This is a genomic window from Klebsiella sp. HMSC16A12, assembly GCF_001808265.1.
Classification (GTDB): Bacteria; Pseudomonadota; Gammaproteobacteria; order Enterobacterales; family Enterobacteriaceae; genus Klebsiella; species Klebsiella pneumoniae.
On sequence record NZ_KV792545.1, the window covers coordinates 49,669 to 106,311 of the forward strand.

The window sequence follows — 56,643 nt, forward strand, 5'->3', positions numbered from 1 at the left end:
CAGCCTTCAACGAAGAAGGGCACCCCGAGTCATTGTTACAATAAACTTCTGTAATTCTGCCAGCTTAAGGCAAGTGGCTTGTTAGCACAAGCCTCCCGCAGGGTCATTGCTTCTACCTCGTCTGGCGGGATACGCATTATCACAGTTTTATCTCACTTTTATCACAGCATATGTGACACCTAACGCAATTAATTTACAATTCGTAACTCATTGATTTTGATCTCACATTTTCTACAGCTCAGTTGTATGTGATAAAAGGGCTTGAAGATAGATATAAAAAATGATCTTATATACGCAGAAGTCCTAAATTGGTTTCATAGGGCTTTTAAAGACGGTTAAATAATCTGCATGACAGGGATTGCATAGTCGGAAGGCTCACCCAGCTAATTAGATGTCCAGAGAAATGCTAAATATGCTAGACGCGTGATGTGTTTTTCTGTGTAACATGGTTATCATGGGGGTTAGTATGACGCGCTATTACAGAATGCATGCCCCTAGAAAGCCGGAATGTGCCAACGTTCCCGCCATAATTACAATGCTCGATTAGATAACGCAGCCTGATATTTTTATCAGGAGCACAATATGCGGGACTGGATTCCCCGATTGACCTTCGAGACAGGTCTTGTTTACGTGAAAGGTATAGCAACGATTCTAGCTAGTTCCTGTATATCTGTAGCGTACTCAAAACATCCCCCAAAACGCTCTCAGAAAGCCTATGGGCGATTTTAGGATAATAAGGAATACCTTTTCTTATTTTTATCATTGAATTGATTACAGATCCTCCTGTTAACTCCCCTCCTATAGACGCAGCATAGCTGCACACATAATACATATTACGCAGAAAAGATGGATGCTTTTGCTCAAGATAGACGAATGGCCCTAGCCATGAGGATAGATTGTTGCGTATGGGGGTGCAGGGGCTTGCCCCTGCGTTGCCCTTGGCCTTCTCCATTCACCCTCCTAACTGCATACCTCCTATAGACGCAGCATAGCTGCACTCCCCTTTTAAGTGAAAATAAATTTCCTTATAAAACATACAGATGAAAAATAAATTAAAAATGGTTTTGCACAAACTCATGTTTAAGAGTGGTTATATAGTATGGGGGTGTGAAAAAAGTAAGAAACATGTAAGACTCAATTATACGCTCTATCGAGCACATTAATCTTCTATCTCTTGGAAGCTTATGAAGCAACCCTAGTTGCTGAATAGCTTCCCGCGTCTGCGCCGCAGGCATTCTGTTATCTCTTTATTATTTAATAATGATTTAATTAATATAATAGGAGGACATATTGTCCTTAGTCACTGTAAACAGGCATGGCCTAATATAATTATAATAACAAAAGGTACATCATTAATGATTGTTAAGTGTGAAGATGTTTTTGTAAACTCTCTTACAGGCGAGATTATTAACCCTTTAGATTACTGTCTACCAGAAGGTTACGATGTGTCACCAGCTGTGACAGAGGCTTTAACTGGCCTCCCTTTGAAAGGGACTTATACTACTACTGGCGAAATTAAAAAGGGTAAAGGGCGTAAGCCTAAAGTACTTGTCAACAAGTATTGCTCCCTCTTCCAAAACCTTGAGCGTAAAGATGTTAGAACTACTACTGGCGAAATTAAATCAGTAGCCATTCTACCGTCAGTCATTGATGATGTAGTGACAGGGGCGTTACGCTTGAATGAGGGAGGAGACAACACAACGGTTCCACGTAATCAGCTCCTTTTTGTTCTTGCCCACTTAGAAACTCTGTCAGTAGAAAGCATCCAAAGTCTGTTCACTGCTAAGCGTGAGCTTAAAGGTGATGCTGCTCCGGGTATCAGCTATTGCCGCTACATCTTGCGTAAATGTGAAAGCGTCATTAACAGCCTGTCATATCATATTGAACGCGGTAACTTCTCTCAGCGTACATCATTTGATTTCGCTCAGGATGCTAAGGATTATGAAAAGTATGGATGCGTGCCCTCTTGTGTAATTTCTCCAGCTCCATTTACTAAAGGGGATAAAGAGATAATTCGTAAACTTGCTATTGAAGGGAAGCTCATAGAAGCGGATAAGTATGTTAAAGCAGTATCTGATGCACAGGATAAACTGATGAAGAAGTTCTCCGCTCCAACATTAAAACAGATTGAAGCTGAGATGAATGCTGAGTTTCCGTATGACCCATACATTAGGCAATATTAATTAATACTATCATCAATAATAAGGAAAAAGAAAAGATGAAGATCATCCCCCTTATGAAAGTGCTGCGTGCTCCTTCCGGGAGCGTCCCAATGTCTGAGCTTATGGCTCACTTGGATATCTCCCGAGAACATTTGATTGCTGATATTAAATGGGCTTTCATCAATCGCCTGTTTGATATGTATATCAATCACAATGATGAACTGGTATACACCCTCCGCCCTGAAGGAACTTTCTTCCATAACGCGTAAGGAATCAACATGCATTTAAAACTTCCACAGTCGCTCTTTACCGCAATGGTTAAAGAAGCGCAAGAAAGTAGCACCAGCGTGCAAGCCCTGATTGTCCGCTTCCTGATGCAGCATTACAAACTGACCAAATAACATTTCTTCCTAATACAAATAACAATAAAAGGAAATCAATATGTCTTACATCCCTCGTTCAATCTCTGTAGGCGACATTATCCCAACCAACAACTGTGGTGACATTCGTATTGTTGAATACAAGAATGCTAAACACATCACTGTTGAATTTCTTAATACTGGCTCTCTCAAGGTAGTTAAAGCTTCATCCATTAAAGCGGGTAAAGTAGAGGATAAGATGAAGCCCACCTTTATGGGAGTTGGTTGTATCGGAGAAGGGAATCATCCTACACGCATTAACGGAAAGGTTACTCGTGAATACTCTGCATGGTCTAATATGATTCGGCGGGTATATGGGAATCACCCTAAGTATGCCTCCTACAAAGATTGCACAGTTCATCCTCTGTGGCTCAACTTCTCTACCTTCTGCGATACGCTTCCTCAATTGATTGGGTATGCTGAATGGAAGGCTAATGAGAAAGAGATGAGCCTCGACAAAGATGTTTTGTTTATCGGGAACAGAGTGTATGGCCCATTCACTTGTATGTTTGTTGATGCGTCCCTCAATTCATTAGAGAGTAACATCCGCCGCTGGCGTAAAGAGCACGCTGATAAAGTGGAAGGGGAGGCTAAATAATGGAGCCGCTCATCTTCTTGATTGCAACAACATGTTTCATCATAGGCACCCTGTGGCCTTAACAGAATAACAGCAGCCTAGCCGCAGATAGCTCTGCCCGGTGATGGGTGTGCAAGGGTTTGGTCGCCTGAGCACATCCGGCTGTTTCTACACGGGGGAGAGGAAATATAGATTACTACCGTACTGCCATTCGGAGTAGTCGCCCTTCTGACTTCCTCTTCCCCACCTTCTCCAATACACCTTTGATTCCTTTAATATGAAGATAAAAAATAAATATGTTCAATTCATTTACGACTTAATCACCTTAGCCTGGCTTGACTGGAAGATCATCGCATACATCCTTTCTGTCAGCGCTATAGGGAAATTTCTTATAGGATTTATACTATGACCTTCACTTACACCCGCCCCACTTCCGAACACTTAACTAAATCGCGTCAAGCTTCCTCTGAGAAATATCAGCAGGCTGTACGCCCTGTTGTGGAAGAACTACTCACCTTTGGCTATGGCTATCAGGCCCTGTCAAATGTTCTTAACGCCCGTGGTATTTTCACTCCACAAGGCAAGCCCTTTAATAAGCAGAGCGTTCGCTATTTGCTTTCTGTTCTGGAGCTAACCACTGGCAATCAATAATACAGGAGGGGGGAATGAATACTGATGCATCACTGAAGCGCTTACAAATAAGAGTGCCCCCGGCAATGCGTGAGCCTCTGAAAGAACATTGCAAGCAGATAGATAAAAGCCCAAATGAAATCATCCTCAGCCTTCTCAAAAGATATTTAGAACACACAGGAGCCTTTGATAATGAATGAACTGGTAAAACTCACTGCTGATGTAGAACACCTCCTCGCTTCCAGAGTTGATTACTCAGGCGTCAATGCTAAGCGCTCTCCTAACAATCCAGATGATGCTCGCTCAAGAGCAGCAAGGCAATGTCCCAATAGACAGAGCCTGCCTGAGCACAAGAAAAGCTATCATACCCAATACGCATATAATGAATTCATGCCATTTGAATATGCAGACTAACCTCCCCCTCAGAATACCCCCTAGAAGCTCCTGTATCGCATTCTGAGAGGACTTCCCCCTTAAGACGATAAATCGGATAACATACTTAATAAAAGGCTCCAGATGAATTATACAGAACATAGCATTAAACTACTAAATGAAGAAGAAGCAGCTAAACATTCCCCATTTGGCATTGCTCACTCCCTCTCAATTAAATATCCCCTGATGGACAGCAAGCATTGCCAGACAATTAGTGAGACATTATTCCTCACTGGCATTGATATTACGCTCTATGAGCGCCGCTATTGCTCTCCATTGAACGCTGTAGCTGATGACATACATTTTACAGCAGCAGAATTAGACACGCTCTCAGAGCTGCTGGAAGCGTTTAAAGACATATCAAAAAGAAAAGGAAAATAATTATGGCATATCCCGTAGCAGAAATGATGCAGAAGCTGTTAGAAGCTGGTTACTCCTCGACTGAAGCCGCTAACATGGTTGCTGCTGATGCACAGAGACAAGCTGAAGAACGACAGGCTGTCTCCACCACCATAACACTACGCAATACATATGGTGGCTTTGATTTAAATAAAGCTAAAGAGTTTTTCTCTCATGCTCGTAAGCAAGAGGAAGCGAAACGATTCTTCGACCCGCTGGAAGGTATGCAATCCACTGACAATCTGTCTAAACGTGAACAGATGGATATGATTCGAGGGAAGCACGTTGGTAAAACAGAGAACGCTTCTCCTTTACAGAGCGTTAACACTGGTATTGATTTCTTTAAATCATTGCGGGAAGGTAAATAATAATGGCCCTTCTTATCTATTTCCCTGAGCTTTGGTCAGCCAGTAAGGCTCAGGTGATGGCGCTGTATTACATGCTGAACGGTTTAAAATAATAATAACAAAAGAGAAATTATACATGTCTGATTTATTTGAAGGCTGCAAGCCTCAGTTTCGTATCTGGAGCATTCTGGGCATTCCTGCATTTGAATATGAGGGAAACACCATCCCCTTCCCTCCGCAACATCGTATTGTATTTGCGTATATGGCCTCACTGGCTAATCGCTATGGTGATGTGAGAGTTTCCTATTATTCAGTGTGCAAACGCACAGGGCTGGATGAAATAGAAGAAGCCGCAGCAATCTTTAAATGGCTGGAAGCCTTTGGCCTCATTAAGCGTAGAGTGTCCCTGTTTGAAGATGACAAGGGCAAGAAAGAAGCCACCCGCTATCTGGTCAATTATCCTGAAAACAAATTTCCCTACCCCACCCTTCCCCCAACAATGGAGCGATAATTAACATGGCAGACAATAATTTAAATATCGATTCATTCAGCGATGATGAAGGGTATCAGGTTGAAGATTTTCAGGATAGCGATAGTGTTGGAATGGCTCCGCCTCCTGCCACTAACATTCCCTCAAATCGTAATCAGGCCGCTACTGTAGCCCTCCTCAATTCAAATGACCCTGTACAGCAGATGGCAACCTATCAGGCTGTTAACGCTGAACTGGTGAATCATGGCAACAGCCCCACCATGCAGGATATTACGGAAGCCGTCACCTCCAATGAGCAAGCCGCTATGCAGCGCACTACAGCTCAATATCTGGCTAACCCTGCTATCTCTGATGAATGGAAGGCAAACGCCATTCAGGCTGTGAATGACCGCAGCAATGCCATGTATAATCCTCGCACTATGCTGGCAACTAAAGAAGCTACACAGCCAGTTCCTAACTCCACAGCTGAATCTGCTGATTTACGTGAGCTGTACGCTCAGGGTGTTGGTGAGGCTATGGCCTACCAGCGTGAGAAGCAGAAAGTATACAACGCAACTAAGGCTAAAGAGAGCGGCCTTGCCAATGCGGTAGATGTTGGTGAAAGCTTCCTCCCTCTGGTGGCTGGTGCTAAACAGGCGGGGGTAGAGCGGGCTGTTAATGGCGGTGGGTGGAATGCCCTTAAAGCCTTTATTCTCCCTGGCAGCTCTCGGGCTGATATGGCTGAGAAGTTTAACTCCTTGCCTATTGACCAGCGTCAGGCTGCATTGCAGGGACTGGCAGATAAGATTAACGGGGAAGGTAAGACAGCCCTCCTGCCTGATTCCATTGACCAGACAAACTACGAAGGGCTTCAGCAGGTAATCGAGAATGGTTCCTACACCGTCTCTGATAAATATGTTGATAACGTCATGGGTCTGCTGGACATTGTTGGCATTGGCTCCTTGATTAAGGGCACCTTCAAGGCTGCCGCTGAGGGGGCTACGGCTCTTAAGGGGCTGGATACAGCGGAAGGGCTGGCAGAGGCTACAGCACGTAGCTGGGAGCGCCGCACCATTGCTTCAGACATTCAGCCCGTGTCACCATCTCAGACCATTAAGGATGCCAACCCCGCTAAAGCTCGTGAGCTTCACGCTCTAACAGAAGCTGATGAAACAGGAGATGTTGCTGAGGCTCTGTATGGTACAAGCCGTACCGATGCTATTGCTGGGGATTTAGCCCCACAGCCGGGGAGTGTCACTGGTGGGGTGCAGAGTAAAGTGCATCGCCCTGAGATTGCCTCAGACAATGCCAACATTGCAGACCCTGATATTGTTAACATGGTGACTAACACTGCCTCCCCTCACATATCTCAACGTGAGAAACAGGCTTTAGCTGCTAACGTGTCCAATGATTTCTTCAATGCTACAGGCATGGCCTCCCGTAAAGAAATGAGTTCTATTGCGGAAAGTGTTGATGGAGGTCTGAGCATTAAGGCTGTGTATGGGCCTACAGATAGTGGCTGGTCTAGTGTAGGTGATGCTGTCAATCAGGCTCAATACGCTTTACGCAAGTATGGTGTAGATGAAAATGAAATCTCCATTCTGATGCGTCAGGGTGAAGAGTATGTGCCAATCAGTAAAGAAGCTCAGGCTTCCCTGCTGGCTGGTAACAACGCCCAGATTAAAGGTGATTACCTCCTCCAGATTAATCATCGTTATGAATACACCTCCGCTGACATTCAGGCTTCACAGTTTGAAAAGTTTGGAGTTAGCTCCGTATTCAACTTCATGAACCGCTTTGAGTTTGCCAATGGTAAAACAGGAAATGGTTCCCTCACCTCACAGATTGTTGACCCGGCCTCCATGTTCTCCCCTGAGTTTCTCAAGGGGGCTGTAATTGGTGATGTGGCTGGAGATGCTGTATCCGCTAAGCTAATGAAAACAGCTAAGCCTTTTGTTGACACCATGAAGAAAGTTCCGGCTGACCGTCACTTTGCTATGGAGCGCCGCATTAAAGAGGCCAACCTGAAAGGACAAGCTCTGTCTGAAACTACGCTGAAGGCTGAGGGCTGGAGTGCTCAGGAGATTGCTGGCTTCCTGAGCTTCCGTAAAACTCAGGATACGCTGTGGGAAGTTACCAACGCTGATTTAGTTAAAAGCTACAAGAATCGTGGATATGGCAAACTAACTTATAAGGAAACGGGTTTTGATGTTGTTGCCCGCCCTGTATCTCGCAATCAAGTGTCAGACGGCATCCGTGCTTATGACCCTGTGAAGGATGAAGTGCGCACCTTGTCCAGAGCAGAGCTTGATGAGATGTATGCAGGAAACAAAAGCATCGCTGAGACGGCTGATGTGATGGATGTAGACGGCCTCAAGGTACAGTATGTAATCAACCATAACAGCGCTGAAGCTGGTTACATTCGCTCCCTGAGTGCTGGTGAACCTATTATGGCATACCGTCATGGATATTACGCTGTACGCTATAAAGACCCTCACTTCATTGAGCGTAAGCTAGTTGACGAGATGGGAACCCCACTCCGAGACAGCCACGGGAATGAAGTGTGGAAAGCTGTAGCAACAGCCCCTGATATCCCCTCCGCTGAAAAGGCCTTGGCCCGATATAACTCAACCTCACCGGGGGAATATCGTCGCCGTAACGACCTCAAAGGGGAGGAATATGAGGCAGCGAATACACAGCTACACACCGCAGGTGGCTTGTCAGCTCAACGTATTCGCGGGAAGCGCTTAGAGGATGCTACAGGCAGTAACATGGAACTTGATGCTGTACACATTGAGTCTCCGGGGGAATCGATGATGAATAGTATCAACGCTATTAGTTCTCGTGTCTCCTATCGTGACTGGCTGGAAACTTCGAAGCAGCGCCTCATGGCTACCTACAAAGATGTAATGCCTGTCCGCCAAGGACGCCCTGACTATCCCACCCGTGTTGATGAGATCAAGGGCACCAGCAAAGAGGCGGCAGATGCAAGGGCAATGTTTGAATACATCCGCGCTATGGAGAATGGCTATACCAATCTGATAGATGATGGATATAAAGCAATTGCAAACAGCGTAGCCGATATGGCTGGTACTCGTGGCTTTGGTAAGATGGAGCGGTTCGCCCGTGAATTCTCAGAAGCCTCAGTGACCAACAAAATCAAAATGGTTCCGTTTACTCTGATGATTGCTCTATCCCCGTTGCGTCAGCTTGTATTGCAGACTTCACAGATAGCGATGTTAGCCGGACGTTTCCCAGCGTACATCCCACATCTCATAGGAGATAACCTCCTGCTTATCACTCATAACCTTATGGGGGGCAATGTCCCAGAAGCTGTGCTGAAGACGTTCGGCAGAGATAAGTATTATTGGGACAAGATGATGAAAAGCATGGATGAGAGCGGCATTACAAAAGGTGTAGGTAAGCACGACTTAGCACGGGGAATCATTGATTCCACTGCTGACAGTTCCATCCGCTCTATGAATGCAGCACGTAGCAGCCTATTGGGTAAAGTAGCAAAAGCCCCTGTCACCGCAGGGAGAGCAATTGTTAACACGTCACGTAAGATTGGCTTTGATGCTGGTGAATACATGGTTCAGGCTTCCTCCTTCATGGCGCATTATCATGATGCGGCTAAAGCTGGAAAAGTTCTTACCAAAGGACAGCTAGACGATGTAATTCACATGGCCCGTAACTTCACTGGTAACTTTGGGAAATCAGGCTCACTCGCCATGAACCAGAACAGTGCCTCTGTATTTACGCAATACTTGCAAGTACCTGTCAAAATAGCGCAGCTTGTACTGACTAATAAAGCAATCCCTCTGAAGAACCGTTTAGCGATGGCATCCACCACAGCTATTATGTTCGGCATTGGGACAGAAGATATTTACAACATGTTCTCTGATGAGCTTCCGAAAGACAAGTTTGCTAGGGACGTTGTGGTAGATGGACTTCTCAGCGCCTCAGTTAACGGCATTATTAGTGCCTTCACTGACAAGCCTACTAACATTGATGTAAGCGGATTAAACCCCGTCAACGCGTATGGCGTGGTTGAGTTCTTACAGAAGGTGGGCTCAGGTGGATTTACTAAGCTGGTAACTGAAAGCCCTGCTGGCTCTATTGTCTTTGGCAATAACCCCCGTATCACTAACCTAGTTAAGACTATGGGTAATATGGTGGGCTATGGCGATGTTGCTGATGAGTTACGCCCGCAGCTTTGGGGGCGCCTCTGGAAAGACGTAATTAACCTTTCCTCTGGTACGTCCAATGGCTACAAGGCGATGCTGGCCCTCAAGTATCGGAAAGAGTATGCGGCTAATGGTCGTGTGCTCCGTGATGATGTATCCACTCCAGAGGCACTAGCTATGCTGATGGGCTTTGGTGGGCAGGAGGGCAAAGCTAACTGGAAAGTAATTGAGGATATGGCGGGTAAATATAAGGCCCGTAAAGAGGATGTCCTAGAGATCTTCAATCAAAACTCCAGAATGCTCATTGGCACCACTGAAGGGGACGAACTGGCCTATCAAGTTAAGATGGGACAGCTAGCCATGTCACTATTCAAAGACGACCCACAAGGCGCTGAATGGTATATGGACGCTCTCCGGGAGCAAGTGTCAAATAGTGATGACCGCCTTCTGAAACAAATCATGGAAGCTTCTCGCTGGGCCACGATGGAAGATGTGCATCATTGGCTGGACACCGTTCCAAACATCACTGATGAGCAGCGAGCCAATTACAGGGCTTGGGCTGATATGGCGTATAAAGCGCCGTCTGAGGCTAAAGACAAGTAATAATAACAAGGGCAAGGACGCCCTAATATTAAAAAGGTAGAACATGTTATTTGCACCTCCGGCATTGAAGAAGCAGCGTGTACCAAACAGAAAGAAGCCTTCAGAGAAGCGCAGCCGATATATGGAAACTACCCCTGAATATTCTACACGTAATGGCTATGCCATTTACGCATATAAGGGGGTGGTGATTGAGAAACGCATGAATGTTTATTACATCGCTAAGCGCATTCAGATTAAAGGCTTCCCTGAAGAAGTAATCAAGAAGATGGAAGGCACTTTTACAGCAGCCTACATCCTGAAAGATCTGATTGATTTTGGATTAGAAAGTGTTGATGCAAAGCGTCACGCTGAAGTGAGAGAAAGGCTTAAAAACTGGAAATGCCCCCATTGCGCCACCATAACCCTGCTGGACGCTAAGCACAAACATGTTGTCTGGAAGTATGTAAAGAACGAATGGGGGGAGGAAGACCGCATTGACACAGGCCGTAGACGCCTCAAGTGTCATTATTGCATGGAAGAAACATTGATGGAAGAAGTGGAATATGTCTCAGATGAGACTGTGTTTTAACTACAATAATAAAGAGAACATACATTTATGAGCTACAATTTGATTCCTTTCCCTCTCGATATTACGCCTGAAGCGGCTTTAAAGATTGTGGAATCTAATTTCATTATCTTGTCTGGTGCGTCCATGAAGGCCATTGTGCAGCGGGACGCTGAGGCACTGGAAGATATCCGCAGCTTGAGTGAACAGCTCACCTATATTGAGCATTCACTGAAAGCCGCTATCGATGGCACCCTTATTGATTCTGATTACAACTTACATTAATTATTGAGAGGAATATTATTATGACAGGTTTATTTGACACTTCAGATACTGGCGGCAATGTTAGTGGTGGCGTCTCCCCACAACAGGCCGTAGCTCCAGCTCCCAGCGCTATTACCTCTGCTGTAGGCAGCGGAGCCCTAAATTCTGTAGGGAATCTCTTTACAGCTGTGGCTCAAGGATACGCAGAAGGGGCTAAGAAAGCTCAGGCCGCTAAAGATGCTGGAGTGATTAGCAACTACGGTCAGAAGCTCACAGCTTTAGACGCTGCTGTAGCTCAAGGTTCTATGTCACATGCGGAGGCTCAACGCCGCCAACGTGCTCTATATAACTCAGCTATTGCTAACAACCCCCATCTCACTGAGAAACTTACAGGCTTCACTAAAGACGTAACAACCACTGAGGGCTTAGGTGATACGCTGGCTAAAGGTACAGCAGTAGACCAGCAGATTGTTACAGATACTAAATCAGCTACCGCTGAAGGCTTTATTACTGAGGGGATGACACCAGAGCAGCAGGAGAATGGGCTTAATCTCTATCGCCAACGTCAACAGCAAATTGGGGAAATGAAATTTTATAGCCAGCAACTGGACATTCAGAAGCAGAAAATGAGTATTCAGGCTCAGGCAGAGAGCATTGCAGCTTCCCGTGTACAGCGTGCTAATGCTGCTGCTGAGTTGCAGATTAGGAAGAACCAGATGTATGCACGTCAGGCTACAGCAGACTTTAGCGCTAACGTAATGCAGCATACTCAGACGCAGCTTGATAAGATTCAGGCAGACCTGAGCGCTGGTAAGATTACGAATGAGCAGGCTATGGTGCAGGCTAACAGCCTTAAAGATGCCATCATGGCGCAGACACAGAAGATTCGTGGTGCAGCAGGTGGCAGCTATGTTGATGACATTTCCTCCCCCATCTTCAAATCGATTGATAACCGCATGGAGTTTCTGTCAGGCAAAATCACTGAGGATACGCTGAAGAGCCGCAATAACTCATTACAGGCACAGGCTGAACTGCCTTACCTGTCAGACCCTAAGATGGCCTCCGTCATTGCTTCCTCTAAGTATCTGGGCGGCATCACTAATCCTCAGATTCTGGGAGAGGCCGGGGGCTATATGGCTGAGTTCTTACGCAAGAATATGAACCCTAACGCCACTCCAGCCAACCCTGTATCCACTGATCCGGATGAGAAGGCTGGAACGAAGGCATACACTGGCGGGTTGGTTGATAACATCAATAACCTGAAGAATAAAAACCCTGCCATTGCCGACCCTAAAGGCACCTTTGAGGAATTACAGGTGCATGTTAATCAGCTTATGAAAGGTGGGGCTGCATTCTCTGGGACTACTGACGACCCTAAAGGTTATAACAATCTGGTTAACTTCCTTGCCAACCCTGCTTTCCTTGATTATCAGAAGATGGGCGGGCATATAGACGCAGATAACCTGAGAAATATGCGTAACGCTATCGCCTCCAACTATTCGGATAAGCTGGTTCCTGCTATTCAGAATGCATGGGAACAGGGGAAAAGTGTTGTGGGGGTGCCTCAGACTGGTACGCAGATTGGTGCAGCATTCGTCCCGACTCCTAACACTAAACCTGCTGGAGACACTATCCGTTATGTATGGACTGGCAAAACTATTGAGTTTAAGCCAGCTAAAGGATTTGAGAACAACGCAGGTGTACGGGCTAAGGCCGGGGAATTGCAGCGTCAGCTAGCCCCTCTCATTAACAAGAATGTCATGATGCGTGCTCACCTTGATGGCTCTTCTGATTATTCTAAATATTTCAAAATGAGTGAGCCGGAGATGTTTGGCACGAAAGCTCAGGACACCTCCTCTGTTAATGGGCGCTAAATGAGACTATCCATTGAAACCGTTAGTGCCATTGTCACTCTTGGCCTCATCCCTGTTATTAAATTCTTTATGAAATGGAATCAGGCAAACAAGGAGAAGGCGCACAAGCAAGCTATTGCTGAAGCTGTAGCGGACGCATTGAAGGAGAAACAAGATGATGACAAGCCTTGAAGCTGTACGCGTTCTCAATGAGGCTGCGGCAAAGGCTGGGGTGGCTAAGGATGGCAACCTGCTTAAAGCCTATCTGAAGCTACTTAAACTTGAATATGTAGACTATTCCAATCAACGCTCTAAGGCTCTATGGGGCCTTCATTCCTCTGGCTGGTCTAATGTCATAGACAAGCTGGAGCGTTGCTCTCTGTGTGTTACAGAGCGTGATGAGAGCGGGAACATCCTCACCATATCATTGACGTAACAACCGGCCCTGTACATGGCATACGCTGTGTATGGGGTCTTTTTGTTTCAGGGTAGTGGTAATACTCAAGTAGGCTTGGTTTTCTGCCTACGTCAGAATAAAACAAGTAGCTTGTATTTCCAGCTACGCTGTAATTTTTATTAGAAATCTGGAAGGTGTGTTATGCATAGAAGTCACCCCCGGTACACCCCCTTGTAAGCCTTCCACAGCTCCCCTCCTAAATTATTCCAAACCCCCTTCAACCAACCCATAATTATCACCCACTCAACCAGGCTTGTCAACATATTTAATTGGGTATCACATATTGCACGTTTGTTGATACCATGCCATGCTGTCTTCACTGCCTAATGAGGAATGAACATGAACATCTTCGCCTATTGCCGTGTATCACGCAGTGACCTATCTACAGCTAACCAGAAGCTTGCTATTGAACGTTCAGGCTATAAGCCCACCCATGTGTATGAAGAGCAGGTGAGCGGCTCTGTGTGTGCTGTAGAGCGTCCTGTGTTTGCTGAGATGATTAGTCACATGGGGCCGGGGGACACGCTTGTAGTGCTGAAGATTGACAGGCTAGGCAGAGATAATATGGATGTACAGGCTACCATTAAATTACTGATGGAGCGTGGCATCACTGTAGTTAGTCTGGACTTACCAGCAAAAGACCTCGCCAGTGCTGAAGGCAGAATGATGATGCAGATGTTTGCTGTCTTTGCTGAGTTTGAGAGAAGCCGTATAGCTGAACGTACTAAGGATGGTATAGCCAGAGCTAGGGCTGAGGGGAAGAAGCTGGGGAGACCTGAAGCGGTTGATACTACTGCGATGGTACAGAAAGCTAAGGCTGATGGTATGACGCAGCAAGCTGCAAGTGATATGTTGGGGCTGGGGATAGCTACCGTAAAAAGACACTGGAACAAATCTATTTCGCCAGTAGTAGTATAAATCCTCCTGAGATGGCTGGACAAGCCAGCGTAGATGGACAGAGGACAACAAGTGTCCTTGTCTTGTCGGGAAGGGCATGAGCAAGCTCCTGCTTGTGAATGAGCTTTCCATGCGTATCCTTTGACTTTATGCAGCTCTGCTGCGTGTGAGCGTAGCGAATGCCCTTTGATGATAGCATTTCTATGTTAGTCAGCACTTAAAAAGTGCAACACCCCTACTCCCTCACTCCACTCATACATCACACCTCATTCACACCCTTCCTTCCTGTTCCATCTCATTAATTTATATACTATTGCATGGCATTCTATATACGCACTGGCGTGCACGATTGTATGTACATCTCCGTGACGTATTGTCACCTGTTTATGGAGATGGTAGACAGTGACAGTGTGTGCACCTTCAGGTGCGGCAATAGACAGCCATTCTTCATTAATACAATAGATGGTTAACAAGCACAGCCGTAGGCTGAGCATGTCGTTGTTCAACAGAACGCAAGGCAGCATAGCTGCTCTTGCAACAGCGGGTATGTCTCCTGTCCCGGAAGGGACGAGTCTTTTGGAGACAGTGGTATAACTACATGGGCTATTTTCTGTAGAAAAATTATCCCTGCTGGTAATGAAGGGACTCCGTCCCAAATATCACTGCTGCCGCATTAAAAATGCGAGGTATAATAGCACCCCGCAATATTATTTAATCAGCCATTTTAGACACAAGATAATTACTAAAGGCGCTACATATCACCAGCATATAACGAGCTTCTTCTAATGTGGGCTCCTCACTATCATCTGTTAACGCGTGACGTATTCCCCCCTGGTCACTTGTATACCCATATAGCTGTTGGAATGCTCGTTTCATTGCTGGATGAATATGTCCTTTATCCTCAATAGTTTTAAGGCAATCCCCAAGAGTCCCTTTCTCATTACCAGAGATCTTCTTGCACAATGATTCTATGGCAGAGATAGATTCTTTGATTGAGTTTCTATAATCAGGCTGCTCTCTATCTGCCATTAACTCTAGCGCTCTTGTGAAATGATTTCTAGCGGATTCCGTGTTATTAGCCAACGCTCCCTCAATACTTTCAATTTCCACTTCATCTGATATAGGCGTAATTAATCCATCGATTACCCTGTAGGCAACGCCATATTTTCCAAAGGTATCATTAAGGGGGTCAGCTAAATCACAATTACGGTGCTCTGAAACATACAAGAAAATAGACTCAATCAAATCAAATACTTTATACCACTGTTCTCCGTATATATAACGTTTTATAATGGTTAGCTGAGAATCTTGTCTCATCGTATCGGTGCTATAATTAGGAACGTGATCTGCAGGGTTGTTAAAATAATGAATCCATATTTTCTTTGAGCATATTGGCGCGATCAAACTCAAAAGACTGTTTCCGAAAACTTCCAAATATAAGCAATTCCAAATCGCCTTTCTAGTTTGGTCATTTAAGCCATACAACTGAAAAACATCCTCTACTTCAACATGCCCATATCTTTGAGAGAACGGCTTAACCATAAATAGCCTGCCTTTTTGCTGTGTTAGTTATGTAACGTTTACCGCCAGTTAAGTCCATCAATGATATGACATACAACGGACAGTGGGAAGGTGTGGATATACCTGCGCGTTATGCCTGTCCCCGTCTTCTCATGCCCTACTACTTGCTGCAAGTGAGTGATGTCATTCATCCATCCAGTGGCCGCTGTAACAACGCTATGTCTAAAGCTATGCACTATCCTCCGCTGGTTGTGGATGTCTCTGTATGGGATGTTAAGCTCTTCCCTGATATCTGACATCACCTTACCAATCTTAGCCATATTGGTTCCCGCTACTTCACTGAAAAGCTCCGTCTTCTTGCTTGCAGCAAAATCCAGAAAACCTAAATCAATAAGATGGTTATGGAGAGGAACCTCCCTCGCTGCGTTCTCAGTTTTTCCGTCCGTAATGAGTAGATAGTGACGATTACTATCATCGTCATATCTCACTTGTGATTTAGTGAGGGTGGCAATCTCCCCCCTTCTTGCTCCTGTATACGCAAGAAGCAGGATAATCCATTTGAGCCATTCAGGCTTGGCCTCTTCGATTGCATAACTGACAAAGCTCTTCATCTCACTATTTGTATAAGCCCCATAGCGAGCGCTAGACGGCGGAGCTATGACACCATCTGTAGGGGATGCTGTAAGTACGTCCTTTTCTTCCACCAAAAATGTTTTAAACAAAGATTTATAAATTTTTAAATGCTTGTGAATCGCCTCCGTCCCTATCAGGTGTTCCTCCGGCACATCACACGCAATGAGCTGTTTTATATTCATAGACCTGTAAGGCTGTATGACTCGCTTAGGGAGGCCTTCTACCACCTCCATCACCTGCTTTATGTCCCTCTTTGTGATGGTAGCTACATCCCTATCATCTCCAAGTATGGTTAATAACACTTCCATATAGCGCTCATTTGCAGAGTGGATAGCAGCAGTCCAACCCTTCCCCCGCTCATGTTTGTATTGCGCCCAAGCTTCTCCTAAATGCAGCCCCTTCTTATGCTCTATCTGCTTCTCTGGAGGAAGGGAGAGCGGCATAGAGAGCGGGAAAGCTCTAGCTGCCCTTTCAAGCATTCGATTAGTGTTAAGCGCGTTAAGCTGGAGACAGAGAGCTTCTGGAGTTAACTGGCGATTCTTAACCTGAAGGATAAAAGGCATTAAAGCTATCATCAAAACGCTGGCCTCACGATGGCTATCAGTGTTCAGAGAGCGCCTAAACATTTTCCCATCTGGAAGGCAAAACTGAATGTAGTAGATAGAGTCCCGAAGGAAGGTATAGCGGATACGTTTGGTAAGCAAAATCAACACTGCCTCTGTTACAGTTCATACAGGAAAATGAACAGAAGCTTATGTAACGCAATGAATTATATAAAAAATTAACCCCCTACGCTGGCATTATCCAGATCAGGTGGTACGGGTATTTCTCAGCCTTCAACGAAGAAGGGCACCCCGAGTCAAAATAGTGAAATTGTTAAGCGTTGTGGAATTTACCGCAACTCACCGGTTCATACAACAAGCCTTTAGCCCTGGATACGACACCTTCGCGGCCATCATGCTCTTCAGGCGACCGGGCGGGATTGCATTCCGCTGCTGGCGGGCGGAAAATAATGACATCATGCGCTATTTAGCCTACCGAGGATATACGCCATGGCCGTTTATCACCATGCGCTGGTACTGATTAACAGCAGTCAGGACGGCGTCCCGCTGCTCCAGCATGCCGCCAGAATGGCAGAAGAGAACGGCATGCGCATCACCATCGCCCACATCAGCACCGATTACCGGGCGCTGAACTATGTTTCCGACAGCCTGCGCGACGATCGGGTCTCGCAGGAGGTGATCCAGGCCAAAGCCCTGCTCAACGAGCTGGCCTGCACCGTCTCCCTGCCGGTGGATACCCTCTCGCTGGTGACCACCCGCCGGTTTGAAGACGTGGAAACCTGCGTTCGGCAGCGGCAGATCGATTTAATTATTGCCGGGCACCATAACCGGTTGCTGGGCGTCCTCTCCTCACACTCGCTGGAGTACATCAACCACTTAACCGTAGACGTGCTGATCAAGCACCTGCCCTAGCGCAAGGCGGCCTGCAGCAGAGAAAAACAGTCTTCAATAAGCGGGGGCAGCGCCTGCGGGCCGCGCATCAGGGCCACTGTGCGGGCGAGCACCGGCTGCTGCAGCTGGGCGACCCTGAGCGCCGGGTCCTGCAGATGGGTGGTGTACAGCGCCGGCAGAATCGCCACCGCTAAGCGCGAGCGCACCAGACCATACAGGGTTTCGATATAGTCCACCTGGTAGCGGGTGGTCAGCGTCAGGCGATGGCTCTCCACTAATGCCGCCACCAGCCGCTGGATATTGCCCTTCGAGAACACAGCAATATCCCGCCCCACCAGCTGTTTCCACGGCAGATGTGCCTGCGCGGCCAGCGGATCGTCGCGGTGCAGCACCGCCACGAAGGGATCTTCGCGCAGCGGATAGACCAGCAGTTCTGCGGGCAGTGAGCTGTCGATCGCCCCGATGCCGAAATCAATCTCGCCGCGCTGCAGCGCCTGGATAAGCGCATCGTTGGTCTGATCGTGAAATTCAATGCGCAGACGCGGAAAGGCCTCAGCCAGGGTCTGCGGCAGCAGCGGAAACAGCAGCGAACTGACCGACGGCACCAGACCGATACGCACCGTCCCGTCGCCACCCGCCTCGACAATCTGCTGCATATCGGAAAAGGCCGCCTGCGCCACGCTGAGGATCCGCTGGGCGTGGGGTAAAATCGCCGCCCCCAGTTCAGTCAGAGTGACCGTCGCAGCGGTACGGTTGACCAGCTTACCGCCGAGTACCGTTTCAATCTGCCGCAGGGCGCTGCTCAGCGCCGGCTGGCTAATCGCCAGCCGACTGGCGGTATCGGTAAAATGGCGCAGCTGGGCCAGGGTGACAAAATACTGAAGCTGTTTAAGAGAGAGCGCGGGCAGCCGCTGCCAGGGTTCGTTCATCATCGGGTTCGCTACGGTGGTCCTGCACAATAACCCGAGCTTATCGGGTGATAAATTTATTCATCTGGGCAAACGTTTGCTGTGCCCCTAGAGTATCCGCATTATCCTTGTGCCGGAGTGGTTATGTCCAGCAATGCTCAAGTCCGCCGTCGCGCCGTGCAGGCCGCGCGCGGTGAATCCCCGTTTGATCTGCTGCTGATCGATGCGCAGATCGTCGATATGGCCACGGGCGAAATTCGCCCCGCTGACGTCGGTATCGTCGGCGAGATGATCGCCAGCGTCCACCCGCGCGGCAGTCGCGAAGACGCCCATGAAGTGCGTTCCCTGGCCGGTGGCTACCTGTCCCCCGGCCTGATGGACACCCACGTGCACCTCGAAAGCTCGCACCTGCCACCGGAGCGCTATGCGGAAATCGTCCTCACCCAGGGCACCACCGCGGTGTTCTGGGATCCGCATGAGCTGGCCAACGTCCTCGGCGTCGCTGGCGTGCGCTATGCGGTGGACGCCAGCCGCCATCTGCCGCTGCAGGTGATGGTCGCCGCCCCGTCCAGCGTCCCCTCCACGCCGGGTCTCGAAATGTCCGGCGCCGATTTTGCCGGCGCGGAGATGGAGACCATGCTCGGCTGGCCGGAAGTGCGCGGCGTGGCGGAGGTGATGGATATGCACGGCGTGCTGCACGGTAGCGAGCGGATGCAGGAGATTGTCCAGGCCGGTCTCAACAGCGGCAAACTGATTGAAGGCCACGCCCGCGGCCTGAGCGGCGCTGACCTGCAGGCCTACCTCGCCGCCGGCGTCACCTCCGATCACGAACTGACCTCGGCGGACGACGCGCTGGAAAAACTGCGCGCCGGGCTGACGATCGAGATCCGCGGCTCGCACCCCTATCTGCTGCCGGATATCGTCGCGGCGTTAAAAACGCTGCCGCACCTCTCCTCGCAGATCACCGTCTGCACCGATGACGTGCCGCCGGATATACTACTGGAGAAAGGCGGCATCATCGCCCTGCTTAATCTGCTGATCGAGCACGGTTTACCGGCGGTCGATGCGCTGCGATTCGCCACCCTCAACGCCGCTATTCGCCTGCAGCGCCACGATCTCGGGCTGATTGCCGCCGGGCGGCGCGCCGATCTGCTGGTGTTTGATTCCCTGGAGAAACTGGTGGCCCGCGAAGTCTACGTAGGCGGTAAGCTGCTGGCCCGCGCGGGCAACCTGCTGACACCGATCGCGCCCGCCGCGGGCGTCACGCCGCCGCGCGATACTTTGCAGATCGCCCCCCTCCGCGCCGATGACTTTATTCTGCGCGTCCAGGGCATTCGTCACGGCATCGCCCGCCTGCGCCATATCCGCGGCGCGCGCTTCACTCAGTGGGGCGAAGTGGAAGTGCAGGTTCGTGACGGGAAAGTCCAGCTGCCCGCCGGCTTCAGTCTGATCTGGGTCAAGCACCGCCACGGCCGCCATCAGGCGACGCCGCAAATCGCCCTGCTTGAAGGCTGGGGTGAGCTGCGCGGCGCCATCGCCACCAGCTACTCCCACGACTCGCATAATCTGGTGGTGCTCGGGCGCGACGCTAATGATATGGCGCTGGCGGCCAACCAGCTTATCGCCTCCGGCGGCGGGATGGCGCTGGCGCAACAGGGCGAGATCCTTGCCCATGTGGCGATGCCGATTGCCGGCATGCTGTCGGATCTCCCGGCCGCGGAACTGGCGCGTCAGTTCCGCGAGCTGCGCGATCTGAGCAGCCAAGTCGCCGACTGGGAGCCGCCGTACCGGGTCTTCAAAGCCATTGAAGGCACCTGCCTTGCCTGTAACGCCGGGCCGCATTTAACCGATTTGGGTCTGACCGACGGCGGCAGCCGCCAGATAGTCGACCCGTTGATAGCCTGCCGGGAGATCCCGGAGCCAACCGATCACAACAATAATCCTCAGGGAGCCTGAGCATGGCCGATAACACACTTCACTCTTCCGCCCGCGCTAACTGGCTGGAGCGCCGCTTTGCGCTGCGCTCGCGCGGCGGCACGCTACGCACCGAATGCCTGGCCGGGATCACCGGCTTTCTCGCCGCCGCCTATTTACTGGTGGTTATCCCGGGGCTGCTGGCGATCGGTGGGATGGATAAAGGCGCCGCCACCACCGGCACCATTCTGGTCTTCGTCGTCGGCTCGCTGCTGATGGCGTTTTATGCCAACCTGCCGTTTATCGTCGGCCCGGGCATTGGCGGCTCGGTGCTGGTGGGGGTGACGCTGGCCGGTAGCGAAGGGATTGGCTGGCAGACTGGCCTCGGAATTGCCTGCTGGTCGGGGATCCTCTTCTTCCTGCTGACCCGCTTTGGCCTGCGCGAAGTGGTCACCCGCTCGGTGCCGCAGTCGATCAAGCTGGGATTGACGGCCTCCATCGGCCTGTTTGTCGCCGTCCTCGGTTTTCGCAATGCCGGGCTGGTGCTGGCCAATGCGAAAACCAACGCCCTGATGCTCGGCGACTTTCTCGCCCCCGGCGCGCTGGTGGCGCTGTGCGGCCTGTTCCTGGCGATAGCCCTGCAGGCGCGTAAGGTACCGGGCGCCATTTTGTGGGCTATTTTGTGCGCCACGCTGGTGGGTATCCCGTTCGGCGTGACTAAACTGCCGACGCATTTTATCGATGCCCCCCACTCGCTGGCGCCGGTGCTGGGACAGGTTGACCTGCTGGGGGCGTTAAACATCGCCTTCCTGCCGTTCCTGTTCGTCTTTTTCGCATCTGAGTTTTTCTCCACCATGGGGACAACGCTGGCGGTGGGCGGCGAGGCGGGTCTGCTGGATGAAGAAGGCAACATGCCGCAGATTAATCGCCCGTTCATGGTCGATTCGATTGCCGCCGCGCTCGGCCCGTGGGTGGGCATTCCGGCGGCTACGGCGCTGATTGAATCTTCGGCGGCAGCGGAAGCGGGCGGCAAAACCGGCCTCACCGCGCTGTCAGCGGCGGTAATGTTCCTGCTGATGCTGCTGTTCACGCCGGTGGCGTTGATGATCCCGAAAGAAGCCACCGCCCCGGCGCTGATCCTGATTGGCCTGAACATGTTCAGCGGCCTGCGCAAAGTGGATCTTGCCAACTTCACCGACGGGCTGCCGGTGCTGATGATGGTGATGATCACCCTTATCGCCAACAGCTTTGGCACCGGGATTGCCGGCGGGCTGCTGTTTTACATTGTGATCAAGGCTATCGCCGGTAAGTGGCGGGAGATCCCGATTGGCCTGTGGGTATTGGCCGTCCCGCTGGTGTATTACTTCGCGACCTTAGTCAGGCATTAAGCCCTTCACAATGTGATTTCACCTCTTCATATAACAAACGCACCGCGGCAGAGAGCTGTTTGCGGTGCGGACAAATCAGATTCAACGGCACTACATCCCCCTGATAACGCGGCAGCAGGCGCCGCAGGCGCCCCGCCCGCAGATCGTCGCTGACGTCGAGCATCGATTTATAGGCAATGCCCTCCCCGGCGATCGCCAGCCGACGGATCACCTCGGCGTCGTCGCTCATCACCGTGCCGGAAACCTTCTGCTGCTGAACCACGCCGTCGAGGCTCAGCGACCAGCGGTCGAACGGACGGCCGCGCAAAATGTAGATCAACGCATTGTGCTGGCTGAGTTCCTCGAGGGTCTGCGGTTCGCCATGGCGGGCGATCCACTCAGGCGAGGCCACCAGCACCCGACGATTTTCCGGCGCCACCGGCAGCGAGATAAACGAGGCATCGTCGTTATTGCCATAGCGAAACGCAACGTCCACCGGATCTTTAAACACGTCGGTCAGCTGATCGGAAAAGAGCAGCCGCAGGCGCAGCGCCGGGTGGCGTTGGCGGAAATCGCGGAACAGGGTCAGGAGCAGGTTACGCCCGAGGTCCGACGGCACGGCAATCTGCAACATGCCGCGAACTTCATCATCCGGGGTCTGGATCTTCTGCAGACCGGCCTCGAGGGTATCGAGCATCTGGGTGGCGTAGGGCAGCCAGGTCTCCCCCTCCGGCGTCAGGCGCAGGCTGCGGGTCGAACGGGCAAACAGGCGAATATTGAGGATCGTCTCCAGACGCTTAATTGCCGCGCTGACCTGCGCCGGCTGCTGCCCGGCCTCGCGCGCCGCGTCGCTAAAACTGCCCAGCGCCGCGGCGCGGACAAATAAGGTCAGATCTTCCAGCCTGAACATGCTGATTCTCCCCTGCTTCAGATTGCTCCCAAAATACGCATCACCGTCGCTGCAACGCAAGCGGCACAAGACTTGCGCCGCGTTTTGCTTACACTTTTTAAAAATCCAGTGCTTGCCATTTCAGCAACGCATCAGGAATGATACGAGGCTGCTATTTTGAGTCCAGGTAATATTGAGGAAACTATGCGTAAAACAAAAATGATGCTTCTGGGCGTACTTCTTGCCACCGCTGGCGCCAGCTGGACGGCTACTGCCGCGGGGATCGATCAGTATGCGCTGAAAGAGTTCACCGCCGATTTCACCCAGTTTCACATCGGCGACACCGTTCCGGCGATGTACCTCACCCCGGAATACAACATCAAACAGTGGCAGCAGCGTAACCTGCCTGCGCCGGACGCCGGCAGCCACTGGACCTATATGGGCGGTAACTACGTGCTGATCACCGATACCGAAGGCAAAATCCTCAAAGTGTACGATGGCGAGATCTTCTATCACCGCTGATCCGCGCAATCTCCACGTCCGCCCCAGCGAGCCAGCGGACTCTCCGGCGCTGCGCCAGATCTTCCTGCGGGCGCGCAGTTTATCGTGGACCTGGCTTCCCGCCGCGGCGTGGCGGCTGGAGGATTTCGATGCCGCCACCGCGGATGAACAGCTGTGGGTCGCGGAATGCGACGGCCAGCCGGTGGGCTTTGCCGCCGTATGGACCGCCGATAATTTCCTTCACCATCTGTTTGTCGACCCCGACTGGCAAGGCAAACATATCGGCAGCGCGCTGCTGGCGCAGGTCGAACGGACCTTTACCGCCAGCGGAACGCTGAAGTGCCTGATGGAAAATAAAAACGCCCTGCGCTTCTACCAGCGTCATGGCTGGACCATCGAAGCACAGGGCGCGTCGCCCGAGGGCAGATACTGGCTAATGCGCTCGCCGCGGCCTTAAACGGCGCGGAAGGCAATCTCACCCGGGATCACTTCTCCCTGCCAGTACATCTGGGCCGCCACCCGGCCCGCCAGCTGGCGGTAGATGTCGGTAAATTCGCTGTCCGAACGCGCCACCACCGTCGGCGTGCCGTTATCCAGATCTTCCCGCAGCGTAATATGCAGCGGCAGTTGGCCCAGCAGCTGGGTGTGGTATTTCTCGGCCAGTTTTTGCGCGCCGCCGGTGCCGAAGATAGGCTCGTGGTGCCCGCAGTTGCTGCAGATATGCATGCTCATGTTTTCCACGATCCCCAGCACCGGCACTTCCACTTTCTCGAACATCACGATGCCTTTTTTGGCGTCGATCAGCGCGATGTCCTGCGGCGTGGTGACCCCCACCGCGCCGGTCACCGGGATGTTCTGCGCCAGGGTCAGCTGGATGTCGCCGGTGCCCGGCGGCATATCCAGCACCAGGTAGTCGAGGTCCGGCCACAGGGTCTCCTGCAGCATCTGCATCAGCGCCTTGCTGGCCATCGGCCCACGCCAGACCATGGCGTTGTCGTCGGTCACCAGGTAGCCGATGGAGTTGGTTGCCAGACCATATTTCATGATCGGCGCCATATGAGTGCCGTCCGGCGAGGTCGGGCGGCTGTCTTCCGCACCCAGCATGGTCGGAATCGACGGACCATAGATATCGGCATCCAGAATGCCCACCTTCGCTCCTTCCGCCGCCAGGGCCAGCGCCAGATTTACGGCAGTAGAAGATTTACCGACGCCGCCTTTGCCGGAGCTGATGGCGATAATGTTTTTCACGCCGTTGACCCCGGGCTGGTTTTTCACCCGCTTGAGGGTTGCGATGCTGTGGGTCAGCTTCCAGTCGATAGCCTTCGCGCCGGTGATGCGCAGCAGTTCGGCGCTGCACTGCTCTTTCAGCGCTTCGAAGGCGCTGCTCCAGACGAACGGCATTTGCAGTTCAATATGGACGGTATCGTCCAGCCAGGCGACATGGTGCAGCGCCTTAAGGGCGGTGAGATTATGCTTCAGGGTTGGGTGCTGGAAATTGGCCAGCGTCCCGGCGACCATCGCACGTAGGCGCTCAGGGGATTTGGCCTGGGATTGCGAATTCATCCCGACTCCTTTGTTGTTTTGAGATGCTTTCAGTAATCACAGAGTTTATCACAGGTAACGATTATCCATATATGGGCAGCCATTTATGGCGCACCCACAGCCCTTTTGGTAATATCGGAAGCCCTTTTTACAACAGAAGATGTAATGCTCACTATGACTCAAGTCGCGAAGAAAATTCTGGTAACGTGCGCCCTGCCGTACGCCAACGGCTCCATCCACCTCGGCCACATGCTGGAGCACATCCAGGCTGATGTCTGGGTCCGTTACCAGCGAATGCGCGGCCACGAGGTCAACTTCATCTGCGCCGACGACGCCCATGGCACGCCGATTATGCTCAAAGCGCAGCAGCTCGGTATCACTCCGGAGCAGATGATTGGCGAAATGAGTCAGGAGCATCAGACCGATTTCGCCGGCTTCGACATCAGCTATGATAACTATCACTCGACGCACAGCGACGAGAACCGCGAGCTGTCGGAGCTTATCTACACCCGCCTGAAAGAGAACGGTTTTATTAAAAACCGCACCATCTCTCAGCTCTACGATCCGGAAAAAGGCATGTTCCTGCCGGACCGTTTTGTGAAAGGCACCTGTCCGAAGTGCAAATCTCCGGACCAGTATGGCGATAACTGCGAAGTGTGCGGCGCGACCTACAGCCCCACCGAACTTATCGACCCGAAATCGGTGGTTTCCGGCGCCACGCCGGTGATGCGTGACTCCGAGCACTTTTTCTTCGACCTGCCGTCGTTCAGCGAAATGCTGCAGGCGTGGACCCGCAGCGGCGCCCTGCAGGAGCAGGTCGCGAACAAGATGCAGGAGTGGTTCGAATCCGGCCTGCAGCAGTGGGACATCTCCCGCGATGCGCCGTACTTCGGCTTCGAAATTCCCAACGCGCCGGGCAAATATTTCTACGTCTGGCTGGACGCGCCGATCGGCTACATGGGCTCCTTCAAGAACCTGTGCGACAAGCGCGGCGACACCACCAGCTTCGACGAATACTGGAAGAAAGATTCCACGGCCGAGCTGTATCACTTTATCGGCAAGGACATTGTCTACTTCCACAGCCTGTTCTGGCCGGCGATGCTGGAAGGCAGCAACTTCCGTAAGCCGACTAATCTGTTCGTGCACGGCTACGTGACGGTCAACGGCGCCAAGATGTCCAAGTCGCGCGGCACCTTTATCAAGGCCAGCACCTGGTTAAATCATTTCGATGCCGACAGCCTGCGCTACTACTACACCGCCAAGCTCTCTTCACGCATCGATGACATCGACCTGAACCTGGAAGATTTCGTGCAGCGCGTGAACGCCGACATCGTCAACAAGGTGGTTAACCTCGCCTCGCGCAACGCCGGCTTTATCAGCAAGCGTTTCGACGGCGTGCTGGCCGCGGAGCTGGCCGACCCGGCGCTGTACAAAACCTTCACCGACGCTGCGGAAAGCATCGGCGAAGCATGGGACAGCCGCGAGTTCGGTAAGGCCATCCGCGAAATCATGGCCCTCGCCGACGTGGCTAACCGCTACGTCGACGAGCAGGCGCCGTGGGTGGTGGCGAAACAGGAAGGCCGCGACGCCGACCTGCAGGCCATCTGCACCATGGGCCTGAATATGTTCCGCGTGCTGATGACCTGGCTGAAGCCGGTCCTGCCGCAGCTGGCCGCGCGTGCGGAAGCGTTCCTCAACAGCGAACTGAGCTGGGACGCCATTCAGCAGCCGCTGCTGGCGCATAAGGTCAATCCGTTCAAGGCGCTGTACAACCGTATCGAGATGAAGCAGGTGGAAGCCCTGGTAGAAGCCTCTAAAGAAGAGGTGAAAGCCACCGCGGCGCCGGTCACCGGTCCGCTGGCGGACGATCCGATTCAGGAGACCATCACCTTTGACGATTTCGCCAAAGTCGATCTGCGCGTGGCGCTGATTGAAAACGCGGAATTCGTCGAGGGCTCCGACAAGCTACTGCGCCTGACGCTGGATCTCGGCGGCGAAAAACGTAACGTCTTCTCCGGCATCCGCTCCGCCTATCCGGATCCGCAGCCGCTGATTGGTCGCCTGACGGTGATGGTCGCCAACCTGGCGCCGCGCAAAATGCGCTTCGGCATCTCCGAGGGCATGGTGATGGCCGCCGGCCCTGGCGGGAAGGATATCTTCCTGTTAAGCCCTGACGACGGCGCCAAGCCGGGTCAGCAGGTGAAATAACAAAAAAGCCGGAGAGTATCTCCGGCTTTTTTTTGCCCGGCGGCGCTATGCTAGCACGCGCCCGGGGGGTCAGTCGTTGTAGGCCGGGTCAGGCGAAGCCGCCACCCGGCAAAAAATCATGCCTTCGGGTTATGCACCCGCTGGGTCAGTCCGCGCAGGAAATTGCGCAGAAACTGGTCGCCGCACTCGCGGTAGTTTTTGTGGTCAGGCGAGCGCATCATGGCGGTGATCTCCGGCACCGACACCCGGTATTTCTGCTCGCTCATAATCGCCTGGATATCGTCCGTTTTCAGCGAGAAGGCGATCCGCAGCTTTTTCAGCACCGTGTTGTTATTCACCCGACGCTCCAGCGCCAGCTCCGGGGCCGAATCATCTTTGCCGCGCTTGTCATAGATAAGGCCGTTAAGGAAACCCGACAGGATAATGTCCGGGCAGCGAACAAAGCCCTCTTCATCCTCTTTCGTCGTCCAGGTGTCGAAGCTGGCGGCGGTGGATTCCATAGCGGAGAGCGCGAGAATGCGCACCATATCGTTATTATTGACTTTCAGGGTGTAGCGCAGGCTACGAAGAATATCATTACTGAGCATGAGGGCCTTTTACTGTCGATGATGCAATGGGGCGCAGTGTACCAGCTTTACAGGCCAATCGCCTCTTTCAGGCTTTTTAAATAGCGCCGGCTCACCGGCACCGTTTGCCCGGCGCGCATCAGCAGCTCCGCCTGGCCATTCTCCTCCAGGCGAATCTCCTTCAGGTGCGCCATATTCACCAGGTACTGGCGATGGCAGCGCAGCAACGGCGTGCGGCTCTCAAGGGTGCGCAGGGTCAGTTCGGTAAAGCCCTCTTTTCCCTCGCGGTCGGTCACGTAGATGCCGCTCATCCGGCTGCTGACGAAGGCCACATCCTCCATCTGCAGCAGCCAGATACGACTGTGGCCGGTACAGGGAATGTATTTCAGCGTCTGCTGAGCATCATCCAGCAGCGACACATCCTGCAGATTACGCTCCTGGCGCAGGCGGGCGAGGGTTTTCTCCAGCCGGGCAGCTTCAATCGGCTTCAGCAGATAGTCAAAGGCATGCTCCTCAAAGGCTTTCACCGCGTATTCATCAAAGGCGGTGAGAAACACGATATAGGGGCGGTGCTCCGGGTCGAGCATCCCGACCATCTCCAGACCGCTGATGCGCGGCATCTGGATGTCGAGAAACAGCACGTCGGGACGCAGCTTATGCACCGCGCCAATGGCCTCCACCGCGTTGCCGCACTCGCCGACGATCTCGATATCGCGCTGTGTCTCCAGCAAAATGCGCAGGTTTTCCCGCGCCAGCGGCTCATCATCGATGATCAATACTCTCAGCATGCATTCTCCTCCAGGGGCAGACGTAGGGTGACTCGGGTAAAGCGCTCCGGCTCGCAGGTGACGCTGATGCCGCAGTCGGCGCCAAAACGCGCCCGCAGCCGCCTGTCCACCAGATTCATCCCCAGCCCGCTGGCCTGGGGGTTGGCCCGGTACAGCCCGGCGTTATCTTCGATATCCAGCTGCAGCCAGCGATCGTCCTGGCTGGCGCGGATGGTAATTTCGCCGACGCCAAGATGTTGCGATGTACCATGCTTAATGGCGTTCTCCACGATCGGCTGCAGGGTAAAGGCCGGCAGCTGGTGATGCGCCAGCCCTTCCGGCACCGCCATCTGGATCTGCAGGTTAGCCTGAAAGCGAGCCTTCTCAATCTGCAGATAGGCGTTAACATGCTCGATCTCATCGGCAAGAGTGACAATTTCCGTCGGCCGTTTCAGGTTCTTGCGAAAGAAGGTCGATAGATACTGCACCAGCTGGCCGGCCTGATCGCTGTCGCGGCGGATCACCGCCTTCAGCGTGTTAAGCGCGTTAAACAGGAAGTGCGGGTTGACCTGGGCGTGCAGGAGCTTGATTTCGGATTGCGTCAGCAGCGCCTTCTGCCGCTCGTACTGTCCGGCGAGGATCTGCGCCGACAGCAGCTGGGCAATCCCCTCCCCGAGGGTGCGGTTGATCGAACTGAACAGGCGATTTTTCGCCTCATACAGTTTAATGGTGCCTATCACCCGTTGGTTCTCGCCGCGCAGGGGGATCACCAGCGTCGACCCCAGCTTACAGTGCGGATGAATCGAGCAGCGGTAAGGCACCTCGTTGCCGTCGGCGTAGACCACCTCCCCGGTCTCAATCGCCCGTTGCGTATACGAGGAGGAAATAGGCTTGCCCGGCAGATGGTGGTCGTCGCCGATGCCGGTAAACGCCAGCAGCTTGTCGCGATCGGTGATCGCCACCGCGCCGATGTCCAGCTCCTGGATCAGCACCTGGGCCACCTTCATGCTATTCTCTTCGTTGAATCCCTGACGCAGGATCCCCTCGGTGGACGCCGCCACCTTCAGCGCCGTGGCGGAAAAGGCGGAGGTGTACTTCTCAAACATCGCCCGTTTATCCAGCAGAATGCGCATAAACAGCGCCGCTCCGACGGTATTGGTGACCATCATCGGCGCGGCAATGCTCTGCACCAGATGCAGGGCGTCCTGGAACGGGCGGGCAATCAGCAGAATGATCATCATCTGCACCAGCTCGGCCACGAAGGTGATCGCCCCGGCGGTCAGCGGGCTAAAGACTTTGTCCGGCCGGCCGCGTTTGACCAGCACGCTGTGCACCAGACCGCCCAGCAGCCCCTCAACGATGGTGGAAACCATGCAGCTTAAGGCGGTCATTCCCCCCAGCGAGTAGCGGTGCAGGCCGCCGGTGAGCCCTACCAGCCCGCCGACCACCGGCCCGCCGAGCAGGCCGCCCATCACGGCGCCGATGGCGCGGGTGTTGGCGATGGAGTCTTCGATATGCAGACCGAAATAGGTCCCCATAATGCAGAAAATGGAGAAGGTGACGTAGCACAGCAGCTTGTGCGGCAGGCGAACGGTGACTTGCATCAGGGGGATAAACAGTCGGGTTTTGCTCATCAACCACGCGATGACCAAAAATACGCACATCTGCTGAAGCAGCAGCAACACCAGATCAAACTCGTACATACCCGCAAACCACACATGCCTGAAAGCGCGTACCATACCCTGCCTGGCGAAAACTTTCTTTGAAGCCCTGCATAAAAATGAAAAACGACGGCCAGGATCACACTTTTTTGCGGCGCGTTGCGCAGCAAACGCGGCAAAAAGCCCGGCGCGGCGCGCTAAACCGCAATTAATGTTTCATTAACACCTGCGCTTCACCGTATAATCCCCCTGTTAACATCAGGAGCCTATTATGAAGCCAGCGAAAATCGCGGTCGTCACTCTCTTCTTACTTATGGCCATCGGCGGGATCAGCGGCGTAATGCTGGCCGGCTATTCCTTTATTGTGCGTGGCGGTGTCGGCTGATCCAGCGAGTCAGACGCTCAAACGCGCGGTCGACGATAATCGCCGCCAGGGCCACCAGCAGCGCCCCCTGAACAATATACGCGGTATTAAAGCCGCTCAGGCCGATGATGATCGGCGTCCCGAGCGTACTGGCCCCCACCGTCGAGGCAATGGTCGCGGTACCAATATTGACGATGACCGAGGTGCGGATCCCCGCCAGGATCACCGGGGCCGCCAGCGGAAGCTCCACCTTATACAGACGCTGCCAGCCGGTCATTCCCATCCCTTCAGCCACACCTGACACCCCAGGCGGTATCGAACCCAGCCCGGCCAGCGTCCCCTGCAGCACCGGCAGTATGCCATACAGCGCGAGGGCGATGAGCGCGGGCAGCCAGCCAAAGCCCAGCACCGGCACCGCCATCGCCAGCACCGCCACCGGCGGAAAGGTCTGCCCGATAGCGGCGATGGTCTCCACCAGCGGACGAAACGCGCTGCCGGCGGGCCGGGTGACCGCCACCCCAGCCCCCAGCCCGATTGCCGTTGCCGCGAGGCTGGACGCCACCACCAGCCAGCCGTGATCGAGAGTGAGCGCCCAGAAGCTCTCCTGCTGGTAGACCGGCCGCGGCAGCTCCGGGAACAGCCGACTGAACAGCGGCGCGCTGTAGGGCAGCCCTGCCAGCAGGCCGATAAACAGCGCGATAAGCCACCACAGCGGCTCACGAAGCGCCTTCATGGCTCATCTCCTGACGCAGCAGATCGGCAAAATGCAGCGTACCGCAGGGCCTGCCTTCGGCATCGACCACCGGCAGCGTCTCGCAGCGCCGGGCGACAAACTGCGACAGCGCTTCCCGCAGGGTCATGGTGACGGTCAGCCCCTCGCCCGCCAGCCGTTCGTCGGGACGCAAATAGTCCCCTACCTCGCGCAGCGACAGCAGGCGCACGCCCAGCTCGCTGCGGCCAAAAAAGGTCTGTACAAAGCTATTTTTCGGTCGCAGGAGCATCTCCAGCGGCGCCCCCTGCTGGACCACCTCGCCCCCGTCCATCAGCACCAGGTGGTCCGCCAGACGCAGCGCTTCGTCAATATCATGGGTCACCAGCACAATCGTCCGTCCCAGCAGACGGTGGATGCGCAGCATCTCCTGCTGCAGCGCCTCGCGGGTCACCGGGTCGAGGGCGCCGAAGGGCTCATCCATCAACAGCACCTCCGGATCTGCCGCCAGCGCCCGCGCCACCCCCACCCGCTGCTGCTGGCCGCCGGAGAGCTGATGCGGGTAACGGTCGCGCAGCGTCGCCTCCAGCCCCAGCAGCGCCATCAGCTCGTCGATCCGGTCGGCGATCCTTGCCCGCGGCCATCTTTGCAACTGCGGCACGGTGGCGATATTCTGCGCCACCGTCCAGTGGGGAAACAGGCCGATGGACTGGATGGCATAGCCCATCCGCCGCCGCAGGGTCAGGACCGGCTGCTGGCGAATGTCCTCGCCGGCAAAGCGAATGGTGCCCCGGTCCGGCTCCAGCAGACGGTTGATCATCTTCAGCGTCGTCGACTTGCCCGAGCCGGAAGTCCCCACCAGCACCGAGAAAGCGCCTTCGCGCAGCTCCAGGGTCAGGTCCTTCACCGCCGGGTGGCCGGCAAACACTTTGCTGACCCCTTGAAATTCAATCATTGGCCTCTCCTTTTAGCCAGGCGCCCCACAGGGCGAACAGGGCATCCAGCACCACCGCCAGGGCAATGGTCGGCACCACGCCCAGCAGCACCAGATCCAGCGCACTGCTCAGCAGCCCCTGAAAAACCAGCGCGCCAAAGCCGCCGGCGCCGATCAGCGCGGCCACTACCGCCATGCCGACGGTTTGCACGCTGACCACCCGCAGGCTGCGCAGCAGTACCGGCATCGCCAGCGGAAGCTGCACCTGACGAAAGCGCTGCCCGGCGCTCATGCCCATTGCCGTCGCGCTTTCCAGGGCATCCTGCGGCACCTGCTGCAGGCCGGTCACCACCCCGCGCACCAGCGGCAGCAGCGCATAGAGAGTGAGAGCGATCAGGGCTGGCGCCACGCCGGTCCCGGAGACGCCCAGCTCGCCCAGCGTCGGGAAATAACGCGCCAGACCGGCAAGCGGCGCAATCAGCAGGCCAAAAAGCGCTACCGACGGAATAGTCTGGATCACATTGAGCGCGGTGAAAGCCGGCGCCTGCCAGCGCGGACGCCGCCACAGCCATACCCCCAGCGGCAGGCCAATCAGCAGGCCCGGCAGAAGGGTGCCGAACAGCAGAAGCAGATGCTGGCGCAGGGCGTCATCAAATACCTCCTGACGGTTGGCATACTCCTTCAGCAAGGAGAGCTGATCGAGCGCCCCGATAGCGAGCAGGATGATCGGCAACAGCCAGACTTGCGCATTGAGCAGCCAGCGCCAGAGCGGCCGGACGGTAAGATGACGGATGGCCTCGCTGGCCAGCAGCAGACAAAGCGCCAGCGACAGCCACAGGCCGCTGCCGGGCGAGGTGCGCGCCAGCGGCGAGCCGTGGCGGGAGAGCTCAAGCGCCGCCTGGCCGCTGCCCCAGATAAGCAGCGGGAAGAGCAGTTCGGCCAGCAGCAGGTGAAGAAGCGGCGCGGCCCTGCCTGGCAGCCAGCAAAGCAGCATCCCGGCAAGGGCCGCCGCCAGCTGAACGCCGGCGAGCCAGGGCATTACCTGCCACAGCCCGCGCCCTTCGCCGGAGAGTAAGCGATTCGGCGCGTAAGTAATAAACGGCAGCGCCAGCGTAACCAGCAGCAGACCTGTCAGCAGCAGGCCGACGCGATGAGTACAGCGAATGGTCACCGGTGGCTTACTTCAGCAGGCCTTTCTGCTGCAGATAATCTGCCGCCACGCGCTTCGCATCCTGGCCCTCCACCGCAATGCGGGCGTTCAGCTGCTGCAGCGTTTTTTCATCGAGGCTGGCGAAGACCGGCTGCAGCCAGTCGGCGATCTGCGGGTAGGCCTTGAGCACCGCCTCGCGCACCACCGGCGTCGGGGCATATATCGGCTGCACGCCCTGCGGGTCGCTCAGCGTCTGTAACCCCAGGGCCGCCACCGGGCCATCGGTGCCGTAGGCCATCGCCGCGTTAACGCCGGAGGTCTGTTGCGCCGCCGCTTTGATGGTCACCGCCGTATCGCCCCCGGCCAGCGACAGCAGCTGGTTCTGGTTGAGGTTGAAGCCATACGCTTTTTCAAACGCCGGCAGCGCGTCCGGGCGCTCAATAAATTCCGCCGAAGCCGCCAGCTTAAATTCGCCGCCCTGCTTCAGGTAGCGACTGAGGTCGGCCAGCGAGGTCAGCTTATTTTTCTCCGCCAGCTCCTGGCGCACGGCGATAGTCCAGGTGTTGTTGGCCGGCGCCGGGGTGAGCCATACCAGCTGATGTTTCTCCTGATCGAGGCGCTTCACCTTCTCATAGCCCTGTTGGGCATTCTTCCACGCCGGGTCGTTTTCATCTTTGAAGAAGAAGGCGCCATTGCCGGTATATTCCGGGTAGATATCCAGCTCGCCGGCGACAATCGCCCCGCGCACCACCGGCGTGGTGCCGAGCTGGATTTTATTAATCGTTTTTACGCCGTGGCTTTCCAGCACCTGCTGGATCATATTGCCCAGCAGCGCGCCTTCGGTATCAATTTTCGAGCCGACCTTCACCGGCTCCGCCGCCTGCAGCGGTAAACTTATCAGGGCGGCCAGCGCCAGCGCGCCGGACCATGTCGTTGCCATCTTCATCCCGCATCCCTCAGTTCTTTTGCGCTTCGCTTACAGAAGCTTAAGAGAAAAGCGTAGCCCATTTGCCAGCGATGCGAAAAAGAAAAGGCCGATTAATCGGCCTTTAAAGCGTGACGTTGGGCTTAAGAGCGATACCTTACAGCAGCTCAAACTCGCTCTGCTTCACGCGGGCGGAGTCCACGCCGATAAAGACATTGAATTTGCCCGGCTCAGCAACGTATTTCATTTGCTGATTCCAGAACTTCAGCGCGTCGACGTCGATTGGGAAGCTAACGGTTTGCGTTTCGCCCGGTTTGAGGGTGACCTTTTTAAAGCCGCGCAGCATTTTCACCGGCCGGCTCATGGAGGCGGTGACGTCCTGCAGGTAGAGCTGGATCACCGTCGCCCCTTCGCGATTGCCGGTGTTGGTCACCTGCACGCTGGCGGTCACGCTGCCATCGCGCGGCATGGTGGCCGACGACATGTTGACATCGGAGACGCTAAAGGTGGTGTAGCTCAGGCCGTAACCAAACGGATACAGCGGGCCATTGGCTTCATCGAAGTAACGCGAGGTGTACTTGTTCGGCTTCTCCGGATTATACGGCCGGCCGGTATTCAGGTGGCTGTAGTAGGTTGGGATCTGCCCCACCGAGCGCGGGAAAGACATCGGCAGCTTGCCCGACGGGTTGTAGTCGCCAAACAGCACGTCGGCGATGGCGTGGCCGCCTTCGGTGCCGGCAAACCAGGTCTCCAGCAGCGCATCGGCTTGCTGATCCTCTTTCACCAGCGCCAGCGGACGCCCGTTCATCAGCACCAGCACCAGCGGTTTGCCGGTGGCTTTAAGAGCGGCAATCAGATTGCGCTGGCTCTGCGGCAGGGTGATATCGGTCCGGCTGGAGGCCTCATGCGCCATGCCCTGCGCCTCGCCCACCACGGCGACCACCACATCGGATTGCTTCGCCGCCGCGACCGCTTCGTCGATCATTTCCTGCGGCGAGCGTGGGTCAACCTGCACCGCGTTCTCATACAAATTGAGGAAATCGACAATGCCTTTGTCATCGGTAACGTTCGCCCCTTTGGCGTAAATCACTTTGCCGTTATCGCCCAGCGCTTCTTTGATGCCGGTCAGGACGGTCACCGACTGGTCGGCCACCCCGGCCGCGGACCAGCTGCCCATCATGTCGCGCTTGCTGTCCGCCAGCGCGCCCACCACCGCGATAGTGCCGGATTTTTTCAGCGGCAGCGTATCAAGACGGTTCTTCAGCAGCACCAGGCTCTCGCGAGCCACTTCGCGCGCCTCTTTACGATGCAGACGACTTTCCGCATTGGTGTCCTGCGGGTCAGAATCTTTCGGTCCCAGGTGGCTGTAGGGATCGTTGAACAGTCCCATATCATATTTGACGTTGAGCACGTGTCGGGTGGCATCATCCAGCTCGGCCATGGTCACCTTGCCGGACTTCACCAGCCCCGGCAGGTACTTGCTGTAATACTCGTCGCTCATGCTCATGTTGATGCCGGACTTCAGCGCTACGCGCACCGCGTCTTCCGGGTCGGAGGCCACGCCGTGCTTAATCAACTCTTTGATGGCGCCGTGGTCGGAAACGGTGATGCCTTTAAAGCCCCACTGGTCGCGCAGGACGTCTTTCAGCAGCCAGGAATCAGAGGTCGCCGGGGTGCCGTTCAGCGAGTTCAGGGCTACCATCACCGCGCCGCTGCCGGCATCAAGCCCGGCTTTATACGGCGGCATATAGTCGTTGAACAGGCGCTGCGGGCTCATGTCGACCGTATTGTACTCTTTCCCGCCCTCCACCGCGCCGTAGGCGGCGAAATGCTTGACGCTGGTCATCACCGAATAGCGGTCCGCCGGGCTCTTGCCCTGCATCGACTCCACCATCGCCTGGCCCATCATCGTGGTCAGATAGGTGTCTTCCCCGAACCCTTCGGAAGCGCGTCCCCAGCGCGGGTCGCGGGAGACGTCGACCATCGGCGCCCAGGTCATGTTCAAGCCGTCATCGGCGGCTTCATAAGCTGACACGCGGCCCACGGTCTTCACCGTATCAAGGTTAAACGACGAGGCCAAGCCGAGGCTTATCGGAAACACGGTGCGCTGACCGTGCAGCACATCGTAGGCAAAGAACAGCGGGATCTTCAGGCGGCTAAGCTGCATCACCTGATCCTGCATTACACGGATATCCGGGCGGGTAACGGTGTTAAAAATCGCCCCCACCTGACCGTTCTTGATCATTTCACGGATCGCCTCTTTCGGGTTATCCGGGCCAACGCTTATCAGACGCAGCTGGCCGATTTTCTCGTCCACCGTCATTTTTTTCAGCAGGTCGGTGACAAAGGCATCCCGCGCCTGCGGGGTCAGGGGGTGGTTACCAAACAGTTCATCCGCCAGCGCGGGTTGCAGCGCCAGACTCACGGCGACGCCTACAGTGCAGAGCCATTTCATTGTTATCTCGCTTTATCTCAGACGGGGACTCGGTAAAACATAATAAAAACCGCAGTTTGCCATATATATAAACAACGCGCCCGCAGAATGCTAAGGTTCTTCTCTGATTTTTGCGAAACATTCATGCATCAAATTGTCATACAAAGCGCTATGCTTATCCTCGATATTTCGCGCACCACCACAAGGAGTGGAACATGTCATCTGCACCCACTGACACCCATAAAACGTTTCTGGCTGACCTGGCGCGCCTGGTTGGCCCTTCGCATCTGCTGACCGACCCGGCAAAAACCCAGCGCTACCGCAAAGGCTTCCGCTCCGGTCAGGGCGAGGCCCTGGCGGTTGTCTTTCCCGGCACCCTGCTGGAACTCTGGCGCGTGCTCAACGCCTGCGTAGACGCCGATAAAATTATTCTGATGCAGGCGGCCAACACCGGCCTGACCGAAGGTTCGACCCCCAACGGCAATGATTACGATCGCGAGATCGTGATTATCAGCACCCTGCGCCTGGACAAACTGCATCTGCTGGACAAAGGCGAGCAGGTGCTGGCCTGGCCCGGCACCACCCTCTATTCGCTGGAAAAAGCGCTCAAACCGCTGGGACGCGAACCGCACTCGGTGATCGGTTCGTCATGCATCGGCGCGTCGGTCATCGGCGGGATCTGCAACAACTCCGGCGGCTCGCTGGTGCAGCGCGGGCCGGCCTACACTGAGATGTCGCTGTTCGCGCAGATTGACGCCGACGGCAAGCTGAAGCTGGTCAATCATCTGGGCATCGATCTCGGCAGCACGCCGGAGCAGATCCTCAGCCGCCTCGATGACGAACGGATTAGCGATAGCGATGTCCTGCACGACGGCCGCCACGCCCACGATCACGACTATGTCACCCGCGTGCGCGATGTCGATGCCGACACCCCGGCGCGCTATAACGCCGACCCGGACCGCCTGTTCGAATCCTCCGGCTGCGCCGGCAAGCTAGCGGTTTTCGCCGTGCGTCTCGATACTTTCCCGGCGGAAAAGCGCCAGCAGGTGTTTTACATTGGCACCAACCAGCCACAGGTATTGACCGAGATCCGCCGTCATATCCTCGCTGAGTTCCAGCATCTGCCGGTGGCGGGGGAATATATGCACCGCGATATTTACGATATCGCCGAGAAGTATGGCAAAGACACCTTCCTGATGATCGACAAGCTCGGCACCGACAAAATGCCGTTCTTCTTCACCATGAAGGGGCGCACCGACGCGATGCTGGAGAAAGTCTCGCTGTTTAAGCCGCACTTTACCGACCGCTTTATGCAGAAGCTCGGCCACGTCTTCCCGGCGCATTTACCGGAGCGGATGAAAACCTGGCGCGATAAATATGAACATCATCTGCTGCTGAAGATGGCTGGCGACGGCATCGAAGAAGCGCAGCGTTGGTTGACAGAGTACTTCCAGCAGGCCGAGGGGGATTTCTTCGCCTGTACGCCGGAGGAAGGCAGCAAGGCGTTCCTCCATCGCTTTGCCGCCGCCGGCGCGGCGATCCGCTATCAGGCGGTGCATGCCGACGAAGTCGAAGATATTCTGGCGCTGGATATCGCCCTGCGCCGTAACGATACCGAGTGGTTCGAACATCTGCCGCCCGAAATCGACAGCCAGCTGGTGCATAAGCTCTACTATGGCCACTTTATGTGCCATGTGTTCCATCAGGATTACATCGTCAGGAAAGGGGTCGACGCCCACGCGCTGAAGGAAAAAATGCTGGAGTTACTGAAAGCGCGCGGCGCCCAGTACCCGGCGGAGCATAACGTGGGTCATCTGTATGAGGCCCCGGAGAGCCTGCAGCAGTTCTATCGCCAGAACGATCCGACCAACAGCATGAACCCGGGGATTGGTAAAACCAGCAAGCAGAAATACTGGGGTGAAGCGGCCCCGACGCCAGCCTCTCCGGCGGATCCGCAATAATCGACGGCAGGACTATTCAGCCTGGCGCTTCTGTATTACGCTGCACGCCGGAGAATGTTTCTCCGGCAGATTCAGGAGCGCCGCCATGCCCGCAGAGGCCCCGTTACTCGACAGTGATTTAGAAATTCGCGAAGCGCTGCCCGACGATGCGCACGCCATCGCCGCGCTGTATGTCTGGCACGTGCTTAATGGCCGCGCCTCCTTCGAAGAGATCCCCCCCACCGTTGACGAAATGCGTAAACGGATCCAGACCGTGCGCGACAACGGGCTGCCGTGGCTGGTAGCGCTGTGGCGCGGGGCTATCGTCGGCTACTGCTATGCCACCTTCTATCGCCCGCGTCCGGCCTATCGCTACACCCTCGAGGAATCGATATACGTGGAATCCGGAATGGGCGGACGCGGCATCGGCAGCGCGCTGCTGTCCAGGCTAATCGCTGAGTGCGAGAAAGGCCCGTGGCGGCAGATGCTGGCGATCATCGGCGATGGCCATAACAATGCCGGCTCGCTGGCGATCCATAAAAAGTTCGGCTTTACCGTGGCGGGTCAGCTGCGCAGCGTCGGCTACAAGATGGGCGACTGGCGGGATACGTTGATTATGCAGCGCGCGCTGGGTGACGGCGACTGGACGCTGCCGGAGTGATATCCGGCGCCAAATCCCCGGCTCGCGGCGTAAACGCCTTAGCCGGGCTACCGTTCAGCGCGGTTCCGTAGAGGCGTCAGCCGCCATCCTGCACAAACACCGGCACTCAGCCTGATTGCCCGGCGGCGCTGCGCTTGCCGGGCCTACGAAGGGGATGAACCCGCCGCCAAATCACGTAGGCCGGATAAGGCGCGAGCCGCCATCCGGCACATACGCGGCACGGTGTCGGGTATATTGTCCGGCGGCGCTGCGCTTGCCGGGCCTGCGAAGGGGGCAAACCCGGTGCCAAATCACGTAGCCCGGATAAGGCGCAATGCGCCGCCATCCGTGAGACATGCAGATTAATCGTTCTGCGCGGTCTGCGCGCCGCCTTTCAGCATCGCCTCCGCCATCTGCGCTTCGCGCTGCTTTTTATAGCTCAGCGCCGAGGCGGGTACCGGCATTACCTTCCCGGTTTCAATCCAGGTCCGCAAGCGGCTGGCGTCAGCGAAGTGGGTATATTTGCCGAAGGCATCCATCACCACCAGCGCCACCGGACGTTGGTTAATCACCGTGCGCATAATCAGGCAGTGGCCGGCAGCGTTGGTGAAGCCGGTTTTGGTCAGCTGAATGTTCCAGTTATCGCGATACACCAGATGGTTGGTGTTGCGGAACGGCAGGCTGTAGGCCGGATGGGCGAAGGTGGCGGTCTCTTCTTTGGTGGTGCTCAGCTGGCCGATCAGCGGATACTGCTCGCTGGCGATCAGCAGTTTGGTCAGATCGCGGGCGGTGGAGACGTTATGCACCGACAGGCCGGTGGGCTCCACGTAGCGGGTATGGGTCATGCCCAGCGCCTGGGCTTTGGCGTTCATCGCGCGAATAAAAGCGTCGTAGCCGCCCGGATAGTGATGCGCCAGGCTGGCGGCCGCGCGGTTCTCGGAAGACATCAGCGCCAGCAGCAGCATATCGCGGCGACTAATCTGGCTGTTGAGGCGCACGCGGGAGTAGATCCCCTTCATTTCCGGCGTATGGCTGATATCCACCGTCAGCATCTCATCCAGCGGCAGATGGGCATCGAGCACCACCATGGCGGTCATCACTTTGGTGATCGACGCCATCGGGCGCACCAGATCAGGCTGGCTGGCATAAATGATTTTTTTCGTGGCCAGATCGACGATCATGGCGCTGCCGGAGGCAATTTCCGGCTGCGAGGCGGTCACCGCCGTCGGGGTTTTTGCTAACGCCTGGGGCGCAAAAGGCACAGCCAGCAGCAAGGTCAGGCTGAGCAAAGAGACTCGAAATTTCGGCATCATGGGCATTCTGAAAAGTATTTTTGCACGTTATGGAACGTACGCCGCGAGGTTAAGTGGGCAACTTCGCTGGCAAACGCCATCATACCGCGCCGTAAGGCCCTGTGCCTAATAAGAATCGTGAAGAAATGCTGCATTGCCGACATAAAATACATATTTGCCGGCAATGCATATTTACCCGTGCCGCCCGATCAGAAGAGTCGGTAGCCATACCCCCAGAGCACCACGGTGATGGCCAGCAGCACTTCCAGCACCAGTACCCCAATAGCTAGCGTCGAGCTGGCAAAGCTTAACCCCTCTTCCCGATTAATGCTCAGGAAGGTCGGAATGCCGAGATACAGCAGATACCCGGTATAGAACAGCGCAATAGTACCGACCAGCGCGCACAGCCAGACCAGCGGATAGAGCGCCACAATCCCGCTCAGAAACAGCGGGGTGGCGACGTAGCCGGCAAACACCATGCAGCGTTTCAGGGAAGGCTGCTGCGGATACTGCCTCGCCATCCACCAGATGACCCGCCCCATGATCGCCACCCCGGCGAGCATCACGGCGTAAAACAGCACCGCCAGCGCCAGTCCGGTCAGCATCGACAGTTTAATCACGGTGCCATCGCCGAAGTTCCAGCCCAGCTGCGTGGTGCCGATAAAGGCGCAGATTACCGGAACCGCCGCCATCAGCAGCACATGATGCGTATAGTGATGAGAAATGGTTTCATTCTCGCTCTTAATCACGCTCATTTCCCGGTTGGGATGAGCGAAGAGCCCCCAGACATGGTTCATAGCGTCCCCCTTGTCACGGCTTCGTACTGCACTGATCCAAGTATAATTCACCCTGTAGATTATTTTATGTACAGCACAGAAAATTCTGCGTCGCCGCGTTTTGGTCAGCAGGGTGTATGATTAAGAGGTGATGAGGTAAGGAGAAAAGCTTTTTATGGATATCAATCACCTGATTTCCCAGTATGGCTACGCGGCGCTGATCGTCGGCAGCATGGCGGAAGGTGAGACCATTACCCTGCTGGGCGGCGTCGCGGCGCATCAGGGGCTACTGAAATTTCCCCTGGTGGTGATCGCCGTCGCCCTCGGCGGGATGATTGGCGATCAGCTGCTCTATCTGGTCGGTCGCCGCTTCGGGGGACGCATCCTGCGCCGTTTCGCCAGTCAGAAAGCGCGGATCCGTAAAGCGCAGCGTATGATCCAGCACCGGCCGTGGCTGTTTGTCATCGGCACCCGCTTTATGTATGGCTTCCGGGTAATCGGCCCCCTGCTGATCGGCGCCAGCCGCCTGCCGCCGCGCATTTTCCTGCCGCTGAATATTGTCGGAGCGCTGGTGTGGGCCCTGCTGTTTACCACCATTGGCTATCTCGGCGGCGAGGTGGTTGGCCCGTGGCTGCATCATCTGGACGCCCATCTGAAGCACTGGATCTGGCTGATCCTCGCGGTGGTGGTGGTGGTGGCCGCCCACTGGTGGCTCAGGCGGCGCGAGAGTAAGAAGAAAGACTAAGCGGCGCGCCCGCGGGCGCACCGTGGTTGGCGGTTACTTCACCGTCTGGTGGTAGCCGCCGCCGAGGGCCGAGGTCAGCTGAATGCTAGCGTCAATCCACTGGCCGTGCAGGCGCAATGCGGTGATCCGTTCCTGCAGCGCCGGGAGCTTCGCCATACTGACTCTGGAGCCAGGTAAGATCCCCGCCGCCATTCGGGCCTGCGCCAGATCTACTACCCGCTGAGCGTCTTTTTCAACCTGCTGCTGCTGCTGGCTTTTGGCCATTAATGTTTCGACCTGGCTGGCGGTTTTCGCCACCTGGTTAACGGCATCCACCACCGCTTTGTTGTACTGGGCGATCGACAGGCTATTCTGCGCGCTGGCGATATCCAGGTTGGCGTTAAGGCGGCCGCTGTCAAAGATCGGCAGCGTCAACCCGGCAGTAACGCCCATCTGCTGCGCCGAATGGCGGAAAAGATCGCTTAAGTGCAGGGCATCCTGCTGCAGGAACGCCATCAGATTGATGTCCGGATAAAATGCCGCTTTCGCCGCGTCCACTTCGCTCAGGGACGCCTCAATATACCAGTGGGCGACCTGCAGATCCGGGCGGCGCGCCAGCAGCTCATAGCCGAGGGTATCTGGCAGCTGCGCGCTGACCGTTGGCAGGCTGGCGGGTTTGAGGTTTAGCGACTGGCTCTGGCTGTTGGTCAGGGCCATCAGCCGCGCTTCAATCTCTTTCATCGTGCCCGTCACGTCCGCCAGCTGCTGGTCGGTTTTGCTGACGTTAATATCGTTCTCCGCCCCTTCGGCGGAGTTAGTGATCCCGCGCTGATACAGGGCCTTGTCGACCGTCACGATATTATTTTGCTCGTTTTTCACCTGCTGCAGCACCGCTTTGATCGCCGCTTCCGTCTGCCACTGCCAGTACAGACGCGCCACGCTGCCGGAGAGCAGCTCACGGGTCTGGGCCTGTTCAGCAACCTGGGCTTTCAGCTCGCCGATACGCGCTTTCACCAGCGCACGGTTTTTTCCCCACAGATCGAGATCCCAACCGGCGGTCAGGCCAAAGGTACCGTTGGTGTACCACGGGCCGGTATTGCCGTCGGTGTCGGTAGCAAACGGTCCCATCAGGCCTTCGGCCGACATGCGCTGGCGTTCAATATCGGCGGAGAAATCCATCTCCGGGCCAAGATTCGCCTGCGACATTCGCGCCTGCGCTTCGGCAAGCCTGATGCGCTGTTCGGCAATCTGCATATCCGGCGCGTTGGCCAACGCTCGCTGAATCAGATTATTAAGCTGTGGGTCATGGTAATCTTTCCACCAGTCAGTCTGCGGCCAGCAATTTTTCACGGCGGCAGGGAGATCCATGGAAACATGGGAGGCCGGAATTTGCTGCTGCGGCGGATTAGCAACCTCATGAGATGGCGCGCAGCCAGCCAGCGCGATGGCCAGGGGCAATGCCGCCAGCACGCTTTTATTTAATATCAATTTCATTGGACAGGTCAGATAACTTAATCAGGTTGGTTATCATAAGTTAATTGAATTAAACGCGTTTAGTAAAGCGTGTGACTAAATTATTAGTTTGCTAAAAATAAACAACCTTATCAATTCAAGGGGTGAATATGAGCAGGCATCTTTTAACGAGCCGCACCTCTTTACCACCCTGCCCGCTCTGGATGAAGAGAAAGAACGTCCGATGATCTTTTTACTGCGCGCGCGTAAACCGGCTAATCTCCCGCCCGGCGATGGCCGGGCGGGCATTCTTTAGGCTTTCAGGCTGGCGCCGCGGCTGGCAATCACCTCTTTATACCAGCCAAAGCTCTTCTTCTTACTGCGCGCCAGGGTGCCGGTACCGTCATCATGGCGGTCGACATAGATAAAGCCGTAGCGCTTCGACAGCTCCGCCTTTGAGGCGCTCACCAGGTCAATCGGTCCCCAGCTGGTAAAGCCCATCAGCTCAACGCCATCGTCAATGGCTTCCCGCGCCTGCACCAGGTGGTCGTTCAGGTAACTGATGCGGTAGTCATCGTTAATGCTGCCGTCGGCTTCCACCTTATCTTTGGCGCCCAGACCGTTTTCCACGATAAACAGCGGCTTCTGGTAGCGATCCCACAGCACGTTCAGCAGTGTGCGCAGGCCCAGCGGATCTATCTGCCAGCCCCACTCCGAGCTCGCCAGGTGCGGGTTCGGCACCATGCTGAGAATATTGCCGCGCGCCTGCTGGTTCAGCGCCTCGTCGGCGGTGACGCAGCCGGTCATGTAGTAGCTGAAGGAGATAAAGTCGACGGTGGTTTTTAGCGCTTCACGATCGGCGTCGGTGATGGTGAGCGTGATGCCGTTGTCACGGAAATAGCGCTGCATATAGCCCGGGTACGCGCCGCGCGCCTGTACGTCGCCGAAGAACTGCCAGCTGCGGTTCTCCTGCAGCGTCTCGAACACATCCTCCGGTTTGCAGCTCAGGGGATACATCAGCCCGCCGAGCAGCATATTGCCGATTTTGCCCTCAGGCACCAGCTCATGACAGGCTTTGACCGCCAGCGCGCTGGCCACCAGCTGGTGGTGAATCGCCTGATACACCTCGCCTTTGCTGCTGCCGGCCGGCAGGCCGACCCCGGTCATCGGGGCATGTAGCGACATATTGATTTCGTTAAAGGTCAGCCACAGTTTGACCTTATTTTTATAGCGGCTGAACACCGTCCGGGCGTAGCGCTCAAAGAAGCCAATCACCTCCCGGCTGCCCCAGCCGCCGTAGTTTTTTACCAGCGCCCATGGCATTTCATAATGCGACAGCGTCACCAGCGGGGTGATGTTGTGCTTCGCCATCTCGTCGAACAGCTTGTCGTAGAACGCGAGGCCGGCTTCGTTCGGCTCGGCGTCGTCGCCGTTGGGGTAGATGCGGGTCCAGGCGATGGAGACTCGCAGGCAGTTAAAACCCATCTCGGCAAACAGGGCGATATCTTCCGGATAGCGATGGTAAAAATCGATCGCCACATCTTTTATGCCGCTGTCGCCGGGTACGCGCTCGACCACTTCGCCGAACACGCCATGCGGCTGCACATCGGAGGTGGATAAGCCTTTGCCATCTTCCAGATAAGCACCTTCCACCTGATTGGCCGCGGTCGCGCCGCCCCACAAAAAATCCGCCGGGAATGTTTTCATCTCTTTCTCCTGTGATTAATGGCTGACTGACAACAGCGGCTGACCGGCTTCGACGGCGCTGGACGCCACCGTGTCAATCTCCCGGTAGTCGTCGCTGTTGCTGATAATGATCGGGGTCGCCAGGTCGTAGCCGGCGTCCAGAATCGCCTGGCGATCAAACTCAATCAGCAGATCGCCGGCCTGTACCCTGTCGCCCTCTTTCACATGCGCGGTAAAGGGCACGCCGTCGAGTTTGACCGTGTCGATGCCGACGTGGATCAGCAGCTCAATGCCGCTGTCGCTTTGCAGGCCGATGGCGTGTTTAGTCTGAAACAGGGAGGCCACTTCGCCCGGGAACGGGGCAATCACTTGGCCCACCGCCGGGATAATGGCGACACCTTTACCCAGCAGGCCGCTGGCGAAGGTGCTGTCCGGCACCTGCTCGAGGGCGATAACGCTGCCGCTCATCGGCGCCAGAATATCGTTTGCCGAGGCCGGGGCTACCGTCACGGCGCCTGGTGCAGCGCTGGCGCGCGGCAGGCCGGCGAAGAAGGTCAGCACGCAGGCGAGCACGAAAGCCACGCCGGTGCCGATAAGCCCGCCCCAGACGCTGGCGTCAATCCCGCCGGGCGGGATCATTTGCGCCGGGAAAAAGATGTTTGGCAGGCCAAACGAGTAGGCATAACTGTTGCTAAAGGCAGTGATCGCCCCGCCAATCGCTCCGGCGATACAGCCGAAGATAAACGGACGGCGCAGCGGCAGAGTCACGCCATAAATAGCCGGCTCGGTGATGCCGAACAGCCCGGCGGAGAAGGCGGAACCGGCCAGCACCCGCTGACGCGCATCGCGGGTGGCGAGGAAAATCCCGAGCACGGCGCCCACCTGGGCAATCACCGCCGGGAGGATAATAGGCAGCATGGAGTCGTGACCAAGCACCGTCATGTTATTGATCATCAATGGCACCAGCCCCCAGTGCAGGCCGAAAATAACGCACACCTGCCACATGGCGCCCAGTACCGCGCCCGCCAGCCATGGCGCAAACGCATAAATGAACTGGTAGCCGTTGGCCAGCAGATGGCTCAGCCAGGTGGCGACCGGACCAATCACCAGGAAGGTAAGCGGGACCACCACCGCCAGGCAGATGGCCGGGCTGAAGAAGTTTTTCATCGATGACGGCAACAGCGCGTTGCTCTTGCGCTCCAGCCAGCAGCAGACCCATGAGGCGAGAATAATCGGGATCACTGACGAGCTGTAGTTGATAAAGGTCACCGGAATGCCGAGAAAGTGCTCCACCGCCGCGCCCGGCGCCTGGCTGGCCTCAAAGGCCTGAATCATCAGCGGGTGGGTTAACGCCCCGCCAATCACCATCGAGATAAACGGGTTGCCGCCAAACTTCTTCCCGGCGGTATAGCCAAGAAACAGCGGGAAGAAAAAGAACAGCGCGTCGCTGGCAGCAAACCAGATTTTATAAGTCCCCTGCTCCGGCGTAAGCCAGCCGCAGGTCACCGCCAGCGCCAGCAGGCCTTTCAGCAGACCGGTTGCCGCCATCACGCCGATAAACGGTGTAAAAATGCCGGAGATGATGTCGATAAGCTGGCTTAACACCGATCCTTTGGCCGCTTTTTCCTCGGCAACCGGTTCGCTGTCATCGCTTAACCCCGCCTCCTGGCGCACCGCCAGCCAGACGTCGTGAACGTGGTTGCCAATCACCACCTGAAACTGGCCGCCGCTCTCCACCACCATAATCACGCCCGGATTGGCCTTCAGCCCTTCGGCATCGGCTTTGCCGTTATCCTTCAGTTTAAAACGCAGACGTGTCGCACAGTGAACCAGACTCACAATGTTCTCTTTGCCGCCGACGCGGTTGAGAATATCCTGCGCGAGTGCTTTATATTCCATGCTCTTTTCCTTACTGCCGCTGCCCGCAGACAACCGGCGACTGAGTAGTAAAAAATAAAAAAACCTGAGAACCACGCCGGTGGGCGTCGCGCTCAGGTTTTGCCTGCATCATGCAGTAACAATCCAGTTTTGTTGGGGAGAATTAACGCCCCTCTTTTCTTACCCGTTCGATATGAATGGCAAGAAACATAATTTCTTCGGTGGTCAGCGACCGCTGATACTGCTTTTGCAGATGCGTCGCCACCGTTTCCGCACACTTCCACGCTTTGGCGTAGTTATCTTTCACCGCGCTGTGCAGCGAGACGTCGTCATCTTCCACCACCGTGCGCGTCAGCATCCGCTGGGCGAAAAACTTCAGGTGGGTGACGAAACGCTGATAACTCAGCGACTCTTCATCGTAGTTAAGCTGCAGCTGATACTTCACCAGCTGCAGGATCTCCTGCATCACCCGGGTCACGTGCATGACCTCCGGCATTTCGCTGTTGAGCTGCGCCGTCACCAGATGCAGGGCGATAAATCCGGCTTCGTCCTCCGCCAACTCCACGCCGAGCCTTTTGGCAATGATGGCCCTTGCCTCCTGGCCCAGCGCGAACTCCTTCGGATACAGCCGCTTAATCTCCCACAGCAGCACGTTACGCAGTGCGATGCCCTTTTTCTGCCGCTCGATAGCAAAATGACAGTGATCCGTTAACGTGATGTACAAACTTTCCTGTAACTTGCCCAGCCGTCCGCGTGCCAGGTCGATAATGCGATCGCAGGTGGTCATCACTTCTAACGGTATCTGACTGAGAAGCTCGCCTAAGCGGCCGACCAGCTCATCGCTTTGTAAGGCGAAAACTTTTTCAATTTTACTGTCGTCCAGCACGTCGCCCGGGCGTTTCTGAAAGGCCAGCCCTCGCCCCATCACCACCTGTTCGCGCCGGTGCTCGTCGAGAACCACCACCACATTGTTATTGAGTACTTTGGCGATTTGCATATAGACCCCAGAAACAAAAAAACCTGACCCCCGACGAAACGCCAGGTGATCAGGTTTTGCCTGCCGCAGCAGTTGCAATCCAACACCCGCACTTTAACAACTTCTGCTGCGCGCTCAACCTGACAAGTGAAAAAACGTGATTAAGATCGCGACTATCAGAAGGTCACGACGGTTTTCCACTCCACTACCCACGCATCCTGGGTCTGCGCGACGCCGCCTGGACGGTGCCAGTACTGCAGGCCCGGCTGCAGCTCCAGCCAGGAGACCGGGCGGAAGCGATAATAGAGCTCACCGTTCAGCGAATGACCGGCCACCGGCTGGTAAGCCGGATCGTTATAGTCGGTGGCGCCGCTTATCTGATTCATATAGCGCTGATTACGTGCGTAGTGGCTGCTCATGTCGATCCACGTCAGGCCGAAGCCAATCCAGTCCTCCGGGCGGGCGTCAAACAGACCGCGGTAGCGCATGGAGGCGGCGACGGCGGAGTGGATATAGTTGCTGCGCTGGTCGCTGAGGCTGCCGCTCAGTGAGACGCTCATCCCCCGCAGCGGGTCGTCGGCGTGGCGGGTGATCTGCTGGTTCAGGCCGGCGTACATAAACCAGGTGCTATCGTGCTCGGCGTAACCTTGCGGATCGGTCGCCCCGGCGCCGCCGGATTTACCGCTGTAGAGGTCGCTCTGCGGCGCGTTAGTCCAGACCACGCCAAGGTTATAGGCTCCCGGCAGGCCATTAATCAGCGGACGGGTTTCGATCTCCATCGGCAGTAAGATGCCTTTGCTACCCTTCGTCGACCAGCTCCACGCGTGGCTGCGCGCGGTAGCCTGCGGGTTTTGCTCCATCACCCCGCCTTTCAGGGTGACCGTCGGCGTCAGCTTGTACTCCAGGGTGGTGCCCCAGGTGTGAATGTTCCAGTTATTCCAGGTCAGCGAGTTGGCCGATTTCCCACCGCACTGGGTCAGCAGCTGAAAATCGCAGGGAATGATCTGGTCGAAGGTTTGCACCTTGTTCATCATGCCGATGCGCCAGGTCAGGCGGCGGTCGTCAAAGCTGCGGGCAAAGGTGAGCCAGCCAAGGCGGGTAATCGACCCGCCGCCCCAGCTCTCCTGCGATAGATCGTTGAAACTCACCCGCGGATCCTGCAGCCGTTTCGTGGTGAGGTTATCATCATGGTTGCGGTTGACGATATTGCCCTCAAGCCGCGCGTCCGGTATGCCGGTCCAGCGCTCCAGATCCTGGGTAAAGGTCAATGACACCTGGTCAATATAGGCCAGACGTTTATCATGGTTATAGCCGCCGCCGGCGTTGTAGGCCATCTCGTTAAGATAGCCGAGATTATAATGAAAGCCGTTTTCTTCAAGGATCGGACGAATGCCTAGCATATCGCCCAGCAGCCCTTGCTGCCCGGCTTCAAACCCCAGCGCGCTGCCGTTCCACGCCGGGATGTCCGCGGCGCTCACGGCAGGCGCCATGGCCGCCAGCATAGCGCCGATCAAAAGCTGATTTATTTTTTTGTTATGCATTGTGATATCCACCGTGACTGAATAAAAACAAAGGGGATCCCCAGGCTATTTATTTACCCGTTTTCTTTTTTTAAAAATGAATGGCAAAAAGCGTCCGTCGGTAATAAAACCGCGACAATGCCAGAGAAATCGTTATTCACATCTCATTGTTTTACATCATCATTTTATCCACCCTGAATTTTTACCAAAAAAAAACCTAAGCACTTTGCGCCACGAATGACGAAAGTGCTTAGGTTTTGCCTGAGTTCAGTAGCAATCCTGAATTGATTGACCGCACATTATCACTTTATTCAACCCATGCCTATCATCAATAGGCATGCAAGTAATAATATGTGAAGCGAATAACAGTATGGCGGTTAATAGCGGCCGATCGCCGCCGCTATTTCAGCAGACGTTTGCAGGGCGCGGATTTCATTAAACAGGGTCAGCGCCTCGGTATATTCCTTGCGTAAATAGCCTAACCACTGCTTAATTCTTGCCACATGATACAGGCCGGTATCACCCTGCTTTTCCAGGCGGGTATATTTTTGCAACAGCTGGACCACCTGCGGCCACGGCATGCGCGGTTCGTTGTATTTGATCACCCGGCTGAGGTTCGGCACATTGAGCGCCCCGCGGCCAATCATCACCGAATCGCAGCCGGTGACAGCCATACAATCCTGGGCGCTTTGCCAGTCCCAGATTTCACCGTTGGCGACCACCGGGATAGTCAGGCGCTGGCGGATCTCGCCGATCGCCTGCCAGTTGATGCGTTCGGCTTTGTAGCCATCTTCTTTGGTACGGCCGTGAACCACCAGTTCGCTGGCCCCCGCCTGCTGCACCGCGTCGGCGATTTCAAAGCGCCGTTCACCGCTGTCCCAGCCAAGACGAACTTTCACCGTCACCGGCAGATGCTCGGGAACCGCCTCTCGCATGGCTTTCGCGCCGCGATAGATCAACTCTGGATCTTTCAGCAGCGTTGCCCCGCCGCCGCTGCCGTTTACCAGCTTCGACGGACAGCCGCAGTTTAAATCCACCCCCCATGAACCCAGCGCCACCGCGCGGGCGGCATTTTCCGCCAGCCACTCGGGATATTGTCCCAGCAGCTGGACCCGTACGCGGGTGCCGGACGGCGTGCGGCTCTGGTGATGCAGTTCCGGGCATAGCCTGTAGAACGATTTTACCGGCAGCAGTTGATCCACCACGCGCAGAAATTCGGTGATGCAGAGATCGTAATCGTTAACCTCGGTCAGCAGCTCGCGCACCAGCGAATCGAGCACGCCTTCCATCGGCGCCAGTAGAACACGCATATCGTTACCCGAAAAAAAAGAGGCGCTATGGTAGCGCCTCCGGGCGCTGGTTGAAAGCGCTCAATGCGTCGGACCAGACGCACGCCGTTCCCCGCACGCTCGATGCGGCAAAGCGGCGAGATAATCTCTATGCTTTACAGAGGTCTGTGGCGTCCCATTCGCCTTTATTTGCCGCGCCTCATCCAGCAAGGTAGCGTGGGGAGCGATCCCGCCTGAGCCGCAAGGTGTCGGGCCCTGACGGGTGAGACTAGGTTCCCGTAAGCTATCAGCGCTATGCATAGAATTCATGATGTGATCGGTAGCACATTTTAGGGATTAATTGTATGATGAATGCACTTCATCAAGGGTTATTACCATGAGTAAATCGCTGACTATTATCTGGCAGTACCTGCGGGCTTTCGTCCTGATTTACGCCTGCCTGTACGCCGGAATTTTTATCGCCGGGCTGCTGCCTATCACTATCCCCGGCAGCATCATCGGCATGCTGATCCTCTTCGTGCTGCTGGCGCTGCAAATTATGCCGCCGCAATGGGTCAACCCCGGCTGCAATATCCTGATCCGCTATATGGCGCTGCTGTTCGTGCCGATCGGCGTTGGGGTGATGCAGTACTGGGATCTGCTGCGCGCCCAGCTGGGGCCTGTCGTTATCTCCTGCGCCATCAGTACGCTGGTGGTGTTTGTAGTGGTGAGCTGGAGCTCCCATTTGGTGCATGGCGAACGTAAAGTGATTGGCCAAAAAGGAAAAGAAGAATGATGCATGAAATCTGGTGGTCGCTACCGCTAACCCTGATCGTCTTTTTTCTCGCCCGCAAACTGGCGGCCCGCTTTAAGTTCCCGCTGCTCAACCCGCTGCTGGTGGCGATGGTGGTGATTATTCCATTTCTTCTGCTGACCGGGATCTCCTATGAGCGTTATTTTGCCGGCAGCAAAGTCCTGAACGATCTGCTGCAGCCGGCGGTAGTGGCCCTTGCGTTCCCGCTGTATGAACAGCTGCACCAGATCCGCGCCCGCTGGAAATCTATCATTACCATCTGCTTTATCGGCAGCTGCGTGGCGATGATCACCGGCACCACCGTCGCTCTGCTGATGGGCGCCACGCCGCAAATCGCCGCCTCTATTCTGCCTAAGTCAGTCACTACGCCAATTGCCATGGCGGTCAGCGGCAGCATCGGCGGTATTCCGGCCATCAGCGCCGTGTGCGTGATTTTTGTCGGCATCCTCGGCGCGGTATTCGGCCATACGCTGCTTAACCTGATGCGCATTCGCACCTAAGCGTCGCGCGGCCTGTCAATGGGCACCGCCTCGCACGCCCTCGGCACCGCCCGCTGTGCAGAACTGGACTACCAGGAAGGGGCGTTTAGCTCGCTGGCGCTGGTGCTGTGCGGGATCATCACCTCGTTGATGGCGCCGTTCTTATTTCCGCTGATCCTCGCGGTGGTGGGATAAATTGTGATTTAAATCACATTTTTTAATGCAACAAATCAAAGTTGCATAAACAATGAGATATTCATCACATATGGAACCGCTGGCCGCCCGTACACTGGCTTCCCATTACACTGTTATGAGGCAACGCTATGCACTCACGTTTTCAAGCTGCTTTGACGACTCTGGCAGCAGATCTGCAGGCGGCCATCGCCCCGATGCTCGCCGACCCGCATTTCCCGGCGCTGCTCGAAGCCGATCAGGTGGCGACGCTGCAGCATGCGACAGGTCTGGACGAAGACGCGCTGGCTTTTGCGCTACTGCCGCTTGCCGCTGCCTGCGCGCGCCCCGACCTTTCTCATTTTAACGTCGGGGCTATCGCCCGCGGCGTCAGCGGCCGCTGGTACTTTGGCGGCAATATGGAGTTTCTCGGCGCTACCATGCAGCAGACCGTTCACGCGGAACAGAGCGCCATCAGCCACGCCTGGCTGCGCGGCGAGACCTCCCTGCGCGCTATCACGGTGAACTACACGCCGTGCGGTCATTGCCGTCAGTTTATGAACGAACTGAACAGCGGGCTGGCGCTGCGCATTCATCTGCCGGGTCGCGAAGCGCATGCCCTGGAGCACTATCTGCCGGACGCCTTTGGCCCGAAAGACCTGGAGATCAAAACCCTGCTGATGGATGAACAGGACCATGGCTTCCCGGTCAGCGGCGATGCCCTAACCCAGGCAGCTATTCAGGCCGCCAACCGCTGCCATGCGCCCTACAGCCACTCGCCTTCCGGCGTGGCGCTGGAGCTGAAAGACGGTACCATTTTCAGCGGTAGCTATGCGGAAAACGCAGCGTTCAACCCGACGCTGCCGCCGCTGCAGGGGGCGCTGAATCTCCTGAGCCTCAACGGCTATGATTATCCCGCTATCCAGCGGGCAATCCTGGCGGAGAAAGCCGACGCGGCGCTGATCCAGTGGGATGCCACCGTCGCCACCCTGAAGGCGCTGGGCTGCCACAATATTGAGCGCGTCCTGTTAGGTTGATCAGCCTGAGCAGATTGCCGGACGGCGTCTTCGGCTTATCCGGCCGACTTTTTATACCGTTAGGTGTCGGGTGGCGCTACGCTTACCCGACCTACGGTTCGCGCCATGGCGACCTGAAGATCACTATGCCGGGTGTCGGCTCACGCCTTACCCGGCCTGCATTCGGCGATCTGTCTATATTGCTGAAAATCCCCGCAATCAAACGCGGGTTTCTTGCGCTTACCCGGCGGGTAAAGTAGCCTGAAGACTCCGTTGTCTATTATTGAGCCAAGTTCATGTTAAAGCGTGCGTTCTACAGCCTGTTAGTCCTGCTCGGCCTGCTGCTGTTGACCGTGCTGGGCCTTGACCGCTGGATGAGCTGGAAAACCGCGCCCTATATCTATGATGAACTGCAGGACCTGCCCTACCGTCAGGTCGGTGTGGTGCTGGGCACCGCCAAATATTACCGCACCGGCGTCATCAATCAGTATTACCGTTACCGCATCCAGGGTGCGCTGAACGCCTACAACAGCGGCAAGGTCAACTATCTCCTGCTGAGCGGCGATAATGCTCTGCAAAGCTACAATGAACCGATGACCATGCGTCGGGACCTGATTAAAGGCGGCGTCGATCCCGCGGATATCGTACTGGACTATGCCGGCTTCCGTACCCTCGACTCGATCGTCCGTACCCGGAAAGTGTTCGACACCAACGACTTCATTATCATCACCCAGCGCTTCCACTGCGAACGGGCGCTGTTTATCGCCCTGCATATGGGGATCCAGGCCCAGTGCTACGCGGTGCCGTCGCCGAAGGATATGTGGAGCGTGCGGCTGCGCGAGTTCGGCGCCCGCTTTGGCGCGCTGGCGGACCTCTATATCTTCAAACGGGAACCGCGCTTTCTCGGCCCTCTCATCCCGATTCCGGCGCAGCAGCATGACGTGCCGGATGACGCCCAATCCTACCCGGCCGTCACCCCGGAGCAGCTGCTGGAGCTGCAGAAAGAAAAGTAGCCTCCATCAACGCATTCGTTTCAGATAAAAAAAACCCGCGCCAGGCGCGGGTTTTTGATGCGTTCAATCTTATTTCTTACGGGCGTATTTCAGGGAGTCCAGCGCCACGGCGAAGATAATAATCGCCCCCTTAATAATGTACTGCCAGTAAGGGTTGACGCCGATATAGGTCAGGCCGTAGTTGATGACGGTGAAGATAATCACCCCGGTCACCACGCCAAACACCGTCCCTACCCCGCCGCTGAACGATACGCCGCCCACCACACAGGCGGCGATGGCGTCCAGTTCATACATAAAGCCGAGGTTATTGGTCGCCGAACCGATACGTCCGGCTTCCAGCAGGCCGCCGAAGGCGTAGAACACGCCGGAGAGGGCATAGATCATCAGCAGGTTTAACGCTACATTAACCCCGGAGACCTTCGCCGCTTCCGGGTTACCGCCGATAGCGAAAATGTTTTTGCCAAAGCGCGTCTTGTTCCACAGGATCCAGACAAAGAAGACGGCAATCAGCGCGTAGAAGGTAATGTAGGACAGGCGGAAGGAGCCCAGCGCCACAAACCCCTGCGCGAAATGGGAGAAGTGGCTGTCGAAGCCGGAGATCGGCGACGCGCCCACGAAGTCGTAGTACAGCGAGTTAATGCCGTAGACGATAATCATGGTGCCGAGAGTGGTAATAAACGGCGTCACGTTCAGGTAGGCAATGACGATCCCGTTAATCAGGCCGATGACCGCCCCGATGGCGCACACCAGCAGGATCACCAGCGGGATCGGCATGGTCGCCATATCCGGGAATACCTTATTGGCATTATCCACCGCCTGCAGCATGGTGGCGGCAATCACCGCCGCCAGACCCACCTGACGGCCGGCGGAGAGGTCGGTCCCCTGCGTGACGATAAGTCCGGCCACGCCGAGGGCAATAATAATACGCACCGAGGACTGGGTCAGAATATTACTCAGGTTGAGCAGACTTAAAAATGTCGGATCCTGGAAAATAATAATGGCCAGCAGGACCAGAAGGACAACATATATCCCACCCTCTTTCAGGTAAGTGAGAAAACTCTTTTTATTTAACGCACTCATGTGAAGCCCCTGATCTTAAAGGTGCAATGACGCAAGACGCAGTATTTCGTTTTGCGTGGTGGTTTTAGTCTCAACAATGCCCGCGACCAGGCCGTTGCTCATCACCAGAATGCGGTCGGTAATCCCCAGCAGTTCCGGCATTTCGGAAGAAATAATAATGATCCCTTTGTCTTTTTTAGCCAGTTCGGCAATCAGCTGATAGATTTCAAACTTGGCGCCGACGTCGATACCGCGCGTTGGCTCATCCAGCATCAGGATCTCCGGCTGGGTCAGCAGCCAGCGGCCTATAATGACCTTTTGCTGGTTACCACCGGAAAGCGAGCCAATCTGCGTATGCTGACCGGGGGTTTTGACGCGCATCGAGTCAATAACCCATTGGGTATCGCTCTTCATTCGCGAGTTATCCAGCAAGCCGACGCTGTTTTTATATTTCTTAATATTGGAGATCAGCGAGTTAAACCCGATATCCAGATAGGCGTAAATCCCGGTAGAGCGCCGCTCCTCGGTCACCAGCGCAAAACCGTGGTTTATCGCCTCGTTGGCGCTGTGGTTGTTGATCTTCTTGCCGTGCAGCGTGATGGTGCCGCTGGCCTTCTCACGGATGCCGAACAGGGTCTCCACGATGTCGGTGCGTTTAGCGCCCACCAGGCCGGCGATACCGAGAATTTCGCCCTTATGCAGGTCAAAAGAGACATCGCGAATGGAGGGCTGGCGCAGCGAGGTGAGATTGCGCACCTGGAGGATCACTTCGCCCGGAGTGTTTTCGCGATCCGGAAAACGCTGGTTAAGCGAACGCCCGACCATCATGGCGATGATCTTATCCATATCCAGCCCTTCCAGCGGCTGGGTGGCGATCCACTGGCCGTCGCGCAGGATGGTTATTTCATCGCACAATTGGAAAATTTCTTCCATTTTATGCGAGATATAGACGATACCGCAGCCGCGATCTTTCAGCTTACGGATGATCTTAAACAGATGGTTGACCTCTTTTTCCGTCAGCGATGACGTCGGCTCATCCATGATGACGATTTTGGCGTCATAGGAAAACGCCTTCGCGATCTCAATCATCTGCATCTGAGATACCGATAAGGTACCGACGCGGGCGCGCGGATCGATATCAATATCCAGCTCATCAAAAATGGCCTTGGTATCCCGGTACATTTTGTCCTGATCGACAAACATGCCTTTAGTTGGATAGCGCCCGAGCCACATGTTATCCATGACCGAACGC

General features: G+C 55.3%; 52 protein-coding genes, 3 pseudogenes and 1 riboswitch (1 of these 56 only partly in view). Of the genes and pseudogenes, 32 read left to right on the forward strand and 23 right to left on the reverse strand.

Going from position 1 to position 56,643, the window contains the following annotated elements:
- Window positions 1-1,199 precede the first annotated feature (1,199 nt).
- The 17 genes from HMPREF3140_RS04950 to HMPREF3140_RS05000 all read left to right on the forward strand — a co-directional run bounded on the left by HMPREF3140_RS04950 (window position 1,200) and on the right by HMPREF3140_RS05000 (window position 14,261).
- Entirely contained in the window at window positions 1,200-2,183 is a 984-nt protein-coding gene (locus tag HMPREF3140_RS04950; RefSeq protein ID WP_227502523.1) for a hypothetical protein, read from the forward strand.
- A gap of 35 nt (window positions 2,184-2,218) precedes the next feature.
- Window positions 2,219-2,431 carry a hypothetical protein gene (locus HMPREF3140_RS28145; RefSeq protein ID WP_130941730.1) on the forward strand — a complete coding sequence of 71 codons (213 nt, stop codon included), beginning with the start codon at window positions 2,219-2,221 and terminating at the stop codon, window positions 2,429-2,431.
- Between the two features lie 9 nt (window positions 2,432-2,440).
- Window positions 2,441-2,563 carry a hypothetical protein gene (locus tag HMPREF3140_RS29480; protein ID WP_254903171.1) on the forward strand — a complete coding sequence of 41 codons (123 nt, stop codon included), beginning with the start codon at window positions 2,441-2,443 and terminating at the stop codon, window positions 2,561-2,563.
- Window positions 2,564-2,603: 40 nt separating this feature from the next.
- On the forward strand, window positions 2,604-3,179 hold the full coding sequence (locus HMPREF3140_RS04960) for a hypothetical protein (protein ID WP_048979357.1): 576 nt from the start codon (window positions 2,604-2,606) through the stop codon (window positions 3,177-3,179).
- A 384-nt stretch (window positions 3,180-3,563) separates the two neighbouring features.
- On the forward strand, window positions 3,564-3,809 hold the full coding sequence (locus HMPREF3140_RS28150) for a recombinase family protein (RefSeq protein ID WP_114260927.1): 246 nt from the start codon (window positions 3,564-3,566) through the stop codon (window positions 3,807-3,809).
- A gap of 14 nt (window positions 3,810-3,823) precedes the next feature.
- Complete coding sequence (locus tag HMPREF3140_RS28620) at window positions 3,824-3,988, forward strand: hypothetical protein (protein ID WP_023341982.1); 165 nt, start codon at window positions 3,824-3,826, stop codon at window positions 3,986-3,988.
- The gene (locus HMPREF3140_RS28155) at window positions 3,981-4,202 is read left to right on the forward strand and encodes a hypothetical protein (protein WP_129773528.1); all 222 of its coding nucleotides are present in this window, start codon (window positions 3,981-3,983) and stop codon (window positions 4,200-4,202) included. The genes HMPREF3140_RS28620 and HMPREF3140_RS28155 overlap by 8 nt, the downstream gene beginning before the upstream one ends.
- Window positions 4,203-4,304: 102 nt before the next feature.
- Window positions 4,305-4,601, forward strand: coding sequence for a hypothetical protein (locus tag HMPREF3140_RS04965; RefSeq protein WP_029496997.1), 297 nt, complete (start codon window positions 4,305-4,307; stop codon window positions 4,599-4,601).
- Between the two features lie 2 nt (window positions 4,602-4,603).
- Window positions 4,604-4,987: a hypothetical protein gene (locus HMPREF3140_RS04970; protein ID WP_070552864.1), complete on the forward strand. Its 384-nt coding sequence runs from the start codon at window positions 4,604-4,606 to the stop codon at window positions 4,985-4,987.
- A 115-nt stretch (window positions 4,988-5,102) separates the two neighbouring features.
- A complete protein-coding gene (locus HMPREF3140_RS04975) occupies window positions 5,103-5,477 on the forward strand; it encodes a hypothetical protein (RefSeq protein ID WP_029496995.1) in 375 nt (124 codons plus the stop codon).
- 5 nt (window positions 5,478-5,482) lie between these two features.
- Window positions 5,483-10,225: a hypothetical protein gene (locus tag HMPREF3140_RS04980; protein ID WP_070552865.1), complete on the forward strand. Its 4,743-nt coding sequence runs from the start codon at window positions 5,483-5,485 to the stop codon at window positions 10,223-10,225.
- Between the two features lie 43 nt (window positions 10,226-10,268).
- Window positions 10,269-10,793 (forward strand): hypothetical protein, encoded by a 525-nt coding sequence (locus HMPREF3140_RS04985; protein ID WP_065807865.1) that lies wholly within the window; start codon window positions 10,269-10,271, stop codon window positions 10,791-10,793.
- Window positions 10,794-10,820: 27 nt separating this feature from the next.
- Window positions 10,821-11,054, forward strand: coding sequence for a hypothetical protein (locus HMPREF3140_RS28160; protein ID WP_130941734.1), 234 nt, complete (start codon window positions 10,821-10,823; stop codon window positions 11,052-11,054).
- Window positions 11,055-11,074: 20 nt separating this feature from the next.
- Window positions 11,075-12,907, forward strand: a complete 1,833-nt coding sequence (locus HMPREF3140_RS04990) for a hypothetical protein (protein WP_070552866.1) — start codon at window positions 11,075-11,077, stop codon at window positions 12,905-12,907.
- Entirely contained in the window at window positions 12,908-13,078 is a 171-nt protein-coding gene (locus tag HMPREF3140_RS28625) for a hypothetical protein (RefSeq protein WP_153459229.1), read from the forward strand.
- On the forward strand, window positions 13,062-13,322 hold the full coding sequence (locus HMPREF3140_RS04995; protein WP_065807862.1) for a hypothetical protein: 261 nt from the start codon (window positions 13,062-13,064) through the stop codon (window positions 13,320-13,322). The genes HMPREF3140_RS28625 and HMPREF3140_RS04995 overlap by 17 nt, the downstream gene beginning before the upstream one ends.
- Window positions 13,323-13,682: 360 nt before the next feature.
- Window positions 13,683-14,261 (forward strand): recombinase family protein, encoded by a 579-nt coding sequence (locus HMPREF3140_RS05000; RefSeq protein WP_060578829.1) that lies wholly within the window; start codon window positions 13,683-13,685, stop codon window positions 14,259-14,261.
- A 690-nt stretch (window positions 14,262-14,951) separates the two neighbouring features.
- On the opposite strand, the gene HMPREF3140_RS05005 is transcribed toward HMPREF3140_RS05000, so the two are convergent.
- The gene (locus HMPREF3140_RS05005; RefSeq protein ID WP_070552867.1) at window positions 14,952-15,782 is read right to left on the reverse strand and encodes an AbiJ-NTD4 domain-containing protein; all 831 of its coding nucleotides are present in this window, start codon (window positions 15,780-15,782) and stop codon (window positions 14,952-14,954) included.
- Between the two features lie 38 nt (window positions 15,783-15,820).
- Complete coding sequence (locus HMPREF3140_RS05010) at window positions 15,821-16,969, reverse strand: tyrosine-type recombinase/integrase (RefSeq protein WP_370671842.1); 1,149 nt, start codon at window positions 16,967-16,969, stop codon at window positions 15,821-15,823.
- A 195-nt stretch (window positions 16,970-17,164) separates the two neighbouring features.
- Window positions 17,165-17,261, reverse strand: a riboswitch (TPP riboswitch).
- Between the two features lie 185 nt (window positions 17,262-17,446).
- Here HMPREF3140_RS05010 and HMPREF3140_RS05020 point away from each other — a divergent pair.
- Entirely contained in the window at window positions 17,447-17,869 is a 423-nt protein-coding gene (locus HMPREF3140_RS05020) for a universal stress protein (protein ID WP_004189084.1), read from the forward strand.
- Here HMPREF3140_RS05020 and HMPREF3140_RS05025 read toward each other — a convergent pair.
- Window positions 17,866-18,780, reverse strand: coding sequence for a LysR family transcriptional regulator (locus HMPREF3140_RS05025; protein WP_032411953.1), 915 nt, complete (start codon window positions 18,778-18,780; stop codon window positions 17,866-17,868). The genes HMPREF3140_RS05020 and HMPREF3140_RS05025 overlap by 4 nt on opposite strands.
- A gap of 120 nt (window positions 18,781-18,900) precedes the next feature.
- Here HMPREF3140_RS05025 and HMPREF3140_RS05030 point away from each other — a divergent pair, with 120 nt between their 5' ends.
- Both HMPREF3140_RS05030 and HMPREF3140_RS05035 read left to right on the forward strand, forming a co-directional pair.
- A complete protein-coding gene (locus HMPREF3140_RS05030) occupies window positions 18,901-20,712 on the forward strand; it encodes an adenine deaminase (RefSeq protein WP_032411956.1) in 1,812 nt (603 codons plus the stop codon).
- Window positions 20,713-20,714: 2 nt separating this feature from the next.
- Window positions 20,715-22,058, forward strand: a complete 1,344-nt coding sequence (locus tag HMPREF3140_RS05035) for an NCS2 family permease (RefSeq protein ID WP_002912743.1) — start codon at window positions 20,715-20,717, stop codon at window positions 22,056-22,058.
- Here HMPREF3140_RS05035 and HMPREF3140_RS05040 read toward each other — a convergent pair.
- Entirely contained in the window at window positions 22,048-22,947 is a 900-nt protein-coding gene (locus tag HMPREF3140_RS05040) for a LysR family transcriptional regulator (RefSeq protein WP_004149074.1), read from the reverse strand. The genes HMPREF3140_RS05035 and HMPREF3140_RS05040 overlap by 11 nt on opposite strands.
- Window positions 22,948-23,130: 183 nt before the next feature.
- Between HMPREF3140_RS05040 and HMPREF3140_RS05045 the strand changes: the two genes are divergently transcribed.
- Both HMPREF3140_RS05045 and HMPREF3140_RS05050 read left to right on the forward strand, forming a co-directional pair.
- Complete coding sequence (locus HMPREF3140_RS05045; protein WP_002912749.1) at window positions 23,131-23,448, forward strand: RcnB family protein; 318 nt, start codon at window positions 23,131-23,133, stop codon at window positions 23,446-23,448.
- Entirely contained in the window at window positions 23,423-23,884 is a 462-nt protein-coding gene (locus HMPREF3140_RS05050; protein WP_020801631.1) for a GNAT family N-acetyltransferase, read from the forward strand. Before HMPREF3140_RS05045 ends, HMPREF3140_RS05050 begins: the two co-directional genes overlap by 26 nt.
- Here the strand turns inward: HMPREF3140_RS05050 and apbC are convergent.
- Complete coding sequence (gene apbC / locus HMPREF3140_RS05055) at window positions 23,881-24,990, reverse strand: iron-sulfur cluster carrier protein ApbC (protein WP_070552868.1); 1,110 nt, start codon at window positions 24,988-24,990, stop codon at window positions 23,881-23,883. The genes HMPREF3140_RS05050 and apbC overlap by 4 nt on opposite strands.
- Before the next feature lie 153 nt (window positions 24,991-25,143).
- On the opposite strand from apbC, the gene metG reads away from it, so the two are divergent.
- Window positions 25,144-27,177, forward strand: coding sequence for a methionine--tRNA ligase (gene metG, locus HMPREF3140_RS05060; RefSeq protein WP_002912753.1), 2,034 nt, complete (start codon window positions 25,144-25,146; stop codon window positions 27,175-27,177).
- Between the two features lie 116 nt (window positions 27,178-27,293).
- Here metG and HMPREF3140_RS05065 read toward each other — a convergent pair whose 3' ends face one another.
- From HMPREF3140_RS05065 to HMPREF3140_RS05075, 3 genes are read right to left on the reverse strand one after another with little or no spacing between them, the layout of a single operon-like run.
- Window positions 27,294-27,764, reverse strand: coding sequence for a YehS family protein (locus tag HMPREF3140_RS05065; RefSeq protein ID WP_002912756.1), 471 nt, complete (start codon window positions 27,762-27,764; stop codon window positions 27,294-27,296).
- Between the two features lie 47 nt (window positions 27,765-27,811).
- Complete coding sequence (gene btsR, locus HMPREF3140_RS05070) at window positions 27,812-28,531, reverse strand: two-component system response regulator BtsR (RefSeq protein WP_002912758.1); 720 nt, start codon at window positions 28,529-28,531, stop codon at window positions 27,812-27,814.
- On the reverse strand, window positions 28,525-30,213 hold the full coding sequence (locus tag HMPREF3140_RS05075) for a sensor histidine kinase (RefSeq protein ID WP_002912760.1): 1,689 nt from the start codon (window positions 30,211-30,213) through the stop codon (window positions 28,525-28,527). Before HMPREF3140_RS05075 ends, btsR begins: the two co-directional genes overlap by 7 nt.
- A 229-nt stretch (window positions 30,214-30,442) precedes the next feature.
- On the opposite strand from HMPREF3140_RS05075, the gene HMPREF3140_RS05080 reads away from it, so the two are divergent.
- Window positions 30,443-30,556, forward strand: coding sequence for a protein YohO (locus tag HMPREF3140_RS05080; protein ID WP_002912762.1), 114 nt, complete (start codon window positions 30,443-30,445; stop codon window positions 30,554-30,556).
- Here HMPREF3140_RS05080 and HMPREF3140_RS05085 read toward each other — a convergent pair.
- The 5 genes from HMPREF3140_RS05085 to bglX all read right to left on the reverse strand — a co-directional run bounded on the left by HMPREF3140_RS05085 (window position 30,531) and on the right by bglX (window position 36,708).
- Window positions 30,531-31,268 carry an ABC transporter permease gene (locus HMPREF3140_RS05085; protein ID WP_004151128.1) on the reverse strand — a complete coding sequence of 246 codons (738 nt, stop codon included), beginning with the start codon at window positions 31,266-31,268 and terminating at the stop codon, window positions 30,531-30,533. The two genes, HMPREF3140_RS05080 and HMPREF3140_RS05085, sit on opposite strands and share 26 nt — an antisense overlap.
- Window positions 31,252-32,199, reverse strand: a complete 948-nt coding sequence (locus HMPREF3140_RS05090) for an ABC transporter ATP-binding protein (protein ID WP_004149083.1) — start codon at window positions 32,197-32,199, stop codon at window positions 31,252-31,254. Before HMPREF3140_RS05090 ends, HMPREF3140_RS05085 begins: the two co-directional genes overlap by 17 nt.
- Entirely contained in the window at window positions 32,192-33,349 is a 1,158-nt protein-coding gene (locus HMPREF3140_RS05095) for an ABC transporter permease (RefSeq protein WP_032411960.1), read from the reverse strand. The genes HMPREF3140_RS05090 and HMPREF3140_RS05095 overlap by 8 nt, the downstream gene beginning before the upstream one ends.
- Before the next feature lie 7 nt (window positions 33,350-33,356).
- Window positions 33,357-34,274 carry a glycine betaine ABC transporter substrate-binding protein OsmF gene (locus HMPREF3140_RS05100; RefSeq protein ID WP_032411962.1) on the reverse strand — a complete coding sequence of 306 codons (918 nt, stop codon included), beginning with the start codon at window positions 34,272-34,274 and terminating at the stop codon, window positions 33,357-33,359.
- A gap of 136 nt (window positions 34,275-34,410) precedes the next feature.
- Window positions 34,411-36,708, reverse strand: a complete 2,298-nt coding sequence (bglX, locus tag HMPREF3140_RS05105) for a beta-glucosidase BglX (protein ID WP_004175093.1) — start codon at window positions 36,706-36,708, stop codon at window positions 34,411-34,413.
- A 194-nt stretch (window positions 36,709-36,902) separates the two neighbouring features.
- On the opposite strand from bglX, the gene dld reads away from it, so the two are divergent.
- Window positions 36,903-38,648: a D-lactate dehydrogenase gene (dld, locus tag HMPREF3140_RS05110; RefSeq protein ID WP_002912827.1), complete on the forward strand. Its 1,746-nt coding sequence runs from the start codon at window positions 36,903-36,905 to the stop codon at window positions 38,646-38,648.
- Window positions 38,649-38,733: 85 nt separating this feature from the next.
- Window positions 38,734-39,288 carry a GNAT family N-acetyltransferase gene (locus tag HMPREF3140_RS05115; protein ID WP_002912829.1) on the forward strand — a complete coding sequence of 185 codons (555 nt, stop codon included), beginning with the start codon at window positions 38,734-38,736 and terminating at the stop codon, window positions 39,286-39,288.
- A gap of 341 nt (window positions 39,289-39,629) precedes the next feature.
- Here HMPREF3140_RS05115 and pbpG read toward each other — a convergent pair whose 3' ends face one another.
- Together pbpG and HMPREF3140_RS05125 are read right to left on the reverse strand one after the other, a co-directional pair.
- Window positions 39,630-40,580 (reverse strand): D-alanyl-D-alanine endopeptidase, encoded by a 951-nt coding sequence (pbpG, locus tag HMPREF3140_RS05120; protein WP_004180615.1) that lies wholly within the window; start codon window positions 40,578-40,580, stop codon window positions 39,630-39,632.
- A 188-nt stretch (window positions 40,581-40,768) separates the two neighbouring features.
- The gene (locus HMPREF3140_RS05125; protein WP_002912831.1) at window positions 40,769-41,356 is read right to left on the reverse strand and encodes a Yip1 family protein; all 588 of its coding nucleotides are present in this window, start codon (window positions 41,354-41,356) and stop codon (window positions 40,769-40,771) included.
- Window positions 41,357-41,510: 154 nt separating this feature from the next.
- Here HMPREF3140_RS05125 and HMPREF3140_RS05130 point away from each other — a divergent pair, with 154 nt between their 5' ends.
- Window positions 41,511-42,080, forward strand: coding sequence for a DedA family protein (locus HMPREF3140_RS05130; RefSeq protein ID WP_002912833.1), 570 nt, complete (start codon window positions 41,511-41,513; stop codon window positions 42,078-42,080).
- 33 nt (window positions 42,081-42,113) lie between these two features.
- Here the strand turns inward: HMPREF3140_RS05130 and mdtQ are convergent, their stop codons facing one another.
- The gene (gene mdtQ / locus HMPREF3140_RS05135) at window positions 42,114-43,553 is read right to left on the reverse strand and encodes a multidrug resistance outer membrane protein MdtQ (protein ID WP_032411966.1); all 1,440 of its coding nucleotides are present in this window, start codon (window positions 43,551-43,553) and stop codon (window positions 42,114-42,116) included.
- A 172-nt stretch (window positions 43,554-43,725) separates the two neighbouring features.
- Here mdtQ and HMPREF3140_RS29210 point away from each other — a divergent pair.
- Window positions 43,726-43,827, forward strand: a pseudogene (locus tag HMPREF3140_RS29210) (SAM-dependent methyltransferase); the annotation flags it as partial.
- On the opposite strand, the gene HMPREF3140_RS05145 reads toward HMPREF3140_RS29210, so the two are convergent.
- The 5 genes and pseudogenes from HMPREF3140_RS05145 to dusC all read right to left on the reverse strand — a co-directional run bounded on the left by HMPREF3140_RS05145 (window position 43,824) and on the right by dusC (window position 50,881).
- The gene (locus HMPREF3140_RS05145; protein WP_019725436.1) at window positions 43,824-45,218 is read right to left on the reverse strand and encodes a glycoside hydrolase family 1 protein; all 1,395 of its coding nucleotides are present in this window, start codon (window positions 45,216-45,218) and stop codon (window positions 43,824-43,826) included. The pseudogene HMPREF3140_RS29210 and the gene HMPREF3140_RS05145 overlap by 4 nt on opposite strands.
- Before the next feature lie 15 nt (window positions 45,219-45,233).
- Window positions 45,234-47,208, reverse strand: a pseudogene (gene bglF / locus HMPREF3140_RS05150) (PTS beta-glucoside transporter subunit IIABC).
- Between the two features lie 30 nt (window positions 47,209-47,238).
- Window positions 47,239-48,072 (reverse strand): transcriptional antiterminator BglG, encoded by an 834-nt coding sequence (gene bglG, locus HMPREF3140_RS05155; protein WP_002912842.1) that lies wholly within the window; start codon window positions 48,070-48,072, stop codon window positions 47,239-47,241.
- A gap of 155 nt (window positions 48,073-48,227) precedes the next feature.
- Window positions 48,228-49,592 (reverse strand): carbohydrate porin, encoded by a 1,365-nt coding sequence (locus HMPREF3140_RS05160; protein WP_070552869.1) that lies wholly within the window; start codon window positions 49,590-49,592, stop codon window positions 48,228-48,230.
- A 356-nt stretch (window positions 49,593-49,948) separates the two neighbouring features.
- Window positions 49,949-50,881, reverse strand: coding sequence for a tRNA dihydrouridine(16) synthase DusC (dusC, locus tag HMPREF3140_RS05165; protein WP_002912862.1), 933 nt, complete (start codon window positions 50,879-50,881; stop codon window positions 49,949-49,951).
- Between the two features lie 355 nt (window positions 50,882-51,236).
- Here dusC and HMPREF3140_RS05170 point away from each other — a divergent pair, with 355 nt between their 5' ends.
- From HMPREF3140_RS05170 to sanA, 4 genes and pseudogenes are all read left to right on the forward strand, one after another.
- Window positions 51,237-51,635 carry a CidA/LrgA family protein gene (locus HMPREF3140_RS05170; protein ID WP_002912865.1) on the forward strand — a complete coding sequence of 133 codons (399 nt, stop codon included), beginning with the start codon at window positions 51,237-51,239 and terminating at the stop codon, window positions 51,633-51,635.
- Window positions 51,632-52,327 (forward strand): annotated as a pseudogene (locus tag HMPREF3140_RS05175) (CidB/LrgB family autolysis modulator). The gene HMPREF3140_RS05170 and the pseudogene HMPREF3140_RS05175 overlap by 4 nt, the downstream one beginning before the upstream one ends.
- Before the next feature lie 128 nt (window positions 52,328-52,455).
- Window positions 52,456-53,340 (forward strand): cytidine deaminase, encoded by an 885-nt coding sequence (cdd, locus tag HMPREF3140_RS05180; protein WP_002912869.1) that lies wholly within the window; start codon window positions 52,456-52,458, stop codon window positions 53,338-53,340.
- Between the two features lie 275 nt (window positions 53,341-53,615).
- Complete coding sequence (gene sanA, locus HMPREF3140_RS05185; RefSeq protein ID WP_002912870.1) at window positions 53,616-54,332, forward strand: outer membrane permeability protein SanA; 717 nt, start codon at window positions 53,616-53,618, stop codon at window positions 54,330-54,332.
- A gap of 69 nt (window positions 54,333-54,401) precedes the next feature.
- Here the strand turns inward: sanA and mglC are convergent, their stop codons facing one another.
- Together mglC and mglA are read right to left on the reverse strand one after the other, a co-directional pair.
- On the reverse strand, window positions 54,402-55,412 hold the full coding sequence (gene mglC / locus HMPREF3140_RS05190) for a galactose/methyl galactoside ABC transporter permease MglC (protein ID WP_002912871.1): 1,011 nt from the start codon (window positions 55,410-55,412) through the stop codon (window positions 54,402-54,404).
- Between the two features lie 15 nt (window positions 55,413-55,427).
- Window positions 55,428-56,643: the 3' portion of a galactose/methyl galactoside ABC transporter ATP-binding protein MglA gene (gene mglA / locus HMPREF3140_RS05195; protein ID WP_002912876.1), read on the reverse strand. The gene runs 305 nt beyond the window's last position; 1,216 of the gene's 1,521 nt are visible here — the last part of the coding sequence; the start codon falls outside the window, past its right edge; the stop codon is at window positions 55,428-55,430.

Bases quoted from the DNA above. Each gene is read 5' to 3' on its own strand.
- dusC (WP_002912862.1), bottom strand. From the start codon at position 50,881: ATGCGTGTTCTACTGGCGCCGATGGAAGGCGTGCTCGATTCGCTGGTG.
- HMPREF3140_RS05080 (WP_002912762.1), top strand. From the start codon at position 30,443: ATGAAGCCAGCGAAAATCGCGGTCGTCACTCTCTTCTTACTTATGGCC.
- HMPREF3140_RS28145 (WP_130941730.1), top strand. From the start codon at position 2,219: ATGAAGATCATCCCCCTTATGAAAGTGCTGCGTGCTCCTTCCGGGAGC.
- HMPREF3140_RS04995 (WP_065807862.1), top strand. From the start codon at position 13,062: ATGATGACAAGCCTTGAAGCTGTACGCGTTCTCAATGAGGCTGCGGCA.
- HMPREF3140_RS05000 (WP_060578829.1), top strand. From the start codon at position 13,683: ATGAACATCTTCGCCTATTGCCGTGTATCACGCAGTGACCTATCTACA.
- HMPREF3140_RS04980 (WP_070552865.1), top strand. From the start codon at position 5,483: ATGGCAGACAATAATTTAAATATCGATTCATTCAGCGATGATGAAGGG.
- HMPREF3140_RS04985 (WP_065807865.1), top strand. From the start codon at position 10,269: ATGTTATTTGCACCTCCGGCATTGAAGAAGCAGCGTGTACCAAACAGA.
- dld (WP_002912827.1), top strand. From the start codon at position 36,903: ATGTCATCTGCACCCACTGACACCCATAAAACGTTTCTGGCTGACCTG.
- HMPREF3140_RS04975 (WP_029496995.1), top strand. From the start codon at position 5,103: ATGTCTGATTTATTTGAAGGCTGCAAGCCTCAGTTTCGTATCTGGAGC.
- HMPREF3140_RS04990 (WP_070552866.1), top strand. From the start codon at position 11,075: ATGACAGGTTTATTTGACACTTCAGATACTGGCGGCAATGTTAGTGGT.
- HMPREF3140_RS05075 (WP_002912760.1), bottom strand. From the start codon at position 30,213: ATGTACGAGTTTGATCTGGTGTTGCTGCTGCTTCAGCAGATGTGCGTA.
- mdtQ (WP_032411966.1), bottom strand. From the start codon at position 43,553: ATGAAATTGATATTAAATAAAAGCGTGCTGGCGGCATTGCCCCTGGCC.
- bglX (WP_004175093.1), bottom strand. From the start codon at position 36,708: ATGAAATGGCTCTGCACTGTAGGCGTCGCCGTGAGTCTGGCGCTGCAA.
- HMPREF3140_RS05035 (WP_002912743.1), top strand. From the start codon at position 20,715: ATGGCCGATAACACACTTCACTCTTCCGCCCGCGCTAACTGGCTGGAG.
- HMPREF3140_RS05005 (WP_070552867.1), bottom strand. From the start codon at position 15,782: ATGGTTAAGCCGTTCTCTCAAAGATATGGGCATGTTGAAGTAGAGGAT.
- sanA (WP_002912870.1), top strand. From the start codon at position 53,616: ATGTTAAAGCGTGCGTTCTACAGCCTGTTAGTCCTGCTCGGCCTGCTG.
- HMPREF3140_RS05145 (WP_019725436.1), bottom strand. From the start codon at position 45,218: ATGAAAACATTCCCGGCGGATTTTTTGTGGGGCGGCGCGACCGCGGCC.
- HMPREF3140_RS28155 (WP_129773528.1), top strand. From the start codon at position 3,981: ATGAATGAACTGGTAAAACTCACTGCTGATGTAGAACACCTCCTCGCT.
- metG (WP_002912753.1), top strand. From the start codon at position 25,144: ATGACTCAAGTCGCGAAGAAAATTCTGGTAACGTGCGCCCTGCCGTAC.
- HMPREF3140_RS05115 (WP_002912829.1), top strand. From the start codon at position 38,734: ATGCCCGCAGAGGCCCCGTTACTCGACAGTGATTTAGAAATTCGCGAA.
- HMPREF3140_RS28620 (WP_023341982.1), top strand. From the start codon at position 3,824: ATGAATACTGATGCATCACTGAAGCGCTTACAAATAAGAGTGCCCCCG.
- HMPREF3140_RS28150 (WP_114260927.1), top strand. From the start codon at position 3,564: ATGACCTTCACTTACACCCGCCCCACTTCCGAACACTTAACTAAATCG.
- HMPREF3140_RS05045 (WP_002912749.1), top strand. From the start codon at position 23,131: ATGCGTAAAACAAAAATGATGCTTCTGGGCGTACTTCTTGCCACCGCT.
- HMPREF3140_RS05010 (WP_370671842.1), bottom strand. From the start codon at position 16,969: ATGATAGCTTTAATGCCTTTTATCCTTCAGGTTAAGAATCGCCAGTTA.
- btsR (WP_002912758.1), bottom strand. From the start codon at position 28,531: ATGCTGAGAGTATTGATCATCGATGATGAGCCGCTGGCGCGGGAAAAC.
- HMPREF3140_RS05025 (WP_032411953.1), bottom strand. From the start codon at position 18,780: ATGATGAACGAACCCTGGCAGCGGCTGCCCGCGCTCTCTCTTAAACAG.
- HMPREF3140_RS05100 (WP_032411962.1), bottom strand. From the start codon at position 34,274: ATGAAGATGGCAACGACATGGTCCGGCGCGCTGGCGCTGGCCGCCCTG.
- HMPREF3140_RS04960 (WP_048979357.1), top strand. From the start codon at position 2,604: ATGTCTTACATCCCTCGTTCAATCTCTGTAGGCGACATTATCCCAACC.
- HMPREF3140_RS04965 (WP_029496997.1), top strand. From the start codon at position 4,305: ATGAATTATACAGAACATAGCATTAAACTACTAAATGAAGAAGAAGCA.
- HMPREF3140_RS04970 (WP_070552864.1), top strand. From the start codon at position 4,604: ATGGCATATCCCGTAGCAGAAATGATGCAGAAGCTGTTAGAAGCTGGT.
- HMPREF3140_RS05125 (WP_002912831.1), bottom strand. From the start codon at position 41,356: ATGAACCATGTCTGGGGGCTCTTCGCTCATCCCAACCGGGAAATGAGC.
- HMPREF3140_RS29480 (WP_254903171.1), top strand. From the start codon at position 2,441: ATGCATTTAAAACTTCCACAGTCGCTCTTTACCGCAATGGTTAAAGAA.
- HMPREF3140_RS05085 (WP_004151128.1), bottom strand. From the start codon at position 31,268: ATGAAGGCGCTTCGTGAGCCGCTGTGGTGGCTTATCGCGCTGTTTATC.
- HMPREF3140_RS05160 (WP_070552869.1), bottom strand. From the start codon at position 49,592: ATGCATAACAAAAAAATAAATCAGCTTTTGATCGGCGCTATGCTGGCG.
- apbC (WP_070552868.1), bottom strand. From the start codon at position 24,990: ATGAATTCGCAATCCCAGGCCAAATCCCCTGAGCGCCTACGTGCGATG.
- HMPREF3140_RS05020 (WP_004189084.1), top strand. From the start codon at position 17,447: ATGGCCGTTTATCACCATGCGCTGGTACTGATTAACAGCAGTCAGGAC.
- HMPREF3140_RS05090 (WP_004149083.1), bottom strand. From the start codon at position 32,199: ATGATTGAATTTCAAGGGGTCAGCAAAGTGTTTGCCGGCCACCCGGCG.
- HMPREF3140_RS05170 (WP_002912865.1), top strand. From the start codon at position 51,237: ATGAGTAAATCGCTGACTATTATCTGGCAGTACCTGCGGGCTTTCGTC.
- bglG (WP_002912842.1), bottom strand. From the start codon at position 48,072: ATGCAAATCGCCAAAGTACTCAATAACAATGTGGTGGTGGTTCTCGAC.
- HMPREF3140_RS28160 (WP_130941734.1), top strand. From the start codon at position 10,821: ATGAGCTACAATTTGATTCCTTTCCCTCTCGATATTACGCCTGAAGCG.
- cdd (WP_002912869.1), top strand. From the start codon at position 52,456: ATGCACTCACGTTTTCAAGCTGCTTTGACGACTCTGGCAGCAGATCTG.
- HMPREF3140_RS05030 (WP_032411956.1), top strand. From the start codon at position 18,901: ATGTCCAGCAATGCTCAAGTCCGCCGTCGCGCCGTGCAGGCCGCGCGC.
- mglC (WP_002912871.1), bottom strand. From the start codon at position 55,412: ATGAGTGCGTTAAATAAAAAGAGTTTTCTCACTTACCTGAAAGAGGGT.
- pbpG (WP_004180615.1), bottom strand. From the start codon at position 40,580: ATGATGCCGAAATTTCGAGTCTCTTTGCTCAGCCTGACCTTGCTGCTG.
- HMPREF3140_RS28625 (WP_153459229.1), top strand. From the start codon at position 12,908: ATGAGACTATCCATTGAAACCGTTAGTGCCATTGTCACTCTTGGCCTC.
- HMPREF3140_RS05050 (WP_020801631.1), top strand. From the start codon at position 23,423: ATGGCGAGATCTTCTATCACCGCTGATCCGCGCAATCTCCACGTCCGC.
- HMPREF3140_RS05130 (WP_002912833.1), top strand. From the start codon at position 41,511: ATGGATATCAATCACCTGATTTCCCAGTATGGCTACGCGGCGCTGATC.
- HMPREF3140_RS05065 (WP_002912756.1), bottom strand. From the start codon at position 27,764: ATGCTCAGTAATGATATTCTTCGTAGCCTGCGCTACACCCTGAAAGTC.
- HMPREF3140_RS05040 (WP_004149074.1), bottom strand. From the start codon at position 22,947: ATGTTCAGGCTGGAAGATCTGACCTTATTTGTCCGCGCCGCGGCGCTG.